This window comes from Vibrio ezurae NBRC 102218 (assembly GCF_000467185.1).
Taxonomy (GTDB): domain Bacteria; phylum Pseudomonadota; class Gammaproteobacteria; order Enterobacterales; family Vibrionaceae; genus Vibrio; species Vibrio ezurae.
Map to the genome: position 1 here is coordinate 1 of NZ_BATM01000054.1, position 44912 is coordinate 44912.

Annotated in this window: 34 protein-coding genes, 1 other RNA gene and 1 pseudogene; 15 read left to right on the forward strand and 21 right to left on the reverse strand. The window is 42.7% G+C overall.

All coding sequences use genetic code 11. From position 1 onward, the window contains the following. Positions 1-566 precede the first annotated feature (566 nt). Together VEZ01S_RS15230 and VEZ01S_RS15235 are read right to left on the reverse strand one after the other, a co-directional pair. Positions 567-1256 (reverse strand): LrgB family protein, encoded by a 690-nt coding sequence (locus VEZ01S_RS15230; protein WP_021714947.1) that lies wholly within the window; start codon positions 1254-1256, stop codon positions 567-569. Beyond that, the gene (locus VEZ01S_RS15235; RefSeq protein WP_021714948.1) at positions 1256-1651 is read right to left on the reverse strand and encodes a CidA/LrgA family protein; all 396 of its coding nucleotides are present in this window, start codon (positions 1649-1651) and stop codon (positions 1256-1258) included. The genes VEZ01S_RS15230 and VEZ01S_RS15235 overlap by 1 nt, the downstream gene beginning before the upstream one ends. Positions 1652-1752: 101 nt before the next feature. Between VEZ01S_RS15235 and VEZ01S_RS15240 the strand changes: the two genes are divergently transcribed. Both VEZ01S_RS15240 and VEZ01S_RS15245 read left to right on the forward strand, forming a co-directional pair. Then, positions 1753-2661: a LysR family transcriptional regulator gene (locus tag VEZ01S_RS15240; protein ID WP_021714949.1), complete on the forward strand. Its 909-nt coding sequence runs from the start codon at positions 1753-1755 to the stop codon at positions 2659-2661. Positions 2662-2788: 127 nt separating this feature from the next. Continuing rightward, positions 2789-3274, forward strand: coding sequence for a VOC family protein (locus tag VEZ01S_RS15245; protein ID WP_021714950.1), 486 nt, complete (start codon positions 2789-2791; stop codon positions 3272-3274). Positions 3275-3403: 129 nt separating this feature from the next. Here VEZ01S_RS15245 and VEZ01S_RS15250 read toward each other — a convergent pair whose 3' ends face one another. Further along, positions 3404-3877: a Fur family transcriptional regulator gene (locus VEZ01S_RS15250; RefSeq protein WP_021714951.1), complete on the reverse strand. Its 474-nt coding sequence runs from the start codon at positions 3875-3877 to the stop codon at positions 3404-3406. A 908-nt stretch (positions 3878-4785) separates the two neighbouring features. Between VEZ01S_RS15250 and VEZ01S_RS16880 the strand changes: the two genes are divergently transcribed. After that, positions 4786-8445: a glycosyl hydrolase family 18 protein gene (locus tag VEZ01S_RS16880; protein WP_021714952.1), complete on the forward strand. Its 3660-nt coding sequence runs from the start codon at positions 4786-4788 to the stop codon at positions 8443-8445. Positions 8446-8585: 140 nt separating this feature from the next. Here the strand turns inward: VEZ01S_RS16880 and VEZ01S_RS16780 are convergent, their stop codons facing one another. Next, complete coding sequence (locus tag VEZ01S_RS16780; RefSeq protein ID WP_156896029.1) at positions 8586-8753, reverse strand: hypothetical protein; 168 nt, start codon at positions 8751-8753, stop codon at positions 8586-8588. 221 nt (positions 8754-8974) lie between these two features. On the opposite strand from VEZ01S_RS16780, the gene VEZ01S_RS15260 reads away from it, so the two are divergent. Together VEZ01S_RS15260 and VEZ01S_RS15265 are read left to right on the forward strand one after the other, a co-directional pair. Then, entirely contained in the window at positions 8975-9673 is a 699-nt protein-coding gene (locus VEZ01S_RS15260; RefSeq protein ID WP_021714953.1) for a metal-dependent hydrolase, read from the forward strand. Between the two features lie 246 nt (positions 9674-9919). Continuing rightward, on the forward strand, positions 9920-13618 hold the full coding sequence (locus VEZ01S_RS15265) for an InlB B-repeat-containing protein (protein ID WP_021714954.1): 3699 nt from the start codon (positions 9920-9922) through the stop codon (positions 13616-13618). A gap of 95 nt (positions 13619-13713) precedes the next feature. On the opposite strand, the gene VEZ01S_RS15270 is transcribed toward VEZ01S_RS15265, so the two are convergent. From VEZ01S_RS15270 to VEZ01S_RS15285, 4 genes and pseudogenes are all read right to left on the reverse strand, one after another. After that, complete coding sequence (locus VEZ01S_RS15270; RefSeq protein ID WP_021714955.1) at positions 13714-15255, reverse strand: hypothetical protein; 1542 nt, start codon at positions 15253-15255, stop codon at positions 13714-13716. 28 nt (positions 15256-15283) lie between these two features. Next, positions 15284-17116 carry an ABC transporter ATP-binding protein gene (locus tag VEZ01S_RS15275; RefSeq protein ID WP_021714956.1) on the reverse strand — a complete coding sequence of 611 codons (1833 nt, stop codon included), beginning with the start codon at positions 17114-17116 and terminating at the stop codon, positions 15284-15286. Further along, positions 17109-18908, reverse strand: a complete 1800-nt coding sequence (locus tag VEZ01S_RS15280) for an ABC transporter ATP-binding protein (RefSeq protein WP_021714957.1) — start codon at positions 18906-18908, stop codon at positions 17109-17111. Before VEZ01S_RS15280 ends, VEZ01S_RS15275 begins: the two co-directional genes overlap by 8 nt. Before the next feature lie 451 nt (positions 18909-19359). After that, positions 19360-19590 (reverse strand): annotated as a pseudogene (locus VEZ01S_RS15285) (DUF3622 domain-containing protein); the annotation flags it as partial. Positions 19591-19890: 300 nt separating this feature from the next. On the opposite strand from VEZ01S_RS15285, the gene sigZ reads away from it, so the two are divergent. Next, positions 19891-20433 carry an RNA polymerase sigma factor SigZ gene (sigZ, locus tag VEZ01S_RS15290; RefSeq protein ID WP_021714959.1) on the forward strand — a complete coding sequence of 181 codons (543 nt, stop codon included), beginning with the start codon at positions 19891-19893 and terminating at the stop codon, positions 20431-20433. Positions 20434-20484: 51 nt separating this feature from the next. Here sigZ and VEZ01S_RS15295 read toward each other — a convergent pair whose 3' ends face one another. Together VEZ01S_RS15295 and VEZ01S_RS15300 are read right to left on the reverse strand one after the other, a co-directional pair. Continuing rightward, entirely contained in the window at positions 20485-21297 is an 813-nt protein-coding gene (locus VEZ01S_RS15295) for an FtsZ/tubulin family protein (RefSeq protein WP_021714960.1), read from the reverse strand. Positions 21298-21299: 2 nt separating this feature from the next. Continuing rightward, complete coding sequence (locus VEZ01S_RS15300; RefSeq protein WP_021714961.1) at positions 21300-22280, reverse strand: cell division protein FtsZ; 981 nt, start codon at positions 22278-22280, stop codon at positions 21300-21302. A gap of 260 nt (positions 22281-22540) precedes the next feature. Between VEZ01S_RS15300 and VEZ01S_RS15310 the strand changes: the two genes are divergently transcribed. Continuing rightward, complete coding sequence (locus VEZ01S_RS15310) at positions 22541-23311, forward strand: RluA family pseudouridine synthase (protein ID WP_021714963.1); 771 nt, start codon at positions 22541-22543, stop codon at positions 23309-23311. Positions 23312-23364: 53 nt separating this feature from the next. Here VEZ01S_RS15310 and VEZ01S_RS15315 read toward each other — a convergent pair whose 3' ends face one another. From VEZ01S_RS15315 to VEZ01S_RS15335, 5 genes are all read right to left on the reverse strand, one after another. Beyond that, the gene (locus VEZ01S_RS15315; protein ID WP_040891176.1) at positions 23365-23694 is read right to left on the reverse strand and encodes a hypothetical protein; all 330 of its coding nucleotides are present in this window, start codon (positions 23692-23694) and stop codon (positions 23365-23367) included. A 192-nt stretch (positions 23695-23886) separates the two neighbouring features. Next, the gene (locus VEZ01S_RS15320) at positions 23887-24237 is read right to left on the reverse strand and encodes a glycine zipper family protein (protein WP_235868499.1); all 351 of its coding nucleotides are present in this window, start codon (positions 24235-24237) and stop codon (positions 23887-23889) included. A 148-nt stretch (positions 24238-24385) separates the two neighbouring features. Next, a complete protein-coding gene (locus VEZ01S_RS15325) occupies positions 24386-25114 on the reverse strand; it encodes a hypothetical protein (RefSeq protein ID WP_021714966.1) in 729 nt (242 codons plus the stop codon). A 112-nt stretch (positions 25115-25226) separates the two neighbouring features. Further along, on the reverse strand, positions 25227-26066 hold the full coding sequence (locus VEZ01S_RS15330; RefSeq protein WP_021714967.1) for a LysR family transcriptional regulator: 840 nt from the start codon (positions 26064-26066) through the stop codon (positions 25227-25229). A gap of 60 nt (positions 26067-26126) precedes the next feature. Beyond that, complete coding sequence (locus VEZ01S_RS15335) at positions 26127-27332, reverse strand: YdgA family protein (protein ID WP_021714968.1); 1206 nt, start codon at positions 27330-27332, stop codon at positions 26127-26129. 500 nt (positions 27333-27832) lie between these two features. Here VEZ01S_RS15335 and VEZ01S_RS15340 point away from each other — a divergent pair, with 500 nt between their 5' ends. Next, positions 27833-28810, forward strand: coding sequence for a hypothetical protein (locus VEZ01S_RS15340; RefSeq protein ID WP_021714969.1), 978 nt, complete (start codon positions 27833-27835; stop codon positions 28808-28810). Positions 28811-28995: 185 nt separating this feature from the next. Here the strand turns inward: VEZ01S_RS15340 and ffs are convergent. Both ffs and VEZ01S_RS15345 read right to left on the reverse strand, forming a co-directional pair. Continuing rightward, positions 28996-29092, reverse strand: an RNA gene (gene ffs / locus VEZ01S_RS16685) — signal recognition particle sRNA small type. Positions 29093-29214: 122 nt separating this feature from the next. Next, complete coding sequence (locus VEZ01S_RS15345) at positions 29215-29949, reverse strand: VP0952 family biofilm-associated protein (RefSeq protein ID WP_040891179.1); 735 nt, start codon at positions 29947-29949, stop codon at positions 29215-29217. 59 nt (positions 29950-30008) lie between these two features. On the opposite strand from VEZ01S_RS15345, the gene VEZ01S_RS15350 reads away from it, so the two are divergent. From VEZ01S_RS15350 to putP, 3 genes are all read left to right on the forward strand, one after another. Beyond that, the gene (locus VEZ01S_RS15350) at positions 30009-30311 is read left to right on the forward strand and encodes an MGMT family protein (RefSeq protein WP_021714971.1); all 303 of its coding nucleotides are present in this window, start codon (positions 30009-30011) and stop codon (positions 30309-30311) included. Between the two features lie 223 nt (positions 30312-30534). Next, a complete protein-coding gene (gene tesB, locus VEZ01S_RS15355; RefSeq protein WP_021714972.1) occupies positions 30535-31392 on the forward strand; it encodes an acyl-CoA thioesterase II in 858 nt (285 codons plus the stop codon). A gap of 382 nt (positions 31393-31774) precedes the next feature. Beyond that, positions 31775-33208 carry a sodium/proline symporter PutP gene (putP, locus tag VEZ01S_RS15360; protein WP_021714973.1) on the forward strand — a complete coding sequence of 478 codons (1434 nt, stop codon included), beginning with the start codon at positions 31775-31777 and terminating at the stop codon, positions 33206-33208. Between the two features lie 64 nt (positions 33209-33272). On the opposite strand, the gene VEZ01S_RS15365 is transcribed toward putP, so the two are convergent. After that, positions 33273-33740: an Lrp/AsnC family transcriptional regulator gene (locus tag VEZ01S_RS15365; RefSeq protein WP_021714974.1), complete on the reverse strand. Its 468-nt coding sequence runs from the start codon at positions 33738-33740 to the stop codon at positions 33273-33275. Between the two features lie 130 nt (positions 33741-33870). On the opposite strand from VEZ01S_RS15365, the gene VEZ01S_RS15370 reads away from it, so the two are divergent. Beyond that, the gene (locus tag VEZ01S_RS15370) at positions 33871-34953 is read left to right on the forward strand and encodes a PLP-dependent cysteine synthase family protein (protein ID WP_040891181.1); all 1083 of its coding nucleotides are present in this window, start codon (positions 33871-33873) and stop codon (positions 34951-34953) included. A 736-nt stretch (positions 34954-35689) separates the two neighbouring features. Further along, on the forward strand, positions 35690-38365 hold the full coding sequence (locus VEZ01S_RS15375) for a glycosyl hydrolase family 18 protein (protein WP_040891183.1): 2676 nt from the start codon (positions 35690-35692) through the stop codon (positions 38363-38365). 86 nt (positions 38366-38451) lie between these two features. Here VEZ01S_RS15375 and VEZ01S_RS15380 read toward each other — a convergent pair whose 3' ends face one another. Further along, on the reverse strand, positions 38452-38769 hold the full coding sequence (locus VEZ01S_RS15380; RefSeq protein WP_021714977.1) for a DUF1244 domain-containing protein: 318 nt from the start codon (positions 38767-38769) through the stop codon (positions 38452-38454). A gap of 139 nt (positions 38770-38908) precedes the next feature. On the opposite strand from VEZ01S_RS15380, the gene VEZ01S_RS15385 reads away from it, so the two are divergent. Further along, a complete protein-coding gene (locus VEZ01S_RS15385) occupies positions 38909-39466 on the forward strand; it encodes an outer membrane beta-barrel protein (protein ID WP_021714978.1) in 558 nt (185 codons plus the stop codon). 30 nt (positions 39467-39496) lie between these two features. After that, positions 39497-40303 (forward strand): DNA-3-methyladenine glycosylase family protein, encoded by an 807-nt coding sequence (locus VEZ01S_RS15390; RefSeq protein ID WP_021714979.1) that lies wholly within the window; start codon positions 39497-39499, stop codon positions 40301-40303. Positions 40304-40392: 89 nt separating this feature from the next. On the opposite strand, the gene VEZ01S_RS15395 is transcribed toward VEZ01S_RS15390, so the two are convergent. After that, positions 40393-43503 (reverse strand): multidrug efflux RND transporter permease subunit, encoded by a 3111-nt coding sequence (locus tag VEZ01S_RS15395; RefSeq protein WP_021714980.1) that lies wholly within the window; start codon positions 43501-43503, stop codon positions 40393-40395. After that, positions 43503-44621 carry an efflux RND transporter periplasmic adaptor subunit gene (locus VEZ01S_RS15400; protein ID WP_021714981.1) on the reverse strand — a complete coding sequence of 373 codons (1119 nt, stop codon included), beginning with the start codon at positions 44619-44621 and terminating at the stop codon, positions 43503-43505. The genes VEZ01S_RS15395 and VEZ01S_RS15400 overlap by 1 nt, the downstream gene beginning before the upstream one ends. Positions 44622-44912 lie beyond the last annotated feature (291 nt).

Genomic DNA, 44912 nt, shown 5'->3' on the forward strand with positions numbered 1-44912 from the left:
TAGAGCAACTTGAATGCTGATTAAGTGTACTTAACTTACATACCTTGTATTTTGCTAGCTCTCACGTTATTAAGTTTTTTGAGGAGTGTAGCGTATTAAATACATCGACTAAACATTGCAATACCAAGAGAGTAAAGTTCCTCCAGAACTCAGCAACAACCATGAGCTAGTAGTTGTATCAATAGTTAATAGGTACGTAATATAATCAATAATACAACACTCAAACAAAAATAGTTCTCCCACTAACAAGCCTACTTAACTGTAAAGTTAAAACAGCGAACTTTAAACATATTGATAGCTGGTACTCCGCCATATCTCTATAGATTAGCTCCATATCTACTCGTACATACCTAGCCCCTATCCATCTGGTATGTAGTAAATGCCTATAGCTCCATACTTAATAAAAATGGAGAACTGAAGGCGATTTTAGCGTTGCTCCCTTCACTTTAAACGCACCCTTTCCTATTGATGCCGTTCAGTGATGCAATTCCTAGGTTAAATACAAAAAGGGCAACGATCTTTAACCATCGTTGCCCTCTAAATTCTGAATTTCGTTGTTGTCTGGCTTATATCACCAGAGTTAGAGCTGGTGCAATAAGCACTGTTGCCACGCCAGAAAACAGCATAATCAAACTGGCGATGGTACCCGCTTTGCTATGGATGCCGTAAGCGATAGCCGTGCCAGAACCGTGAGCTGAAGCCCCTAGGCCAGCTCCCTTACCATGACGGGAGCGTACTTTAAATAAACCTAGCATTGTCTCACCTACCACAATACCGACGATACCAGTCATAACAACAAAGATAGCCGTCAAATCGGGTTTGCCACCAATTTCTTTAGAAGCAACGACCGCAAAAGGAGTGGTAATAGAACGCACAGCCAAACTTTTTTGTAGCAAATCTGATAAATGCATCGCCTTACTCAGTAAGATAGTACTGACTAACGCCGCAATCACAGCGACAACAACTCCCGTTGTAATCGACAACCAGTGATTTCGAATAATCTTTTTGTTTTCATAAACCGGAATTGCAAACGCAACCGTTGCAGGACCTAACATCCATACTAACCAATGGGATTCTTGAATGTAGTCGGTATAGCTGATACCAGAGATTAACAGCATCGCGACAATCAATACCGGAACGGAGACCAAAGGTATTAGCCATACTTTTTTGAAACGGCCGTGCATAGCTTTTGTTGAGTAGTAACCTGCCAGCGTAAATAACAAGCAAAATATCGCGATATAAGTATGGATATGCATTATCGGTTACTCCTGATTTTTTTAAGCTCGTATCGATATACGGTATCCACTACAACCGCCGTACAGGTCAATACAAACGCTGTACTTAACACGATTACAACGGCAATTTTCAACCCTTGATGCTCAAACAATGGTCCGTAATTCACCACGGCAATAACCGCAGGAATAAAGAACAGCAGCATTTCTGCAATTAGCCAGTTTGAACCCGCTTTTAACCACTGTACTTTCACCACGTTGCTGAACAGCAGCGCTAGTAACAAAAACATTCCAAATACATTTGATGGTAAAGGGATATTGAAGTTGGTAACCAACCAACTAGAGAGTAGCCAGATCAGACATAACACCACAATTTGTACTAATGTCATTCCAACATACTTAAATTTTTCGATTTTCATGTCGCTTGCCAAACTATTTATTTCATAGATATTATTAAATATTGAAAAAACAAACTCCAATGAATAATATGATGTAAATATATTCCAAAAGGGAATAGTCAATGTCCATTAAAGCACTCCAATACTTCACCACCTTAGTGAACTGTCGCAGCTTCACTAAAGCATCTGAGCACTTATTCGTCACTCAGCCGACGATCAGCAAGGCCCTAAAGTCATTAGAAATAAGCTACGGGCACGAGCTTATCTATCGCAACGGTCGAGATCTTGAGTTAACCGAAGCAGGAGAAATCGTCTTCTCTTATGCCGAGTCAGTCCTGCTGCAACAAAAGGAGATGCAAACAAGGCTCAATGATTTGCAACAACTTAAATCGGGCAAGATTACCTTAGGCATCCCGCCTATGGTGGGACACTTATACACCCATCTCATTCAAGAGTTTTCTCGTTTATATCCAGAAATTGAAGTGTCTATTATAGAAAGTGGCAGTAGAAAGCTAGAAAACGACGTGATTGATGGCAATATCGACATTGCTATTACGATGTTGACTAAATCCGATTCTCGATTTCATTGCTGGCCGTTAGACACGCACCCTATCCTAGCAGTATTGCCGAAAACGGTTCAGTGGCACGACGTGCCTATCGTTGACATTATTGATTTAAAAGACCTCCCTTTTTATATGTACAACTCTGAATTTGTCATTTCAGAAGTCATTACTCAAATTTGTACCGACATAGGATTTACGCCCAATATTGGCGTGAGAAGTAGCCAATGGGACTTTTTAGCCGCAATGGTTAAAAGTGGGATGGGAGTCAGTTTTATGCCCGAGCCAATCTGCCACCGACTCAATCCAGATGATTATTACTTTATTCCTATCAAGCAGAACATTCGCTGGGAGCTTGCTGCTATCTGGAACAAAGAACGTTACGTTTCCAAAGCCAGTGAAGCCATGCTCAATCTAATACAAAATAACCAATGGGCTATTGCCGACAATACTGGCAATCGAGCCTTGTAATAAGAAAATATTATTATTTAAATAAAATATCATAATTTTATATGATGATACTCTTTCCATATACTTCTCCTATCGAAACAAAACACGCGTTAAACGTGAAACAGACATAAAGAAATTGGAGCAGATTATGAAAATGAACCACGTCGGTATTATGGTGGGTGATATGGACCAAGCAGTTGAGTTTTATACCAAAGCTCTTGGTTTAAACATTGTGATGAATAACACCAAAGTGATCGAAGAACGTGAAACGGCTATTGGGCGTATGTGCATTGCTGTATTTGGTGAAGGCTTTAAAGGCTTTAACATCGCACACTTAGTCACCACTGACGGTATCGGCGTTGAGTTGTTTGAAATGAAAGAGCGCCAACAGCGTCACGAGGTGGACTTTTCTCGCCTTGGAATATTTCACTTCTGCTTACAAACTGATGACTTTGCCGGTGCCATTGAGCGCACAGAGCAATACGGTGGCAAAGTGCGTATGGATATCATGCGCTATCACCCTGAAGACGATAATAAACCCGCTAAAATGGTCTACCTAGAAGACCCGTTTGGTAATTTATTCGAACTTTACTCCCACACTTATGAAGAAACTTACGCTTCTGACTACGAGTAATATTCACCGCCCCAGTAACAAAAAAAGAGGATAAGCCGAATGGCCTATCCTCTTTAATTTAGTATCGGAAAGCATTTATACCAGTTGTACTAAATAACTGATCACTTGCTGAGTGGTATTGGGTAACACCTACAGCGATTGACACTCTTCACACAAACAATTCACTTCTAGCTGCTCACTGGCAAATACAAACCCCGCAGCGGCAACATTATTTTTCAATTCGTCAATAAGGGCAGCGCTAATGCTGACTTCCTTCACTTTGAAACAGTTCGAACAAATGAGAAACTGTGAGGCTTCGTGGTTGTGCGAACAAGTAATGTGCATACAACAGATATACTTATTAGCAATCTGTAAGCGATGCACTAAGCCCTGCTCTTGCAAGAATTCCAAGATACGATAAACCGACATTGCCGACATACTCTCTTGGTATTTCTCTTTATAGAGATCGACAATTTCATAGGCAGACAGCGCTTTTTCTGATCCTACTAAACACAAAAGAATCTGTTTTCTTTTGTGGGTTAATTGACCGCCATTTTGCTTACATTTTGCAGTGGCATGCTCAATAATCATTTTAGAATAAGACAGTTGGTAAATATCTGACATAGGTTTCTTGGTATCACGTCTTTAGTAATAGAGTAAGTAGCCCTCAAGTTTACTGTAAATCACAACAAAATTCTGTCTGTTTCCCGAAAAATACCTTTTTTTATTTGTCATCGATGAACCTCCCTCGCCGACTCTCTCTCAATCTGACTCTTGATAGCAAACTAAAGCCGTCACCATATGTGCCTATCTATCCTTAAATGATACCTATACATCCAAACCTATAGACTCAAAGTAAAGGCCGTAGTGTCTGTGCACGGGTAACAAATCCGTTTTAAGTCGCAGTATTATGTCTGGTAATTATAAATATCACTGATTAATTGCGTCCAAGATCACTAATTATTTCATTCATATTTATCATAACGAATTTTATAAAGTTTCAACTTTTAGCACCACTTCACAATATTAAAAAATAATACAAAACAAAATGGACAATTTGAATTTAAAACACCTTATTCACTCAACATTAACAACAACCGCTATACGATACACTCTATTTTATCGATCATAATAGGAATTAAGTTTAAATCTGATTCTCAATTAATGGCTTGTAACAAAACCCTGTTTTTTCAACCTTAATAAATCGAAATAAATCACTTAAAAATCAGTAACTTATTTAGCAAAACCCTCTTCTAGCAACTCCTAAAACAAAGTACTAAGCACAACAGACTACTGCATTAATATATCTAACTCAAAATATAAGTAAGGCTTATTTGAAATTGTCATTTATTACAACAAATAATATTAAACAATAATAAACCCTATATCGCTCACAAACTATCCAAAAAGTAAATTCACTACAAGAAATAAGTATTTACGGACATTCATCGCATGAATACACTGAATTAAAATTTCATTTGTTGAAGTTTTAATGAGAATTCCCTCGAATGTGAGTTTTTCTAAAGGACATTATGAATAATATACGGTTAGCTGGTTTATCCACAGCCCTAATTACTGGGCTATGTTTAAACCCAATTACAATCGCCATGGCAAATGCCAGCGAAATAAACGGTGTTGATATTGGTACCTCGGCAAAAGAGAGTCAATGGTGGAGTACTTATTCCATTGATGTACTAAACGCTAGCGGCACAGATATTGATATGCGAAGCGCAACCTTAGAGTTTGTGCTTCCTACCAGTGTCAGCAATTTTTCGTTCTCCGGTACAGGTCTAACCTACCCAACGTGGAACCTAACCACCAGCACCACTGAAAGTGGTGTACTGCATCGTATCGAATTTATATTTGATGAAGGTGCTTGGATTAAAGATCATCTTACTGCCAACAACTCTTTTTCTTTCTCTTTTGGTTATGACGGCCAATTAGAGAATGTGAGCGACTTTGAAAGCTCCATCATTTTTAGCAGTAACAGTGGCGATGTCACACCACCACCGCCAGTCGTTGAAGAGCCTTCTACCATTGTTTCAGGGCTAAAAGGACAATACACCATTGTCGACAATGCCGTCGATATTGCCTTTAATGTTGAAACAACCGCCACGGTAGACGCTTTTGCTAAGCTGGTACAAGGTGAGCAAGTGCTTACTGAGCTATCAAAAACCATCGATGGCGTATCTAGTTTTACTCTGAAAAATAGCAACGCGGTTGCCGGAAGCTATGAAGTAATCATTGGCGGTACTTACGACAATGACGGTCAGGCACTGCCTATTACAGAGCAGCGTTTCCCTATCAGCTTTATCGATGCCGAAGAAGAAACCCCTGAAATTACGCCGACCATTTCCGTTACAGGCTTAACTGATCAATATGAGCTAGTTGACTCAGCGGTAAACATTCCCCTGACGGTTGAAAGTAATACTGAAATTCTCGTCAATGCAAAACTGGTTCAAGGCACCCAAGAGTTTGTGAGCGTACAACAAACGGTTGATGGCTTCTTTGGTCTTACCCTAGCAGGCAAAGATCTTGTTGAAGGCAACTACGAAGTTGTAGTGAGCGGCACATACAATGATGGTGAAACTAGCACGCCTGTTGCAGAACAACGTTTTGCAATCACTTTGCAAGATAAAGAGGAAGAAGCTTCTCCACCCAATGTAAGTTTTACCTCTCCAAGTGCAGGTAGCTTACTTAAAGTGAATCAAGCGGTACAAATCAGCGTTGATGCCTCTACAGAACATACCGATCTATCGAATGTTGCCATCACGGCCAATGGCACAACCATCTGTGAATTTGATGCGTTCGCCAGCAACAACTTTGCCTGTGATTGGACACCAACAACGATTGGAAGTGTCACGCTTGCAGCTATTGCAACTGATGATGAAAACCTTTCTTCAACCAGTCGTATTCAGGTCACCGTCATTGACGAAAATAACCTAGGCAATTTGTCATGTGATATTTCGCAGGTTTACTACACCGATAGCCAAGGCGATGTGCGTGAATGTATGGGCGACGACCACCCACGCAGAATTGTCGGTTACTTTACTTCTTGGCGAAACGGTAGCAATGGATTCCCGACCTACTTAGTCAAAGATATTCCTTGGGATAAAGTCACTCACATCAACTACGCATTTGCAGGCCTAGATTCAAACACCATTGAATTTACCCTTGATGACAGTGCGACTGAAATGGAATGGCCGGGCGTAGCAGGTGCAGAGATGGACCCTTCTTTACCTTACAAGGGTCACTTCAACTTGTTAAACAAGTACAAGAAACTCTACCCTGATGTGAAGACCATTCTTGCAGTCGGTGGTTGGGCAGAAACAGGGGGTTTCTACTCAGGTACAACCAATCCAAACTGTACTGTTAACCATGAAGGTATCGACAAGATTGCCAATCAATCCGTTGAATACGTTCGTAAATATGGCTTCGATGGTATTGACTACGACTACGAATATCCAACTTCGATGGCGGATGCAGGTAACCCTGTTGACTGGCCTCTATCGAATATCTGTCGTGGACAACTCTTTGAAAACTACGTTGAGTTGATGAAAGTCACTCGCGAAAAACTGGATGCTGCGGGAGAAGAAGACGGACGTAAGTACCTCTTTACTATCGCCTCTCCATCATCTGCGTATCTATTACGTGGTATGGAAAACTTCCAAGTTACCCAGTATTTAGACTTCATTAACTTAATGACGTACGACTTCCATGGCACTTGGAACCATTTTGTTGGGCACAATGCTGCGCTGTTTGATAACCGCATTGATGGTGAACTGCAAGCCGGTGGTATTTATGGAGCTGAGCAATATAAAGGCATTGGCTACCTAAATGCGGCATGGACAGGTCAATACTTCCGTGGCGCTGTCGACCCTGGCAAGCTGAATATTGGTGTGCCTTTCTATACTCGTGGTTGGAAAGACGTTGAAGGCGGTGTGAATGGTTACAACGGCACCTCTCCACTTCCTAGCCAGTCCGATTGTCCAGAAGGTACAGGATTAAATGATCCATGTGGCGCGGGCGCAGAAGGCATCGATAACCTTTGGCATGACGTAGATGAAAATGGTGTAGAAGTGGCCGCAGGCGTGGTTCCTATGTGGCACGCTAAAAACCTTGAGCATGCACAAAGCCTTGGTTTAACTGGCACTATCCCAAGCTATGGTCCAGAGTGGGGCTTGGATGAGAACAATCCTAAGCACATCATCTCAGGTACCTATACTCGTCACTTCGATGAAAAAGCGAAAGTACCTTGGCTATGGAATGCTTCGAAGAAAGTGTTCTTATCTACCGAAGATGAAGAGTCAATGGCGCATAAGATCGAATACATCAAAGACCGTGGTTTCGGTGGTGTGATGATATGGGAGCTAGCGGGCGACTACGACTTTGACGAAGAGAACAATGAATATTACATGGGCCAAACCCTTGTGACGCAGATGCATGAAGGCTTTAAACAAGCTGCGCCATACAGTGTTCAGCACAACGATATTCTGGATACTCCAACATCACAAGTTGACGTTGATGTCGCAGTAGAGTTCCCTGTCGGTGACAATAACTATCCATTCAACCCTAAGTTTACTTTCACTAACAAGAGTAACGTTGAATTACCAGGCGGAACCGTGATTCAGTTCCTACTGCCAACATCCACTTCAGATGTATTGACAGACTGGTCAGGTACTGGCGCAGAGATCACCTACAATGCCGGAAACGACAATGTACAAGGTGAGCGTCCAAACCACCTAGTAGAAGACTTCCATGTGGCAGAACTGATTCTTCCATCTTGGCAGTCGCTGGCTCCTGGGGCTGAGACCACGATTGATCTGGTGTACTACCTACCAGCCACAATCGGTACTCAAGGTATTCGTTTCTTGATTGATGACCAAGTCATCGGCATCAAGTCGGCGTTCCCTGAACTACCAGAATATTCGCCAGAAAACGGCAGCGCTCCAGAAAGCCCAGAGACTGAGCCAGGAAATCCTGAAACAGACCCTGAAAATCCGGGGACAGATCCAGAAGCCCCTGATACTGATCCAAGCGATGTTATCGATTGGGTGGGCGGTCAAACCAATGTTAGCAACGGCGATATTGTCCGATTCCAAGGTGAGTGTTTCAAAGCGAAAAACAACCCTGGTGTTTGGGAGTCTCCACAAGCAGGAAGCTGGTTCTGGGATGCAGTAACCTGCCCATAATCCAGTAAGATAAAAAAGTAATTACAGGGCCAGATGTTTTCTAAACCATTGCTCACACAATGCAAAATGAAAACTCTGGCCCTGATTTTGTCTGGCTGATTTAAAGGCCAGCATATTCGGAGTATTCAGCGCTGCAATAGTCACCGAAGCACCTGTAACACCACGCTCATAGGCAAGGTCATATATTGAGCCACTTCAGAGTCTTTCGAAAATCCAGTGGCAGAGAGTGAGGCGACCTTTGTGTTGTCTAATTCAGTGCTCGGTAAGTGCAAACAAGAATAGAGAAATACGCGTACGATAATAGGCATATTGCGCCAATGACGTATCAATTAACCTTCGTATAGACCCCACAAATCACAACCCAACCACAACAATACTCCAACAATAAAAATCATTCGTTAGTTGCTGATAACAAAAGAAAAAATAAAAAGCGCATGTCTTGAATCTGACCATTCTCTCACTTGCTACTTACAAGGCATCGCGATAAATTTTGTAAATTAATCTCTCCTTTAATCTCGGATCTTCTCAAATGGCAAATTTTGATACTCACCTCAAAGCGGGCGTCGCCGTAACTGGCATTGCAGCCGCCACTTTCGTTGCAAAAGGAGACATCACCATACAGACGGCACTCTGGTTATGGTTTGTAGGTACTATTGGCAGCCTCTATCCTGATATTGATTCTGACAGTTCAACGTCACTGGAAGTCATTTATGGGGCAATGTCCATTGCCTTATGTTTTGGGGCGATGCATTTCGTCATTGGCGATGCTCATACACCAACGGGTTTATTGCGACTGTTGCTCATTCCATTAGCCATCTATCTTTTTTTGCATCAAATATTGTTACGGATTTTCAAGAAAATCACTGCACATAGAGGGGCTTGTCACTCTATTGTCTTTGGTGTGGCGAATACACTGGTTTTGGTCAATGTCACCTTTTATTTAGCAGGGCATATCGTGATAAAACCGGCAATGACAGCGTGGTTAACCGGTTTCTTCTTCTTGATGGGGTTTTTATTGCATCTACTCATGGATGAAATAAACAGTGTGGAGTTTAGCCGCTTTAAACTTAAGAACTCTTTCGGTACTGCGCTTAAGTTGCTTCCCGAAAATCATATCGTATTGAGCATTAGCTTGGTGGCTATCTGTGTTGTTGGGTATTGGTATTCCCCAAACGTGACGGAGTTCATATATATTTTAACTAACTGGGGGCATTTTAAATTCTATTAAATATAAAAAATCGTTAGTGATTATTTTAAGCAAGTATTATAAATAAACAATACGAGCACTGTTGCATATCAATCTATATTCCTAATTATTAATAAAATATGGATTATATCAAAGATAAAAAATAACATTTCAAATATACTGCGTTCTCTGACATTAATTTTAATAAATATAAGAATATTGTCATTTATTTTATGCCTATAAAATAAATGACAATGTGAAATTTGGTCAACAACAGTGGTAGATTTCATGTATTTAAAAGACACCCTAGTGATATTGGGCTTAGCGATCAGTGTCGTCTCTTGTGGCGGTGATGATAATTCTAATAATAACCAACCCCCTCTCCAACACTATACAATCACAAGCACAGCATCATTAGGAGGAAGTATTACTCCTAAAACTCAAGATGCACAACATGGTTCAACATATACTTTTAATTTAAATGCTGATGATGGCTTTGAGATTAGTGAAGTAACTGGATGTAAAGGGGCTCTTTTCGGCTCTCAATACAATACCGGATTAATCACAAATGACTGTAGTATTGCCGCCAAATTCACACCAATAATAGTAACTGCGTTATCTCATGCAAGTAACGGGGGAACTATCTCACCAAAAGAGCAAAGTGTTAACTATGGAGAAACATCAAGCTTTGATTTAAATGCTAATGACGGATATCAACTCAAACATATTGAAGGCTGTGATGGCACATTAAACGGGAATACATATAAGACCGGAATATTAAAAGATAACTGTGAGGTAATCGCAACCTTTGCCCCCGTTATATATCACATAACTGCACACTCATCGGAAGGTGGTAACGTATCACCGAGCTCAATGAGCGTAGCTTATGGAGAGAATGCTCAATTTGATGTTTCCACAGATGATAAATATACCTTAGAGTCAATTAGTGGATGTGGTGGCAGCCTAAAAGACAATAAATACTACATCACTAATGTATCGAACGATTGCACGATAAACGCTCAATTTGAACGTACTGTTGGCGACCAGGAAATTATCGTTGATGTTTCAGGTGCAAGCAATGACCGTCCAGTTATCGGAACCTTAACTTCCGATGACAAAAGTGTACTCATTACAACCGCATCCAAAGATGGTGAACTGAAGTTTGAAGGATTAAATAAGCAACAAGATTATATTTTAACTGTTAGCCAAGCAGGGTATAAAATTGCAGATGCCGATGATAGTGTCGAAGAAAATGATAGCCCAAGAGCTAAAACTTCCTTGTCAGAAGTTAATGGTAATGTCATCAAAATTAATGCCGGTACTTTTGCTCAATTTAATGCTGAACGTATTGATGGGTTAGAACAAGATCACTTCCAATATCACTGGTCTGAAGATATCAATACAGCAGGACGAGAGTATTCATCATATATAAACAAAGACTTACCGATAGAAATTATAGGCCAAGATTATAGCGATGTAGATTCCCATGCAAGTGCAACCCTACAGTCGCTGTTTGGTATTATTTTAGATGATTCAGATGTTCCTTGGAGTCAGGAGCATGCGTACCGTCTACTTGAAATGCTAAAAAGAACGGGCCTTGAAAGTTTTCCAAATCAACTCTCAGGAGGGTCGGCTGCTGAACATCCGTATGCAAGTCACTGGGTATTAACTGACGAACTTTTGACAGACGATATTGAAGTCACCAATTTAACAGATGCTAGCACTCAAGTTAAAATTTCTACTCAAACATTCAAATATGCATCACCAACAATCGTGACTGTTGATGGTAAGCGTGGACGATTCTTCTCTAACCGTTTATATAACGCAGCTATACGCTTTGTTACAGACAATGGCCAAAAAATTGATGTAGCGGCTCATATACTCAAACAGCGTTACGGCGTAATTATAGCGACTACTCGTAACTTTAACGGGCTCTACGAGACCATTCCAGTAATAGACGACGATCGTAATGCAAATATATGGCAGATATTTCAGCCAAAAGAATTAATTGCAATCATTGCTATTTTAGAAGAATTCCCTGAAGGAATGAAAGATCTCAGTCTGCCTAATGAAAAAGGCGGTCTGCGTTACTTCTTAAGACGTGCGAATGGACTTCCCCACCCGTTATATTCTGCCGCACCGGCTGTAGCTTGGACATCAGCTAATTATGTTGAATTTATGGAATCAGCCTTTACGCAAAACTTTATTGGTGATATTCAACGTTTAATTATTCACGAAAAGTCTCACTTCTTATGGGACTATGCATTCTCAAATGACCTCAAATATGAATGGTTAAAAAAATCTGGGTGGTATATTCCAGGAGATACCGACGGGAACTGTAAACAATGGGCAGAAGACCCTAATAATTGGACACCACCAAACGTAGATCCAGAGACATTAAATGTTTTAACTGAAGTACATGATCATCCCAAATTTGATGGTGAACTTGTTTTTGACGGACAATGGGCATCATGTAGCACCACTCAATTTGTGACAGCATATGCCGCTAAGTTGAACCCTAATGAAGATATGGCAGAAAGTATTTCTTACTTTTTAACCAACCCTGATTTATTGCGTTCAAGAGCGTTGCCAAAATACGAATTCATCCGAGACTATATTATGCAAGGTAGTATCTATCTCAGTGTAATTCGTCCTGATCTCACTTTTGAAGTGCTTAATTTATACCCGGATTATATATATCCAGGAAAAATCAATAGTGTCGATATCTCTGTATATGGCGCGCCGGAACAAAAGAAAAGTGTAGTAGTGACTCTTGGATTACACACAAGTGAAAACTGTAATAATCAAGACAATTGTTTTGACGGTGCATCCGGTGCGTATATGCGCTTACTAAGCCCAATTGGAACATATAAAGATCAATACTTTAAACCTGCTAATGGAGCACAACTCGACTCTAAATTAATCGCAAGATTCGATCTTCCAGCAGAAGCGGCTAAAGGTTGGTGGGTGCCCGCTGAAATAGTCGTTTTCGATCAAGTTGGCAATCGTAGAATTGAAAAACTGGCAAGCTCGGACTATGGTTGGCGTCTCTATATCAATAATGCAAATTCAGATATTGTTGCGCCCCAATATGTAAAAAACAGCATGACTTTGAACTTGTTTAACTCTGACTCTACTGATTCTCCTGTTGAATTAAAAGAAGATGAGCAATTGTTGCAATTACAGTGGCTACTAAATGAGAATGAGTCGATGGATCAAGGTTACTGCTATGCAAATATAAGTAATCAATCCGCTGACTTCGGATGGGGTCAATATAGTCACGAACTACATAGTCATTATATTCCTGAAGTATCTAGCCGTAGTGATGCTACAAATATTTGTACGATAGACTGGCTAATCACTCGCTTTATTCCATTGGGAAACTATGGCCCTAGATATATAACTATGAAGGACAAAGCATTGAATATAGGAAAAACAAGCTTTACCGCAAACCATCCGACTCATGAAGATCCAATCACGCTCGTAGTATCGGGAAGTACTCCTGATACTAATGCGCCTTTGATTAATCAACAGGTATGTCAATCTGAAGATGAGGATGAAACATGCCTTCGAGTAACTGCTGCCCCAACAAATCCAGACAACCCAAATGGTGAAACAATAGTTAAGATTTACTATTGGGCATACGAAGAGCAACCTTTAGCAACGGCTTCAGGATTAAATATCACCGGGATCAGATTGAGAAATCCTCAAGGCCAAGAGTTTCACTTCTGGCATTCAAAAAATAGCAACGTGGATAAAACCACAGCCCCCGATCAGGAAGGTGGCTATTTCAAATGTAATAGTCAGGCTTTAAAAGACAACCCTAATTGCGATGCTACCACGCCAATCCAGTACGTCTTTGAAACTATACTACCCGTTGGCTCAGCTCCAGGAACATGGGGATTAACTGAAATGACGGTAAGAGACTTAGCAGGCAATAATCGTCAATATCAGTTTACTGAAAATTTACGATTTGATGTTGAATAAGTCATATCCTAGTGTTCTATGATTTGAGCACAAAAACAAACGCCAGAGCATACAGCCCTGGCGTTTGTTTTATGATACTAAAGTAGTATCTGCTATTAAACCAACGCCAAAGAGTCCAAAATCCCTTGCCCGCTATGAATACCCCCCTCGTTTTCACTAGCGGGTTTGCTGCGAATTAAGTAGCCCGCATAACCCTTGTGCTCAGTAACTGGCTCACCTTGGTAGTGCGCAGTGAACAGCCCTATTTCACTGACCAGATCGTGAACTAAGGTTTGCTTGCCATCACGGACAGCAATGGTAGGGGTATCACGTTCGTGGGGATATAAGCGTTGCATCAACGCCCAAGCGTCATATTCTTCTGGTTTTAAGCTAGCCAGTGTGGCGCTAATATCTTCACCGAACACACAATGCCCACCTCCTTCACCTTGGTTTTTTAATACCCACGCTTGTTTATTTGCAGACGTATTAAACCAATCAATATTTTGTGTCGTGATAGGCTTCATATCTGCAAGAACACTCTTCACTTGTTGCGCTTCTTGTTCGGTTAAGCCCCAACGAGCGTACTCTTGCGCTGGCATGGTAGTAAGAAGCATCTGCATCGATTTACTGGTTGCCAGTTGCTGACCTATGGTCGCATTCATTGCCACATAGTGCTTTTCGATAAACAAGCGGGTTTGGCTTAATGTATGACAGCAGATATCTTCGTGAAGATCCGGGGCCCAATAATCCGTAAATTGATAGCCAGCTCGCAAATACACAGTATCAATAGCGCCAACGTCCTCCAGCATTAAGCGCTTTTGCTCACCACTTGAAAGCTGATGGCTCAATTGCTCGAAGGTACGTCTTACGGTGCGAATACCTAAATGTTGCAGTGCCACTTCCAATAAATGTTGGTCGTAGACATTGTCTTCGTCTTTTTGGACAACCATCAAGAACGTCGGCGTATGTGCTGCGCTGTCCTCACCTAAAGAGGCAAAGTGGGCACTCACCTTCTTAGTGGCAACAGCAATACCGTGAGCCAGTTGCTGCATGCCTTTATTTTCAGCCGGTAGCGCCGTGTCATCTTCTAACCAATTACGATACACCGAATTCCACTGACGATTTACAAAGTTGTGAAGTTCAGCGGCGCGTTGACCAAATGGCCCCATTCCGGCCGCAATGCTGTTAAACTCAATGACTTTTGCGCCATGCTTGCGATCGTCCATAAAATCGGTACGCATTAGTAACAGTGGCTGACGAGCAGGATTTAAAGGCTGGCTCACATCACCGTGTGCTTGCTGATGTAGCTCCATGAGACGACCAAAAAAGGGATCGGCTTTAGCCATATCCGTCAACGATTGCTGTAAAAATTCGTGGTCTTCCGACACATTACTGATCAGTTTGGCAATAAGAGGCGTCACCGCTAATAGGTGCTCATAAATGGGCTTTTGCATACTCATTGGTGCGATACTAAATGGTACGTGCCTTGCGGTATTGTCCGCTTGACGAAAAGCCACCCCATGCATCATCTCCCACTCTAAAAGATCATTAATGACCTCTTGAGGTAACAATGCAGGGGTATTGTTGTTCAAGGTCTTGTCCTCTACTGGGCCAGTGTTTTGCTCATTCGTTTGCTGATTGATAACGCAATTGTTCATGCTCTAATCGCTCTTGTTTTTTAATCGTTTACGCCACGCTTGTTGCCATCAGGCCAAGTGTGCTGTTTTGATGTTCTTGTTCTTCTTGCGCTTTTTGCGCAAGGTATAAATCACGATAATCACCCGCCTGCTCAATAAGGGTTTGGTGAGTGCCACTTTGTACAACTCTGCCTTTATCCATGACTAAAATTTGATCGGCATTTTTTATGGTCGATAGACGGTGTGCGACCGTAATAACCGTCCTGCCGTCTTGAATATTTTCCAGTGCTTGTTTCACCGTTTCTTCCGATTCTGAGTCAATATTGGCGGTCGCTTCATCGAGCAAAAAGATCTTAGGATCATGTGAGATAGCACGGGCCAGTGCTAACAGTTGACGCTCGCCGACCGATAACGATGCACCGCCATTGGCAATATTGTGCTCATACCCACCCGGCAATCGCTCGATAAAACGATCCGCTTTCACTGTTTGTGCCGCGCGAATCGCTTTTTGATGACGAGCATCGCTCGCGTCTGCTTGCGTAGTCCTATTACCCGTAAGAGAAAGATCGATATTGTCAGCGATGGTGCCACTGAAAATAGTCGGGTCTTGAGACACTAAACCAAATAGCTTACGCAACTGAGGCTCCGAAAGAGTTTGCAAAGGCTGCCCACCAATTAAGATCTCTCCTTCTTTTTGCTGATAAAAGCGCATTAACAGATTAATCACCGAGCTTTTACCACTGCCAGTATGTCCAACAATGGCAGTAAACTTGCCACCCTTAGCGGTAAAGCTCACGTCTTTTAATACCGGTTTACCCGCCTCATATTCCATAGTGACGTTACGAAACTCTATGTCATGGGCAGGTTGAATGGTCACTTCGGGCAAAGCGTGTTCTATATCTGTCTTATCATCGAGCAACTCGAAAATGCGTTTTGACGATACGGTAGCCACTTGCAACTTACGCAACTCCATCGACAACTGTCGAAACGGGTCAAAAAAGCGTTCAATGTAGTTTAAAAAGGCATATAGGGTACCAATTTCCACCACGGTCGATAATGACGCCTCCGCAAACCACGCCACTATTCCGGCCGCGGTTAAGGTGGCGATTAAGCGAGTTAAAGGCAGTAGCATTAAGCTATCAATAGCAACGGATTTAGTGCGATAGTGAAACCAAGTTTGGTTTTCTTTTTCAAATTTGGCTTGAAACGCTTTTTGCTGACGAAATGCCTGAATTAACGCCATTCCTTCTAAAGATTCGTTAATTTGCCCATTAATGTTGCTCACTTGCACGCGAATACCGTCAAACACCGTCATGGATATTTTTCGATATAAGTGCATCGTCGTCAGCAAAACTGGAATAAGGACTAAGCTGATTAACATCAAGTGCCAATCAAGCAGCGCTATCGCGATAAAAATCGCAACAATGCGCAATGCGCCCTGAATCACCGTTGGAATAGTAGATACATACATATTACGCAATGACTCAGTATCATTGGTGATGTAGGACACCAACTTACCCGTGGATAATTTATCAAACGTTGCAATGGGAAAATTCAATACATGATGAAACAGTTTATTGCGCACATCTTTAACCACCAGCAGTGCGCCGTGCTTAAAGGTAATAGCCTGCAAATAGCCAAATACCGCGGCAAAGAGATAAAACAGCAACACCAATCCCGTTAACATCAGCAACTGTTGCCACTCAAATTGTCCTGGCACAATCACCTCATCCAAGATGATTTTAGCTAGCCAGGGAATGGCCATTTCGGCACAAACTGATAATGCGAGCATGGCAAAAGCAAAGCCAAAACGTGCTTTATGCGGCAATGAAAAGGCAAATAATCGGCGGTAAAGGCTGTTATTCACTTGAGAATTATTCATGAGATGCCCTCTCTGGATCGGACTGTTGTGTGGCACTGTCTTGTTCGGCATTCACAGCCTTGCCCAGTTGACTTTGACGCTGATACACCGTCGAGTACCAACCTTGATTCGCCACCAAATCATGGTGGGTTCCACGCTCTTCTATTTTTCCATCCTGAAGCACTAAAATATGATCCGCTTCAATCAGGTTGGTCAAACGCTGAGTCACCAACAACACCGTCTTATGCGCATAATGCGCTTTTAGGTTTTGTCGTACTTGTACTTCCGTCTTCATGTCCAGTGCACTAAACGGGTCATCGAGCAATAATACGTCAGCTCCAGACAATAAAGCTCTCGCCAGCGTTAAACGCTGTTTTTGACCTCCAGATAGATTGCTGCCCCCCTCTCGTAAAGGTGTGGTAAACCCTTCTGGCATTGCCTCTATTTCTTGTTTGATTCCCGCCATCTCGGCTGCATGTTCGATGTCAGATTGAGTTGCGTCCGGGTTAGCTAACGCAATATTCTCAGCAATACTTCCGGAGAATAAATGCGGCTTTTGCGGAACCCATGCCAACTTGCTACGCAACGCCTCAAAAGTCAGGGTTTGTGTGGGTGTACCTGATAAGTAAATGACTGAGTCACTCTCTAATTGAAACTGGCGCAATGCTAAATGTAACAACGTACTTTTACCGGCTCCGGTAGGGCCTGTAATTCCGACCAATCCACCAGATGGCAAATCAAATTTAATGTGCTCAAGTGCATTTCGATTGGCATTTTGGTAGGTGAAAGCGGAAATATCAAAACTCATGCTTGAATCAGCATCGTTAGGCAGAGTGTTATCCCCTTCTAGCACTTCGATATTTTCAGCAAATAATTTTTCTAAGCGAGACCAAGAAGTACTGCCACGTTGGAAGACATTAAACTGCCAGCCAAACTGCAAGAAAGGCCCCAGCAATTGCCCTAGGTACAAAGTGAAAGTCGTAAACAAACCCACCGTGATGCTGCCTTGTTGTATCAACCATGCGCCATAACCTAATGAAATGACAAACGATAACCCGTACACCAATTGGATCGTTGGTCCAAAAGCAGAGTCGACTTTTGCCACAGCTAAGTTTGTCTGCACCGTATCATCTAAACTGTTGGCAAAACGCTGCTGTTGGCGCGCGCTGATGCCGTGTGAGCGTACCGCACGAATACCTGATACGGTTTCTCTTGTTTCTTCGGTTAAGTCAGAAAATGCCGATTGTGCTTTACCAAACGCCTTGTGCAACGTGATGCCGTAACGTCGAGTAATAAGCACTAACAATGGAAACGGCAGTAAAGCGATTGCCGTTAGTTGACCGCTCACAACAAAGATCATGCCTAAGATGACCGTAATCCCCGCAATAAACGAATCGACTAAGGTCATGATGCCCATACCCAAGGTTTCTTCTACTGCATTCAAGTCGTTGGTGGCATGCGCCATCAAATCACCCGTACTGCGACGCGAATAAAAAGCGGGTGATAGCAAAGAGAACTTCTGAAATAGCTCACTACGAATAATGCGCGTGATGGCAATAGAAGAACCATACAGCTTACTTTGCCAAATAAAGCGAAGGCCATACATCGTTGCGCCTGCGGCCACAATGCCCGCAATATGTAGGATCAGTGCTTGGGTATCCAATGTATCGGCGCTAATGCCATCAATAATGCGACCAATAAGCCACGAAGGGAGTAGATTGACTAATGCAACCAACTGTAAAGCGGCAAACGCGATTAAATATTGTCGGCGAAATCGTAAGAGATAGCCTTTTAGTTTCCAAAGAATGTTCATAGTTTTCCAGTTTTTACCGTCACTGATACCAATCGTATTAAATAACCGCTCATTCTAGCTTGTTAAAATACTCGACAACGGCGTTAGTTCTAAACACTTACTTGGTGTGATTGGTATTAGGTTTAGCGTTGACGGTTAAAGATAAGCCGTTTTTGTTTCTGTCAAATTGACCACACCTACATAAGACGTAAGCACACCAAAAAAGACGAAACTTTTTTTAAAAAAGTACTTTCTATGAAATCACGGGGATAAAAATGATACACCTAACGACATGAGGGCCGTGTGTGGGCATTTAATAAGGGAAAGAATTTAGCGGGATGGGTTTAAAGATGTCTGTTATGAGTCAAGCCCCTACACTCGTCTATTGTCCATTTTTCAGCGTTAGGGCTTCATCAACTTATACTATTTGATCACTCTATTTTCCATGTAAAGTCTTATTATCTAGCGTTTATTGCTCTTTCGCTTTACGTTCAGCAGCTTTACGTTTGTTGCGCTCAGCTTGATTTTGAATAAACACTTCTAGCTCTTTCTCGCCCCAAGCTTGTGCTTGTGCTTCAGTTTCAAAACCCATTTCACGTTTAGAAACAGTCGTTCTACGTGATGAGATTTGACGTACGATTTCTGCGCACCAGCCGTTGCGTTTTTCTACAGTGCGAACAGTAAATTTCTTATGATCAGACATAGTTATTTCTCTAAAAAGCCCAAGATTGGCGTATCATGGCAAGATTCGAGCATCTTTCCAAAATACCGTTTCCGACTTAAACTTTATTGGTTAAAAGGAGCAGATGGCATCCACACATAGTGGCATCTATTAATAGGGCGCCATTAAAACATAGTCGCCTATCTTTTTGTAATCTTTTATTACCTCGCTTGGTATTTTGGTTCATGTAAACTCTATGAGATGATATTGCCGAAATAACAATGCTTTTTGTATACGATACTGTTGTGCTGCGCACCCTGATAAAACTAGAGATCCTATTCGATGAATATTGAAACCATTTGGGCACAATACCAAACAAGCCTAAAAGCCTTTCTGCACAAAAACATCAACAACCCTGATGATGTCGATGATCTCTTGCAAGAAATTTTAATTAAAACTTATCGCAGTTTGAATACGGTAAAAGATGTCACCAAGATCAAGCCTTGGCTGTTTCAGATTGCTCAGCGTAGCATCATCGATTTTTATCGTGTACAAAACAAAAATCTGCCTCCAGAAAATGAAGAATTATGGCACGAGCAACCGAACCAACACTTGTATGACCAACTTGCTGAGTGCGTATTGCCCTTTATCAATGCATTAGATGAAGACGATAAACAGTTACTGAATGCGATTGAAATTGAAGGGGTATCGCAAAAGGATTATGCCGAGCAACACGGCATCAAATACTCCACTCTAAAATCTAGGGTAAAGAAAAGTCGCAATACATTACACGCTGCCTTTAAGCAGTGCTGTGATTTTGAGATGGATACAAAAGGTAATCTGATGGATTATCACAAGAAATACAAAGAGTGTAAGCCTCAGTAACATCGCGGCATTTAGGCTTTTCGAATAGAATGAAAAGCCTTAAAAAAGCAACTACCTTACTTGATTCAAAAAAATGGACACCATTAGCGTTTCATCAATAAGTCCATCTGCAAGTAATTTTGTCGCACCTATCGTGCAGCAACGTTCTGGCAACTTTGAGTCGAGGTACCTTAACGCTGACTCCCACTCGTCTAACGTAATGTTTAATCCACCGCTCAGCACCATCAAAGCAGTGTCGGCTTTAGTTTCACCACTACTGTCACCGCCACTTGCAAAATGCCCTAGCGCGTTATCAATGGCATGAAACACCCGAAACTTTCCTTTCGCGCTTCCTTGAAAGAAATCCCCTTTTCCCATATTGCAGAACACAGAGTAGATATCGGCATAATCAATACAAACAAACCCCTTGAGCTCGATACTCTCTAGTATTCGATTGATGAAATTACCTTGCTGATGCTGACTCCCGATGCAAAATGCACTATCGACCTGACCAACCCAACGCTGCCGAGTAGCTTCATTGCCAGCGACTACAACAGTAAAATACGCCTTACCCTGCTGCAATTTACTTTGCAAACGACGCACCTCTCTTTGATCCATTCCGTCATCAACAATCACAATCAGATCAAACGGGGCTAAACACGCACGACTCACCTGCTTTGCAGAGGCAAAGCAAGTACGCCCGATGGCTGGTAATAAAGCGACGGATAACACATGCGGCCGATTAGATATAATCAAGAAATCGGCACACTGTTCACTGTATGCCACGGGTAAAAGCCGCGGGTCTCTGATTACTGCCCCACTTGTTGTTTTGATTACTGTCTCAGTTACGGTCTCAGTCGCCGCTACCTCACTCTCTATGTTCATTATCACTCAATCCCTTTTGGCTTGAGTAAGTTACTCACTTTCTTTTCCACGCCACTAAAAATGGCATAGATTTTTATATCATCTTGAGGAACATCACTGATCACCGTGCCGATAATAATTGGGATTTCTGATTCAATCTGCTCAGTAAGCAACTTACCAGCTAGATGGATTTCATCCAGTCTTAATGAATGGTCAGCAGTAATATTGATCAGCACCGCTTTAGCTTTTTCTAAGTCATAATCTTCCAATAAAGGATTGATCAGCGCAGTTTCCACTGCCTGTTTGATTCGGTACTCGCCCACGCCTTGCCCATAGCCAATTACAGTAGCACCCGCACCGCTGATAACGGTTCTCACATCAGCAAAATCTAGATTGATATAGCCCGTTGTCGAAATTAGAGAGTAAATGCCCAGAAGTGAACGTTTGAGGACCTGATTGGAAGATTCAAACGCCTCAATCAAAGTGCTACTTTTGGCCATAGTGTGCAGCAGTTTTTGGTTGGAAACCGTCACGCACGAATCTGATGTGGTGTTAATTTTAGTTATCGCCTCTTGGGCAAAAAATTGCTTTTTCTTACCTTCAAAACCAAAGGGGGTGGTGACTATGGTGACGCAAAGACACTCCTCTTCACTGAGCATTTGAGTCAGCACTGGAATAACGCCAGTTGCCGTGCCACCGCCAAGTCCACCAGCGATAAAGATCATGTCATAACCAGTAAGGTGCTGCTTTATCTCATCAAATGAAGCGTGAGCAGCTTTTTCACCCACACTAGGAATCGCCCCAGCACTACGCCCATCAGTTATCTCTTGACCAATCGCCATACGGGTGACTCGCTCATCACTTTCTAGGCCTCGTGAGTCGGTATCAAAGACAAATAGATCGACATTGTCATCCAACTCTTTTTTGATGTAATTAATCGTATTGTGACCACAGCATCCTACGCCAACGACCGCGATTCGATGCAAATGCTCAGGTAAAAACATGTGGGCTTCCTTCTATATTGAAATAAGAGAAAAGAGTAACCCGACTTGCGACACAAAGTGTCGCCATACCATGATATTGACTAAAACCATGCAGATAATGTCTGAAATTGAGAACTCACGAAGTGCGGCCTTTAATAGGAGTGAGCCACAAAATAAGTTTATACAAGAAACCCATCTCACAACCCCATCTATATTGACTATTTCTGGTAAGCTCTTCGCCAATGAATTGCTCAATTGACTTATTGCATCAGGATATCGAAATGCCTCAATCCAACGCCACTACCGCCCCCCAAATTATTGATCACTTTGTGGCGCCCAAGTGCAAAAGTAATATCGATATTTTATATCAAGACCGCGATATTTTGCTTATCAATAAACCCAGTGGTTTATTGAGCTTATCGGGAAAGAACCCGCTTAATTGGGATTCAGTGCATTACCGTTTAGTCAACGGTCAAACCGCGATGGAAGATAATAATCAAAAAACAACGCCTGCGTTCACAGAAGCAAAACTGCCGCATCGACTTGATTTGGGCACCTCTGGGATTATGGTGGTTGGACTGAATCAAGAAGCCTCTAAAAGCCTTAACAAGCAATTTCAAATGCGAGCTGTACAAAAGCGTTATATCGCGATGTTATCTGGCTGGGTGAGCAATGATAGCGGACAAATCTCAGCACCAATAGCCAAGGACAAAGCCTTATTCCCACGAGTAAAAATTTGTTTCGACACAGGCAAGAGCGCCATCAGTGAATATCAAGTCATTCAGCGTTTAGACAACCCGGCAAGAACCTTAGTGCAATTCACCCCGATCACTGGCCGCACTCATCAATTGCGTATCCATAGTCTTGAATTTGGTCATCCTATTATTGGGTGCGATCTTTATAACGACTCAAAGCTTGAACATCGTCTGGAGCCGAATAATGAGCGACAACAAGTAAACCAACGCTTAATGCTCCATGCCAGTGATCTTTATTTTACCCACCCCACGACAGGCGAAGCTATGCATGGGCGTAGTCCAAACCCTTTTACATAGTCCATTCGCCATTTTAAGTCTATAAAAGCCACCGCAAAGGTGGCTATGGGACCTCACAAGTGGAATCCATTTGTAGCATGAGTGCCTTGCCACGTTTGATTATCCCATTCTATTTGTTGTAAACCGTCTTCATTAAATACCATATTGAGCATAGGGTCAGGCGAGTCCAAAAACACTTCATAGCTATAATCATCGAGCTCTGGTTCAAAAGGTCGATCTCTATCGTGGGCAATGGAGGAAGATGAAAACGCGATACATGCTAAGGTGCTAATGGTCTTTCCAAAAACGTTATTATTCGTCATATTGAGTTCCTCATCTGAATCAATATGACTATCATCGCGCAGTCGTTGCCATTTAACGATAAAGCTGAGTTTAGATCGCACATCACTTCTGTTTATGAGTGATATGTGTAATACCAATAACACTAAGTCAGTGATCAGAGATAGCGCAGGAAAAATGCGTGAGAACAAGGCAGAATTTCTCGATAAATCGTGATTCTACAATCAAAAATTCTAACCCCGTTATTGAGTTCGATCGCTATAAGATAATCGCTGCCTAGCAAAGACCCATTTTCATTAATTTAAAGGCTGATATCCACGGCCAATCATGCAATTTCGCATCACTTGCTCTCGCTCTTGCTGGTTTCTATTCTCAGCTGTATTTTTTGACCCTCGCCCAGATAACAAGCCCATAGTCGTGCCTATGGCCGCCCCTTTTTTCGCTGCATCAGAACCCGAATTTCCTGATATCGCACCTGCGGCTGCCCCTGCTGCTGCACCTCGTACGCCACGCTTTACGCCTTGCTCCACAGCACCGCTTCCTTCATGGTTTCCCACATCATTAATCAGCGCCTCGCACTGCGTTAAATCTACGGAGAATTGACTCTCATCGTACTGCTTTTCATCAAAGATTAAATTGTGAGACATTGCAGGAGATGCGATAAATAAAGACAAAAACAACGTGAAATATGCAAGATAAGATGAAGGTTTAAAGCAAGGGAAATGCATCGGTTAGCCTCTAACTAAAGGCAACTCCTTTTGCCTGCAAGATGATAAATAAATGGATGGATAACGATTAGAACTGGTAAGAAATACCCAGCGTCAGAATATTGTCGTTATCAATTGGGCCGCGCAAAGAACCATAATCTCCAGTACTGCTTATTTCACCTTCGTGAGTATTAAAGTAGGTATATTTTATGTACGGCGTAAAATCATTAATGGTTTTAGACAGTATCACTTCATGCTCATTGGTTCGATAATCATCTTGCGAGAAGTACGCCTCATTGCCAGCATGAGTATATCCACCATTCGAGCCATTTCTATTCTCGTGGGTGTATTGATAAGCCAAATTAAATCCAGCCCAATTTAACTGAGTACCGGCAATAAATTTATTGGTATTAATTCCGCTATCGCTGAACTTTTCTAGCACTTGTTCAGAGCGGTTGTAACCGATGCCTGTGAACACGCTAATGTTGTCATTGATATCGTAATTTACAATACCTTCGATGAGTATTTCCTCACCCGTTTCCCACTTACCTAATTCGGTGTAAACATTAAAATTAACCTTATCTGATAAGCTAAAATCATGCCCATAACCTGCGGCCAACCAACCTTGATCGTCAAAGCCGATATACACACTGCCGTTTTCAGACACCGCAATATTTGCACCCGCTTCAGTGGCATACTCACCATGATCCGCCGCATTAGATGCCACATTTTGCTCTAAGTAAATTGAGGTTGAGTTTGCAAAAGCGGTGGCAGTAAATGAAGTGGCGCAAATAAGTGCTAAAGCTCGTAATTTCATGATGTTCTCCACGTATATTAGTTTGTGTACGCGGATTATCCTCAAAGCATAAGCGTCAATATATAAGGTCAAGTTTAGATAAAACCTCAACCAGATGAATACCTAGTGCTATTTACGAACGTTGTATGATTGCGTTACGCAATGCCTCTCGTTTTGCTTTATGAAAAGCATCGTTGATGTAACGACGGTGGTAGATCATATTAAATTTAATTCTGTTCAATTCAAAAGGGATTTCATGGATACGAAGCCCCATATTTTGAGCAAACTCTTCGGCAATCTCGCGAGACGACGACGCGATAAAATCGGTTTGAGAGGCAATGGCAAGCATGCTCGCCACTGAACCTGTCTCGATTTTTATCTTTCTTGTAGCAACAGGTTTGTCGCTAAGATGATTGAGGGTGTTTAGGTTGTTCCTTCGAACCTTTAACGCAATATGCTGCTCGTTAAAATACTGTTCAAGAGAGATTTGTCCTTTTATCCTCGGATGCTCAAGGCGAGTAAGGCATACTGCATCTTCTTCATGAAACTCTTCGACAATTAAACTTTGATGCTTGCTCGACATAGCATCAATCACTAAATCGACTTTTTGTGTATATAAATCGTCAATGATGATCTCTTCGTCCAACGGCGTTTCAGCAATAGTAATATTGTCAATATGAGCCACTTTAAACAGCACCGCTTCGCTACAGTACACATTAAGATGATCTTGCTGGCCTTCAATGGTTTCCAGCACTGACATCGGTGACTCAATTTTATTTGCCAGTGCCACCGCCGCCCCCGTAGGAACAATGCCACGGCCTTCACGCACAAATAATGCTTTGCCAATTACCCCTTCAAGACGCTTTAGAGAAGCGCTTATCGCAGGTTGCGAAAGTTCGAGCTCTTCAGATGCGAGCGTAATCGATTTGTGATGATAAACTGATAAAAACGTCGTTAATAAGTTTAAGTCCATGCTTCACCACTTTTAATGCCCAAACCTTAACGTATGCAAAGCACCTCATATTGGCAAGCATTAATTTAGACTGACCCCATTTGCGGTTACTTTACCGTTAGCAATAATGATCTTAGAGTGATAGTTGTTCTTTTCGTCCATCGTCATGAGTTGGTTGGTCACTTTTGGCGGAATGCCCGCGCGTGAGATCACTTGTGGCGTCAAAGTAACATCTAAATCAACAGACATTGCATCTGCTATTGCCTCAGTAATTTGTCTCTGTGGGAGACCTTGATAGTTCCTTTGCGTCAATACGACGCCCCCTTTGATACTCGAATCGTTTACGTAAAAATCAATGTTGCTAAACTTAAAGCCATCCCCCAGTATTTCGGCAAATAATGCATCTGCCTCATCTAATCGATGACTACTGACTAGGTTGCTGTAATCCATTAGTTTGTTCGAATCAAACCCTTCCAGACGCCCTTTTAAGCCCATCTTAAAATCATCTAACGTTAATGTTGCAGAGTTGACATCCACAGAACCGATTGTCCAATCGTAGTTAATAGCACTCATATCTCCGACACCGGTGCTCGTAAGCAACTTAATATCTTTAAAGTGTAAAGAGCCTGAGGGATCCAAAATTGAACCATTCGATAGCGTAATATCCAGTGTGTGGTTTTCTGCGGTTGTGACTTGATCAATGGTGAGCTTACCAAAATTGAACATATTCCCGTTATAGTCATGAATATTTAGGCCATCAACAGTAAACGTCATAACGCTATCTTCTACTGTGCCCGAGACCGCCATTGCCATTTCACCAATCTTAGTCGTTTCTTTGTGCTTACCCTGAATAACGCCGATATTAAGCTTGCTACTGAGGTCGATAGAGTGCGTTGTAGGCCTCAGCGTGTAATTGATATTCTCATTAAAAGAGGTCACCTCACTAATAAACATAGCAGCTAAGCCTTTATCTTTGGCTAGGATAAGCTTGCCATCCACGCTGAAACCGAATAAGCCTACTTGAGCACTGTGGGTAATATAAATTGGATTTTCGATACGCTTACCGTTATCAATGACATAGATGGCTAACTCTTGTTCTATCTGGTTGCCATTGACCGTCGAACCAAGCACTTGTACATCGGCATGCGCACTACTGCTGGTTTCATGAGCAAGGTGTTCCACATAACTGACTAGCTCATTGGCGGCTTTTTCCACCAATATATTATTCGCCACATAAACGCCACCCGCCAAAACAATCACAGCCACAGCAATTCCACTTTTCTTCATCTCTATTTCCTATCCCGACATTCTTGAACGTATGTTTATCAATATTGACCTGAATAGGCCGACTATAAAAATTAGATACTTGTGAATACACGCAACCGACGATTGAACGAAAACCAAACAGAGGAACGCAATACAATCGCTGTACATTATCATGTCAATGATCGCTTCAATTATCACTTTGCGCCTTATTAAACAGGCTGCAAAAGGGAAAAAAGCGACGTGAATCTCACTTTGTCAGCCTCACTCATGCAAGAACTCCGTTCAATCTGCCAAGGAAGGCAAACAATGAGCTACTACCGCGTAAAGTAAACACCGAAGTGATGATTATCACCGCGCAAAATTCACGATTTAGTACGATGGATTTACCAAACATTACTCTTTGTTTACGCACCTTTACCTAAAACCACCTACTTTAGAAGTTGCTGTTCCTTGCTCCATTTTAAACACCAACTACACTCATAAAAGTGCGCTATCTTTTTACTGGATATAGACCTATAACTATGAAAAATAACCACATTATCACTCTGTCATCTATCGCCTTATTCACAATGGGCTGCTCTCCATCATCCGACGTTATAGCGAGTAGCAACCTCAATGATTATCATGGTTCTGCCAGCATTACCCAAGGTTTAGCAAAGACCATCAAAGAGAATCTTTTTGAATGTGATAATGGCAGGAGTCGCGTTGCGGGCATAGGTGAGATTACTGATGCTGAAGGTAAAGTTTGGACAGTTCCTGCCACAAATCATTTTGCTCACGCCAACAAAGCCGTCGATCTGTATGAGCAGTGCGCCAATATCACCCCCCGAAGCATCGCAGATGTTGATGTAGACTCTGTTCCAGTCGCAATAATTGACGCCGACGGAGAAGAAATCACAGGCTACATTTTTGCCGACAATTACTTTGAGCTATACATTAATGGTCAACTCGTTGCCATCGATAGCGTTCCCTTTACTCCCTTTAACTCTAGTATTGTAAAGTTCAAGGTAAATAAGCCATATACGATTGCTGTAAAAGCCATTGATTGGGAAGAAAACTTAGGCGTAGGCACAGAGTATAGTCGCGGGGTCTCCCACCATCCCGGAGACGGTGGTTTTATCGCAAGTTTTAGCGACGGCACCGTAACCAGTTCTGACTGGCAAGCACAAACCTTTTATACCGCGCCCATTTATGACTTAACCTGCTTAAGTGAAATCGATGGTAAGCGCCTGTCCGATACCTGTACAACAGCCAGCACCAACAGTGGCGACAACGCATACGCCGCTCACTGGCAAGTCCCCGCTGACTGGATGAATCAAGGGTTTAACTCAACCTCTTGGCCACCAGCAACCCAATACTCAGAACGTGAAATCGGCGTAAACAACAAAAAGTCTTACATGAACTTCATTGAAAAATTCAGCGGCGCAGGTGCACACTTCATCTGGTCCACCAATGTGGTATTGGATAACGAAGTTCTATTTAGGTATGAAGTTAAATAATGGAGGACTCTGGTGCGTACTTTTGAAAGAGTGCGTACTAAGCGACACCATAAAATATCGAGCAAGTAATAAAGAAAATTAGAAATTGATCTACTAACAACAGTAGCGACTACAAATGCTGATGTATTTGATAAGTGTGTTTACACAGGATGTTTAGAATATGGAAAGGTAGAGCAGAATTGGGTGGGGGCCAGCCACATCCCGGCACACAAGTCATTCGCTGCGGCTGCTTCCTTCCGGACCTGACCGAGTTCACGAACTATTGTTGCGAGAGGACCAACCCCCATAGAGCGACTTCAGCAAATAGGTTTGCTAAAGAAGTGTTTGGATTATTCATCATCCTTTGCTTTTATACAAGCGCTTTTTGTGGCTTTTCTAGTAACTTGGCGCTAAGCGTTGAAAGTTTAATCGCCGAATTCTTCGTTTATGCGTAAGATGTAATCAGTCATCCAGATAGCCGCTAAAATCAATAACCAAACCAGTAGAACAATTCCTTGTACGTTCCCACTAGGCATTGCCACCAAAGACGCAAATGCTGCGGTTGGTAAGGTCCAGCATTGCAGTTTCAGCCATTTTGATTTGTGTATCGCCATGTTTTCCATAGAGGCCATAATCCCAACAATGGTCAGTGAGATAAGTGCGGCGTGAGCCATCCCTGCCATCAGTAGAGGCAATACTAGAAACAGTGCCCACCAACCATGTTTAGAGGATGTTTTCCATGACACGGCCGCTAGCCAAATCATGGATACACTGGCAATTTGCAGTAAAGTAAAGATAGGCGCACCGCTTAATATGCCTTGCATCTGCGAATAGATAATTCCAGATTGCATAAACATAAAGAAACTAAACACGCTCCAGCGTGCACTGCTGGTACAGCGCTTAGAAAACGCAACCATGAGTAGTGGAAATACAATCCACATTGATACCGATAACGCTGTTGGTTGATGCGCAAGAGTGGACCCAAACAGACAAAGTCCGACTAACAGAAATATGCCTGAGGCGCGAGAACGTGACATAATCCAAAGTGCAGGAATGGCAAGCGCAAGAACAGGAATATCCCCTTGGCTCACATCGATAGATTGCGCACAGATTATAGCCAGCAATGTAGTGATAAAAAATTGAACGGTAGAAAACATGATATTCGCCTCCTTGCGACTACGTTTTTATTCCTCAAATTATTTAACAATCAGGTACAATTATGCATCATTTAAAGCACAATGTCTTTGCTTTAGTTCACCAAATTCCGGTAGGCAGGGTAAGCACCTATGGTGATATAGCTAAATTTTCAGGCTTTCCAGGCTACGCAAGACAGGTAGGCGCTATTTTAAGTAATTTACCCGAAGGCTCATCCCTTCCGTGGCATAGAGTAATAAACAGCAAAGGTGAAATTTCTTTAAAAGGAGAAGATTTACAACGGCAGCAATCACGCTTGATTGCAGAAGGTATTGTGTTTAATAGTGCAGGAAAAGTGAAACTAAAAGAGTTTCGATGGCAGCCGTAAGTCAAATACGTTCTATCATCACTTTTTACCAAATGTTAATGAAATGTTTAACTTAGCGAGTATTACGCGATTACCCATACCTATTAAATCTTGACGTTTCCTCTATCGCACTCCCTCACAACTAGCACTATATTGAAAAGATTGCTTTCGATCTCATCACAATTAGCACTTGTCTAATCCCTCATTAGCGGGTATTTTCGATTTAAATCAACTCGGAGGTCAGATGAGTAAACCACTTAACAAACTATTGACGCTTTTACAGTTGGAACGACTAGAACTTGGATTGTTCCGTGGTGAAAGTGAGCACCTTGGATTACCTCAGGTATATGGCGGTCAAGTTTTAGGACAAGCACTGTCTGCATCGCGTTATACCGTTCCTAATGATAGAAGTGTACACTCATTTCACAGTTACTTTTTGCGTCCAGGCGATCCTGAAAAAGCGATCATTTACGACGTTGAACATCTACGTGACGGCAGAACATTCAGTACTCGCCGAGTAAAAGCGATTCAAAACGGTCGTCCTATTTTCTATCTTACTGCGTCCTATCATGGTGAACAGCCAGGTTTTGAGCACCAGAACACTATGCCTGATATTCCAGGTCCTGAACATTTTGCCTCAGAAACAGAGCTTGCTCAGCAAATCGCACAATTTTTACCCGAGAAGATCCAACAGGTATTCTGCGGTGAAAAGCCAATTGAAGTTCGCCCAGTCAAAGTCGTTAACCCGCTGAAACCCCATAAAGAAGAGCCAAAGCAATACTTGTGGATCAAAGCTAACGGACAATTGCCGGACGATCAACTGATTCATCAATACTTACTTGCCTACGCATCGGACTGGGGCTTCTTAGTCACTGCTTTGCACCCACACCAAGTTAGCTTACTGACCCCTAAATTTCAGGTTGCAACCATTGATCACTCGATGTGGTTTCACCGTCCATTTAAGATGGATGAGTGGTTGCTGTATGCCATTGACAGCCCAACAGCAAGCAATTCTCGCGGACTAGTGCGTGGTGAACTATACAACCGCGCCGGTGATCTGGTGGCGAGTGCGGTTCAAGAAGGCGTCATGCGTCAAAGCTAAAGATATAGATATAGCAGGGAGCGCGACTCGGCTTGAAGCTCAAGTGGCGTTTAGCGCTCCCATAAATGGTTAACCTCTCGCCAATTAACCATTAGTGTCATCTTCACCGGTATCGATTAAGTCTCAGAAAATAAAATGCGTACTCACCGCGTTACACTTTGTCTTGTAAAGCAATAGCTTATGGATGTGCTTTGCGCTAAATAGCGTGCCTTGCTCCCAGTCATTTCCTCTGCATCATCTTTAATCGCTAAATAAATGTGATGGCTATAGCATCAACAAAGATAAATCAATTAACAATATGCACACAACGTGTAACACTGGCGTAGCAGTTAGGCTTTTTTAGTAACCTGCACCTTTTTAACCACGGACGTAAAGGCAGTATATGATTTATTTACAATTTGGTCTTTATCTCGCAGCAATGCTGGGGATTGGCTACTATTCCATGAGAAAAACACACAATAACCAAGACTTCATTATCGGGGGGCGCACCTTAGGCCCAGTCACCTCAGCGGTCAGCGCTGGTGCTTCTGATATGAGTGGATGGCTATTGTTGGGCTTACCAGGTGCAGTCTTTGCCAGTGGACTCGTTGAAGGTGTGTGGATTGGTGTTGGTTTAACCTTAGGCGCGTATCTTAATTGGCTGATCGTTGCCCCTCGTTTACGTGTCGCAACTGAAGCGAGTAATACCGTTACCCTTCCAAGTTTCTTATCTAAGCGATTTGAAGATGAAACAGGGCTGATTAAAACCGTTTCGACCATCGTTATCCTATTCTTCTTCACTTTATACGTTGCATCAGGATTAAAAGGCGGCACGTTACTGTTTGCCCACAGCTTTGGTACAACAGAAGAAGTGGCGCTGTATGTCACTGCCTTCGTCGTGATCTCTTACACCTTTCTTGGTGGATATATGGCGGTGTGTTGGACAGACCTTGTACAAGGTATTCTCATGCTAGCGGCTTTAGCATTTTGTATGTTGCTGGGGTATTCGGTCATCGCAGAATCAAGTGTCAACATTAGTGAAGTGAAACCTGAAGCCTTTAAATTCTCGACCGGATTTATCACTGCCGCCTCATTGATGGCATGGGGATTGGGTTACTTTGGTCAGCCGCATATCTTAGCTCGCTTTGTCGGAATTGATAAAGTTGAAAACATTGCTAAAGCGCGTCGCATTGGCATTTCTTGGATGGTACTCACACTCGTGCTCTCTATTTCCATTGCCTTGATTGGTATTGGTTATGACGCTATCCACCCACTAGAAACGGTATCGGGTGCAAATGGTAACTCCGAACGCATCTTCCTTGCCTTAACCGACGCATTATTCCATCCAGTATTTGCTGGCTTCATTTTAGCCGCAGTATTGGCGGCGGTCATGTCGACGGCGGATTCCCAGCTGCTCGTTCTTACGTCATCACTGACCGAGGATATCGGTTTTATCAGCAAGATGGATGAAAATAAGAAAGCATGGATCAGCCGTTTAGGGGTGGTCGGGTTTGCTGTATTTGCATTGATTATTGCCTCAAATGACGACGGCTCAATTCTCGCTATGGTGGGGTATGCGTGGGGTGGATTTGGTGCTGCCTTTGGACCATTAATGCTTTTATCTTTATGCTGGAAAGGCACAACCAAAGCAGGTGCGGTAACGGGCATGATCGTCGGCGCAGTGACTATCTTTATTGTTAAGAATTACGTGTCAATTGAGGGAGAGTACTTCTATGAATTGCTACCGGCATTCATTTTGTCTTTCATCTCAATTATTGCTGTTAGTAAAGTGACTAAAGCACCATCACAAGCAACGATTACTCAACTGCAAATCTAGCTGAGTTTCACAGCGAATGAATACACTACGGCGAGGCATTCAGTCTCGCCTTTTTTATTGGCTATTACACACTCTCTAACGGAAGCTCAGTAGTGTACTTTATCGATTCCATGGCAAACGTTGATGTAACGTTAGAGATCCCGGGCACCGCATTGACCAGTGTTTTATAAAAAGCGTCGAAACTTTGCATGTCTTTAACCAGCACTTTCAACATATAGTCATAGTCCCCCGCCATGCGATAGAACTCCATAACCTGTTCAAACTCGGAAACTCTATCCACAAACATCTGATACCACTCATGAGAATGATCAGACGTTTTGATCAGCACAAACGCAGTGAACGCTAAACCAAGCATTTCCGGGTCCAATAATGCAACCCGCCCCTGAATCACACCCGCCTCTTCTAGCCTTTTTAATCGCTTCCAGCAGGGTGTGGTCGTTAAGTTCACCGCCTCAGCAAGCTCGCTTAAGGATAGCGTGGCGTCTTTTTGTAGCATCGCCAGTAACTTTTTGTCTGTCTTGTCGATATTCATTTCACTAATTCTTATTTTTGTAGCAAAGTTTTCTACATATTAGATGACAAAGCACATCATTGGGTAAGTTTTTCTCTTCATTACAGGCTAAATTATACGTACACAGTCAAAGAGATACAGGAAAGCAATGATGAACACTGAAGACACCTGCACACACCAATGGATCAATCGTGCGATTCAGATCATTGAATCAGACTATCAACGTTCAGCGGACACTCACCTAATTAAGCTCGATATTGATGCCTTTGCGGGTATTGATATCTACCTAAAAGATGAGAGCACCCACCCGACCGGTTCTTTAAAACACCGTTTGGCTCGTTCTTTGTTTCTGTATGCTCTATGTAATGGCTGGATAGGCCCTAAAACGCCAATCATAGAATCCTCTTCTGGCAGTACCGCGGTTTCTGAAGCCTACTTTGCTCGTTTACTCGGTTTGCCATTTATTGCGGTGATGCCAAAAAGTACGGCTAAGAAAAAAATAGAACAAATTGAGTTTTATGGCGGTCAAGCGCATTTAGTCGACCATTCTGATGAAATCTACGCTGAGTCACATCGCTTAGCAGAACAATTAAATGGTCACTATATGGACCAATTCACTTACGCTGAACGTGCAACTGATTGGCGTGGCAACAACAACATCGCCAACTCTATTTTTAATCAAATGAAACTAGAGCAGCATCCTATACCAACATGGATAGTCATGAGCCCAGGTACAGGAGGCACGTCTGCCACTATTGGCCGATTCATTCGCTATCAACAATGCGATACGCAACTTTGCGTTGTCGATCCTAGTCACTCGGTGTTTTATGACTATTACCACAGCAAAGATGCGTCTATTACCTTAGATCGCGGCAGTAATATCGAAGGTATTGGTCGACCTAGGGTGGAGCCGAGCTTTATCTCTGGTGTGGTGGATGAAATGATTAAAGTACCTGATGCCCACTCTATTGCCACAATGCAGTGGCTACAGCACAAGCTAGGGCGTAAAGTTGGTCCATCAACAGGCACGAATTTATACGGCGTTTTGCAACTGGCTAAACGCATGCATGACAATGGCGAGACAGGTTCAATCGTGACCTTACTGTGTGATAGTGGCGAGCGCTACCTTGATACTTACTATAATCCACAGTGGATCAAGAGCACGATTGGCGATGTTCAACCAAGTCACGATCATTTGCAGTCGTTATTTAAAGTAAACGCAGCTAACAAATAAATGAAAATATAATTTATTGTATTCCAGTAACTCTATATAATATGGCGTCCTATTAATTAGGCGCCATTTTTTAATTTATACAATGTAATTTACTCATTAAATTAATAATAATGTTATCAGACAATAATAAATAATTAAGTTGATTAGCCTAGCTAATTCATTTAACTCGCCAGCAACTGAAACTATATTTCATATAAGTAAACTCAACTTGTAGTCGTTCTTACAAGCTGGGTGTCTATTCACAGTTACCTATTCCCTTTCATAGCACCTTCTCTTTTGTTGCTGCACTCTTTTCCCATACGCCGACTCCTACCTTGGTTTCCTTAGCTCGCCAATAGTCACACTAAGTCACTGATAAATAAATACTATAAATCATATTTCATGACTAACCCTGCATAAACTCCGCAGCTAACATCCGAGTTGCCTGCATTAATTTGTGACGAAAATAAACTCTTTTTAAGATAAAGCACAATTCCATGCAATATTTTTTATCAAGTTGCGTGTTGTGTTGCATATATTGATTCAAATGATGGTTATTCGTTTAACTATAATAAATTTAAATACATAATTTAAATGTCTCTCGAATACTCAAACTTGAACACCACGTTATTCCTAGTGGAGTTTAAACAATAAGTAAAATCAAGGTGCAAATAAGAATATTATCTAATTTATCTTGATGTTCGAACCAGACGTCCCCCAATTGAAAATACTTTTATTTTTATTAAGGTTAACGTTTATGTTTAACAAATCACTTTTATCTTTATCCATTCTTGGATCCCTTTTGGCTGCGCCAGCGATTGCAGCTCCCCCTGGTGACCCTGTAATATCGTGGGGTGATTACACCTTCGCGCTAGTTGAGGTTGATCACGATGCCACCGCATATGAACAAGTAGTGAAAGCGGTGCACGAAGAGCTCACCCTTGAAATTACATGGGATGTATGGGCAGGTGACCCTGCTGATACTGCGCGCATTCTTCTTGACGGTAACGTTGTGTGGGAAGGCGATGCTTCAGCAAATAAAGCCGTTTTCACCATGAACAAAGGCGGTCTTTATGACATGGTTATCGAGCTTGAAAATAAAGATGGCATCAGCCGCTCAAAAGAAACGCTCCTAACGATTGCTGACACTGACGGCAGCCACATGGAACCACTCGAGACCATTTGGACTGAAAACAACAAACCCTACGAAAACACTACAGGTAAAATCGTAGGCACATACGTTGTAGAGTGGGCAGTATACGGTCGTGATTACCCTATCGATAAAGCGCCTACTGCCAACTTAAACCGTATGCTCTATGGCTTTGTTCCGATGTGTGGTGGTCACGGCATCAATGACTCTCTAAAAACTATCGATGGCTCTTTTGAAGCTCTACAACGTGCTTGTGCGGGCCGTGAAGACTTTAAAGTGGCAATGCATGACCCATGGGCAGCAGTCCAAATACCTCAGAAAGGTGTAGAAGGCTGGTCTGTGCCATACAAAGGAAACTTTGGTCAAATGATGGCGGCAAAACGCGCCAATCCAGATCTTAAAATCTTGCCTTCTATCGGTGGCTGGACACTTTCTGACCCATTCTTCTTTATGCACGATGACGAAATCCGTCACACCTTTATCGAGTCAGTACGTGAATACCTAGAAACATGGAAATTCTTCGACGGTATTGATATTGACTATGAATTCCCTGGTGGTGGTGGTGCAAACCCTAACCTAGGTGATAAAGAGATCGATGGCAAAACTTACGTCACCTTAATGAAAGAACTGCGTCAAATGCTTGACGAGTTGGGTGAGAAAAACGGCCGTTACTACGAGCTAGCATCAGCAATCAACATTGGTCACGATAAACTTGCCGTTGTCGATTACGGAGAAGCGTCTAAATATCTAGATCATATTTTCCTAATGTCTTACGACTACTATGGTGCATGGAGCAACAGCGTTCTAAACCACCAAACTGCCTTACATAAATCAACGGTAAACACCGTAGAGGAAGAGTCTGAATACTACACTTCTCGCGGCGTAGAAATCCTTCTTGAGCAAGGTGTGCCAATTGAGAAAATGGTCATTGGTGGCGCAGCCTTCGGTCGTGGCTGGAGCGGTGTTCATGGATACGTTGACGGAAACCCGTTTACGGGTGAAGCTACTGGGCCAATCAAAGGCACTTGGGAAGATGGCGTTTTAGATTATCGTGATATCGTGGATAACCACACTCCTGCACAAGGCTTTGTACAAGGATACGATGAAGCAGCAGAAGCCGCTTATATCTTTAAAGAGTCAACGGGTGAATTAATTTCTTATGATAACCCTCGCTCAATTAAAGCTAAGGCGCAATACGCTGTACAACAAGGTATGGGCGGTATTTTCCACTGGGAAATGGACGGCGATAACGGTGACCTAATTAATGCAATGCATGAAGGTTTAGGCCACGGTGATGCAGTCACTGATCCTGAGCAGCCAAACCGTGCTCCTATCGCACGTGCTGGTGCTGATAAAACTGTAACAGGTCCTGCTTCTGTTCTTCTAGATGGCTCTTTGTCATCCGATCCTGAAGGTGAGGCGTTAACGTTCAACTGGCAGCAAACCGCAGGTAACACGGTTGCTATTATCAATAATAGCAACGCTAAACCAACGGTAGACGTTCCTTACACAGAAACAGACATGTCTTATACCTTTACCTTAACGGTTGCTGATCCTGAAGGTGCATCATCTACCGATAGCGTAGTCATCACTAACAAGGCAGAGGTATCTAACCAACCACCAACAATTGCTATTACACCAACAGTGTACGTTGATGAAAATACGCAATTTACTCTTGTGGCAAATGCCAATGACGCTGATGGCGACTCATTAGCATTCACTTGGAACGTACCTTCTGACTTCGTTATTATTGACGGTGGTCATGAGAACAGCATTGTCCTAACAGCTCCAGAAGTTGATGCAGATACTCAGTTCTCAATCGATGTCACTGTTAGCGATGGCGAAGACACTGCAAGTGCAACCACCCGCGTACATGTAGCAAACATCGAAGAAGATAACGATGGTGGCGACACTGGTGGCGATGAAGGTGGTGAAGGTGACGGCGGTGCCGGAGACGGTAACCAATGTACTGGCACGGATCCAGAAGCACCAAACTACCCTGCATGGGAAGCTGGCGCGACTTACACAACAGAAACCGTGAGCCACAAAGGTCTTGTGTACAAAGCGAAATGGTGGACTCAAGCTGAGCCAACACCTACTGCTGAAGGTTGGGAGTTGATTTCAAATATCGAACTACCATGGAATGCAGAAATTGCATACTCAGGTACAGAGCAAACTAACCACAACGGTTCACGCTGGCAAGCTAAGTGGTGGACAAAAGGTGATGAACCTGGCATTGACCCAGTATGGGTTAACCTAGGCTCCGCAACGTGTAAATACTAACTGATAGCGAAAAACTATTGGAAAAGTAGCTAAACTAAAGTCCCTCAATATTCTTGAGGGACTTTTTATATCAGCTCAAAGATCTATTATTTTTTATTCTTTGCTTCAAATGCCGCTAACTGCTCTGGCGTGGCCGGTAATTGGTGGTTTTGTTTCCACTCATCATACGTCATACCATACACACGCAAACGGGCATCATCGATATCTAAATCCAAGCCCTTTTCTTTTGCTTCTGCGGTGTACCACTTGCTAAAGCAGTTTCGACAAAACCCTGCCAAGATCATCAAATCAATATTCTGCACATCTTTATTACTGTCTAAATGCGCCAGTAAACGACGAAATACCGCAGCATCTAATTGATCTTGCTCTTGTTGTGACAGTTGTTGGTGCTTAGCTTGAGTCAATGTCTCTCTCCTTCTTATTTAATCTCAATCGTAGTAACAAACGTTTTAATCGTAGACAGCCTCATGTAATATTGTTGTTATATACAAGGATGAACACAGTATCTACTTTGTTAACACTAACACATTATAAAGGATGATAATGAATAAGCTTCGCCTACTTGGCCTACTTTCTAGCACCCTGCTTTCGATCTCTGCCACTGCTGCTGGCAACAACTCTTTTTATCTTGGTGTTGGCGATGTTGGCTTTTCTCCTGATGGAGACTCTACAGATACCTTTGCTAGCCCAAGCTTCATTATTGGCGGTGGTCAATCCTTTAACGAACACCTCAGTATGGAAGGGTTTTTCCGTTACTCAGAGTCCTCTGATGATGCTAAAACCTTTGAAATCAACTACTACGAGTTAGGGCTGTCTCTCATCGCCACCACCGGAGAGCTAGGTGATACACCTCTTGAAATTTTCGGGCGTACCAGCGCCATCGCGACCCATATTAAAGGTCACGATATTAGCTCCGGCTCTAGAGTAGATGTCGGTGATACCACAGGCTCGGTATTTACCGTTGGCGCAGGCTTACAATGGAATATCAACGCCGATTACTGGCTTCGTGCTGAATATATTTATGGTTACGCAACGTCTGGAGTCGGTCGCTATGATGCAGACTATGATGGACTGCAAATGAGCATTGGTTTGGATTTTTAAGAACCTCTGCCCCATGACTTTGAGACTTTAATGGTGATCACTCATCCTAATAATCTTGAACCGACGACTATTGATGTTATAGAGCTTAGTTTTAAAGGCGCGCTAGATTGGCAATACATGCTGAATTTTTATCAGCGGCGCGCCATTTCGCATCTAGAGCAAATAGATAATCACCAATACACGCGACATGCGCAAATCAACAAGATGCCGATATGGTTTCGGCTATCACAAAATCACCCTCAATCCCTCACCCTAGAGTATCAATTAAGTTGTGATTCTCAGCTTAACCCGTTAATTAACGCAGTGCGCAGAATGTTTGACCTCGACTCAGACTTAGCAGCCATAGAAAAGCATCTGCACGCCCTCTCACCAACACTAATCAAACGCACCGGCATACGCATTCCCGGAGTATGGAGCACTTGGGAAGCAGGCGTACGCGCTGTGCTAGGACAGCAAATCTCAGTGACAGCGGCAATTAATCATTTAAATCACTTCACCAAACAATTAACCAACCACCAGCACTTTCCCAGCCCACAGCACGTCGCCACAGCCGATCTTTCCTTCTTAAAAATGCCCCGGCGACGTAAAGAAACACTCAACAGACTGGCAGAATTTATTATTGAATCCCCGCAAGCACACCCAAGCCAATGGCTTCCCATTAAAGGCATCGGCCCATGGACAATTCAATACGTGCAATTAAGAGGTCTATCAGAAAAGAACTGCTTTTTAAGTAATGATTTAGTGGTTAAAAAAGCACTGGCTAAGTTTCCACATCTCACCGCTGACAACGTCAGCCCCTACGGAAGTTACGCGACTTTTCATTTGTGGAATCAATAACCTTTATCTCAAATAAAATGCCGCTCACTTCACAGTGAACGGCATTTTTTAGTGCGTTTTATCGCTTATTACAAAGGTTATCACTTCACCTAGTGGCTAATGCGTCCTTTAGTATCTTGGTCGATAGCTTGGTTTAGAAGCTCTTCTACGTGTCCCGGTGCTTTGGTGTTAAACGACAGCAGTCGATACATCGCAGGGATAACAAATAGCGTGACAAAACTTGCAAATGCCATACCGAAGAAGATGACGGTACCTACTGCAACTCGGCTTTCATAACCTGCGCCGGTTGAGAAGATCAGCGGGATTGAGCCTGCTAAGGTAGTAAACGCTGTCATCATAATTGGTCGTAGACGTCTTGCTGCTGCATCGATGATGGCTTGCTCGAACTCAACCCCTCTATCACGTAACTGGTTGGCAAACTCGACGATCAAGATACCGTTTTTGGTTACCATACCAATCAACATGATCATCCCTATCTGACTGTAGACGTTAAGCCCTTGGGACATAATCACTAAGCCTAAGAAGCCACCGAATATCCCCATAGGAACGGTAAACATCACCACTAATGGGTTGATAAAGCTCTCAAACTGGGCTGCCAATACTAAGTATGCCACCAACAAGGCTAAGCCAAATACCATCACAATCGAAGATTGGTTCTCTTTGAAATCTTTCGATTCGCCAGAGTAATACACTGAAATGCTGCTTGGCAGTACCTCAACCGCTTTTTGATCTAGGTAATCAAGGGCGTCACTGAGGGTTGCTCCTTCAACCAAGTTTGCTTTTACTGTGATTGATTTTTGCTTGTTGTAGTGGGAAAGACGAATCGCCGATGCCACTTCATTGACTTTAGTCACCGAATCTAATGTGACAAGATCACCCTTAGACGTTCGTAAATAAATTTGGCTAAGGTCGGTACTGTTGTTAAAGCTGTTTTCATCACCACGCAAATAGACGTCATATTCCTGACCTCGATCGACATAGGTGGTTTCGCTTTTACCCCCAAGCATGATTTCCAATGTATCGGAGATATCACTTTGCTTAATACCCAACTCTGCCGCGCGCTCTTTATCAATAGAAAGCACCAGCTCCGGTGTTTTCTCTGAATAGTCAGTGCTTGCACCATCCATAAATGGGCTGGCATCAGCTTCGTTTTTAAGCACCTCAGCCCATTTCTCTAACTCTTTATAATCGGTGCCGCCAAGAACAAACTGTACAGGCTCACTAGAGCGCCCTCTAAAGCCAGGTAGCATAGGGAAGACTTTGACATCAGGAATATCAGCCAGTGTTTTACGAATCACACCCAATGCTTCACCCGCCGATAAATCACGATCAGCCCAATCTTCTAAAATCATGATCACAAAGCCAGTCTGATCGCCGGCGTTACCACCAAATGCAGGAGATTGAATAGAGAAAGATTTTAAAAGGCCCTTGCCAAGCAATGGTTTTAAGCGAGACTCAATGACATCCATATTCACCGACATGCGGTTATAACTGGTAGCGTCAGCACCCCTTGCAAAAGCAAATAATACTCCGCGGTCTTCTTGCGGCGTAAGCTGAGCAGGTACCGACTTCATTAAGTAATATGAACCGGCAAAACAGCTAATAATCACGATAGGAGCAACCCACTTAAATCGCAGAGCCACAACCAGCATACGACGATATAAGCGTTCTAGCTTACCAAATAAACACTCTACGCCTTGGTTGAAACGGTTAGGTTTCACGTTTGCTTTTAAGATTTTACTGCCCAGAACTGGCGTTAATGTCAGAGCAATCAGTGATGAGAACAACACCGACATTGCCAACAATACGGAGAACTCCGTAAACAGCAAACCTACCATGCCATCCATAAAGGAAATTGGCAGGAATACCATGACCAATACTAGCGTAGTAGCAATAACCGCAAAGCCTACTTCACGCGTGCCTTTATAGGCCGCTAAAAGAGGCGATTCACCGCGTTCTATATGGTGGAAAATATTCTCCACCACCACAATGGCATCATCGACCACCAAACCAATGGAAAGGATCAACGCCATTAGCGTAATCAAGTTGATACTAAAGCCAAAGTAGTAAGCGGCGATGAAAGAAGAAATCAAAGATACAGGCACCGTTACTGCCGGTATCAAAGTCGCCCTTGCCTGCCCTATAAAGATATAGAGCACTAAGATCACTAAGCCACCTGTAATATATAAGGTGTTGTAAACCTCAGAAATAGAACGGTCAATAAACACAGTCGAATCGTAATCTACCGCTAAACGAGTGCCTTCTGGTAAGAATTTTTGAATCTCATCCACTTGTTTATGAACGGCAGTTGCCACATCAAGAGGGTTCGCATCAGATTGAGGAATAATCCCCAAACTCACGTTAACTACACCATCACTTCTAAAGGTGGAGTCTTCGTTTTTAGCGCCCAGATAGACATCCGCGACATCTTTAAGGTAAATCGGCATACCATCAGCCGTCGTTCTTACTACAAGATAGTCGAAGTCCTTTTCACTGTTGTAGGTGCGATCAGTACGAACAGACATCACAATCGAGTCATTACGCACTTCGCCGCCAGGACTTTCGATATTTTCCGATTTTAACGCGGCTGTAATATCAGCTGTTGTTACACCTCTACCTGCCATTAAGGTCGGTTTAAGCTTCACATACATAACCTTGTATAGGCCACCGGAGACATCAACAGAGCTCACCCCAGAAAGTAAACTGAAACGGTCAAGCAGTACTCGGTCTACATAATCGGTCAATTCAGTTCTATCCAGATAGTCAGAACTTAAGTTGACGTACATTGACGCTTCACCACTGCCGTTATTTTTATAAACGGTCGGTGAATCCGCTTCATCAGGCAGTTGGTTCTCCGCGCGAGCTACCGCATCACGCACATCACTGACACCCGTGTTTAAATCATAACCAATATCAAAGGTTACAGAGATACGAGACATACTGTTACGCGTTGTCGACGTAATCTCATCAATACCACTAATACCCGATAATTGGTCTTCAATGACCGAGGTAATTTGGTTTTCTATAATAGTGGCGGATGCACCTTCATAGCGTGTACTAATCGATACCGTTGAGCTTTCAATGTCGGGCATCTCACGCACGGCAAGCTTAGAGAAAGACACTATGCCAAAGACACACAATAATAAGCTCAGTACGACGGCCGCGACCGGACGTTTAACTGAAATATCGGATAACAGCATTACTGACCTACCTCACTGCCTTTTTTCCCTTTACCATCTTTGGCTTTTTTACTTTGAACGTCTTTCGCGTTTACATCTTTTACTTCGATGCCATCACGCATGTTAACGATACCTTGTACCACGATGGTTTCACCAAGCTCGAGACCTTTCTCGATCACGACTTCGTTTTCAACGCGCGTACCTAAGAAGACTTCACGACGCTCTGCACGGTTGTCTTTTCCGACCACGTACACAAAACGCTTCGTTCCTAAGTACTGCAATGCTTGAACAGGAATAATGGATGCTTCGATCTCTGGGAATTTCATGGTCGCTTTAACCAGCATGCCTGGTTTTAGTTTTTGATGATTATTATCAATAGAAATACGAACACGTAAATTTAGCGTATCAGGGTTTACTCTAGAATCGATGCCCTGCAAAGTGCCGGTAAAGACTTCATCACCCCATGCACTCGACACGGCTGAAACTGACATGCCAGTACGTAACATAGGTAAATAACTTTCTGGAACTTGTAAATCCAGTTCCATTTTAGTGGTGTTATCTAAGGTTAATAACTCAGTGCCTGAATTAACGAACTTACCTAAACTGAAATCAACAAAGCCAATATGGCCAGAAAATGGGGCAGTAAGTGTGCGTTCGTTCAGTTCGGCTTTAGCTGCGCTCAATCTAGCCTTTGCGATATCAACACTGGCTTTTTGACCTTCAATCTCAGTCAAAGTGATGGCTGCGCTTTTTCTTAAACGTTCAAACTCGTTGAGCTTACGTTGCTCATCGTTTAAATACGCTTGAGCTTCGGCAACCGTGGCTGAACTCTTATCTTTGCTCAGTTCAATCAATACTTGTCCTTTTCGGACACTTTGATTGGTTCTCACGGCAATACGTTCAATAGTGCCGCTGACCTCAGGTGCGATAATGACCGACTGCGAGGCTTGAAGTTTACCCACTAGGGCTAAAGTTTGTGAAATATGGTGAACACCGACTTCTTGAGTCGTAACTGCAACATGAGAAGGTGCTTTCGGTTTATTTGCGAAAGAAGGAGTACAAAATAGGGCTCCAATAAGAAGAACCGTGGTTGGAGACAGTTTATTTGAGAATGGCTGGGAGATTTTTTTCATATTCATAATTGTTATTGTCCTCATCTGCGCGCCATTTTATCAGCTGAAAGTGACAGTAACGTCAATCAATGTAAAGTATTTCCATTTCATCTCACTATATGACTAATTTTATTCGAAAATAATATGCAACTACCCCCTCAAACAAGCAAGAAAGTGACGGTTTTTAGCCATTCCGAGCAAAATTCGGGCATATGAACTGTTTTTTTAAGAAAATCCTTTACAGAAAAACTCCGTCTGGATATCATTCGCACCGAACTTGAGGAGAGAGTTGGGAAAACGATTCTTAAGTATAAAAAC

Coding starts and splice junctions, on each gene's coding strand:
- VEZ01S_RS15265 (WP_021714954.1), top strand. CDS start 9,920: ATGTATTTAAAAGACACCCTAGTGATATTGGGCTTAGCGATCAGTGTC.
- VEZ01S_RS15370 (WP_040891181.1), top strand. CDS start 33,871: ATGAACACTGAAGACACCTGCACACACCAATGGATCAATCGTGCGATT.
- VEZ01S_RS15350 (WP_021714971.1), top strand. CDS start 30,009: ATGCATCATTTAAAGCACAATGTCTTTGCTTTAGTTCACCAAATTCCG.
- VEZ01S_RS15235 (WP_021714948.1), bottom strand. CDS start 1,651: ATGAAAATCGAAAAATTTAAGTATGTTGGAATGACATTAGTACAAATT.
- VEZ01S_RS15310 (WP_021714963.1), top strand. CDS start 22,541: ATGCCTCAATCCAACGCCACTACCGCCCCCCAAATTATTGATCACTTT.
- VEZ01S_RS15295 (WP_021714960.1), bottom strand. CDS start 21,297: ATGAACATAGAGAGTGAGGTAGCGGCGACTGAGACCGTAACTGAGACA.
- sigZ (WP_021714959.1), top strand. CDS start 19,891: ATGAATATTGAAACCATTTGGGCACAATACCAAACAAGCCTAAAAGCC.
- VEZ01S_RS15240 (WP_021714949.1), top strand. CDS start 1,753: ATGTCCATTAAAGCACTCCAATACTTCACCACCTTAGTGAACTGTCGC.
- VEZ01S_RS15320 (WP_235868499.1), bottom strand. CDS start 24,237: ATGTCTCACAATTTAATCTTTGATGAAAAGCAGTACGATGAGAGTCAA.
- VEZ01S_RS15395 (WP_021714980.1), bottom strand. CDS start 43,503: ATGCTGTTATCCGATATTTCAGTTAAACGTCCGGTCGCGGCCGTCGTA.
- putP (WP_021714973.1), top strand. CDS start 31,775: ATGATTTATTTACAATTTGGTCTTTATCTCGCAGCAATGCTGGGGATT.
- VEZ01S_RS15275 (WP_021714956.1), bottom strand. CDS start 17,116: ATGAATAATTCTCAAGTGAATAACAGCCTTTACCGCCGATTATTTGCC.
- VEZ01S_RS15365 (WP_021714974.1), bottom strand. CDS start 33,740: ATGAATATCGACAAGACAGACAAAAAGTTACTGGCGATGCTACAAAAA.
- VEZ01S_RS15260 (WP_021714953.1), top strand. CDS start 8,975: ATGGCAAATTTTGATACTCACCTCAAAGCGGGCGTCGCCGTAACTGGC.
- VEZ01S_RS15375 (WP_040891183.1), top strand. CDS start 35,690: ATGTTTAACAAATCACTTTTATCTTTATCCATTCTTGGATCCCTTTTG.
- VEZ01S_RS16880 (WP_021714952.1), top strand. CDS start 4,786: ATGAATAATATACGGTTAGCTGGTTTATCCACAGCCCTAATTACTGGG.
- VEZ01S_RS15245 (WP_021714950.1), top strand. CDS start 2,789: ATGAAAATGAACCACGTCGGTATTATGGTGGGTGATATGGACCAAGCA.
- VEZ01S_RS15300 (WP_021714961.1), bottom strand. CDS start 22,280: ATGTTTTTACCTGAGCATTTGCATCGAATCGCGGTCGTTGGCGTAGGA.
- VEZ01S_RS15340 (WP_021714969.1), top strand. CDS start 27,833: ATGAAAAATAACCACATTATCACTCTGTCATCTATCGCCTTATTCACA.
- VEZ01S_RS15400 (WP_021714981.1), bottom strand. CDS start 44,621: ATGAATATGAAAAAAATCTCCCAGCCATTCTCAAATAAACTGTCTCCA.
- VEZ01S_RS15330 (WP_021714967.1), bottom strand. CDS start 26,066: ATGGACTTAAACTTATTAACGACGTTTTTATCAGTTTATCATCACAAA.
- VEZ01S_RS16780 (WP_156896029.1), bottom strand. CDS start 8,753: ATGCCTATTATCGTACGCGTATTTCTCTATTCTTGTTTGCACTTACCG.
- VEZ01S_RS15385 (WP_021714978.1), top strand. CDS start 38,909: ATGAATAAGCTTCGCCTACTTGGCCTACTTTCTAGCACCCTGCTTTCG.
- VEZ01S_RS15325 (WP_021714966.1), bottom strand. CDS start 25,114: ATGAAATTACGAGCTTTAGCACTTATTTGCGCCACTTCATTTACTGCC.
- VEZ01S_RS15280 (WP_021714957.1), bottom strand. CDS start 18,908: ATGAACATTCTTTGGAAACTAAAAGGCTATCTCTTACGATTTCGCCGA.
- VEZ01S_RS15250 (WP_021714951.1), bottom strand. CDS start 3,877: ATGTCAGATATTTACCAACTGTCTTATTCTAAAATGATTATTGAGCAT.
- VEZ01S_RS15270 (WP_021714955.1), bottom strand. CDS start 15,255: ATGAACAATTGCGTTATCAATCAGCAAACGAATGAGCAAAACACTGGC.
- VEZ01S_RS15335 (WP_021714968.1), bottom strand. CDS start 27,332: ATGAAGAAAAGTGGAATTGCTGTGGCTGTGATTGTTTTGGCGGGTGGC.
- VEZ01S_RS15390 (WP_021714979.1), top strand. CDS start 39,497: ATGGTGATCACTCATCCTAATAATCTTGAACCGACGACTATTGATGTT.
- VEZ01S_RS15230 (WP_021714947.1), bottom strand. CDS start 1,256: ATGCATATCCATACTTATATCGCGATATTTTGCTTGTTATTTACGCTG.
- tesB (WP_021714972.1), top strand. CDS start 30,535: ATGAGTAAACCACTTAACAAACTATTGACGCTTTTACAGTTGGAACGA.